This is a genomic window from Acinetobacter sp. 1130196 (assembly GCF_000588095.1).
GTDB classification, from domain to species: Bacteria; Pseudomonadota; Gammaproteobacteria; order Pseudomonadales; family Moraxellaceae; genus Acinetobacter; species Acinetobacter nosocomialis.
Genome location: NZ_JFWX01000023.1, coordinates 1 through 55,071 on the forward strand (window position 1 = coordinate 1; position 55,071 = coordinate 55,071).

Annotated in this window: 71 protein-coding genes, 1 tRNA gene and 1 pseudogene (1 of these 73 only partly in view); 17 read left to right on the plus strand and 56 right to left on the minus strand. The window is 39.7% G+C overall.

Annotated features, from left to right (window positions below):
• The 42 genes from J671_RS16190 to J671_RS16365 all read right to left on the minus strand — a co-directional run.
• A partial coding sequence (locus tag J671_RS16190; RefSeq protein ID WP_212752946.1) for a C40 family peptidase occupies window positions 1–333 on the minus strand: 333 nt, incomplete at its 3' end.
• Between the two features lie 6 nt (window positions 334–339).
• The gene (locus tag J671_RS16195) at window positions 340–1,146 is read right to left on the minus strand and encodes a phage minor tail protein L (protein ID WP_031982859.1); all 807 of its coding nucleotides are present in this window, start codon (window positions 1,144–1,146) and stop codon (window positions 340–342) included.
• Window positions 1,133–2,308, minus strand: coding sequence for a pyocin knob domain-containing protein (locus J671_RS16200; RefSeq protein ID WP_031982860.1), 1,176 nt, complete (start codon window positions 2,306–2,308; stop codon window positions 1,133–1,135). The genes J671_RS16195 and J671_RS16200 overlap by 14 nt, the downstream gene beginning before the upstream one ends.
• 53 nt (window positions 2,309–2,361) lie before the next feature.
• On the minus strand, window positions 2,362–2,703 hold the full coding sequence (locus tag J671_RS16205; RefSeq protein ID WP_006581817.1) for a phage tail protein: 342 nt from the start codon (window positions 2,701–2,703) through the stop codon (window positions 2,362–2,364).
• Window positions 2,696–3,025, minus strand: a complete 330-nt coding sequence (locus tag J671_RS16210) for a hypothetical protein (RefSeq protein ID WP_031982862.1) — start codon at window positions 3,023–3,025, stop codon at window positions 2,696–2,698. Before J671_RS16210 ends, J671_RS16205 begins: the two co-directional genes overlap by 8 nt.
• A gap of 72 nt (window positions 3,026–3,097) precedes the next feature.
• Window positions 3,098–6,790 carry a transglycosylase SLT domain-containing protein gene (locus tag J671_RS16215; protein WP_031982864.1) on the minus strand — a complete coding sequence of 1,231 codons (3,693 nt, stop codon included), beginning with the start codon at window positions 6,788–6,790 and terminating at the stop codon, window positions 3,098–3,100.
• A gap of 366 nt (window positions 6,791–7,156) precedes the next feature.
• A complete protein-coding gene (locus tag J671_RS16220; RefSeq protein ID WP_006581815.1) occupies window positions 7,157–7,726 on the minus strand; it encodes a hypothetical protein in 570 nt (189 codons plus the stop codon).
• Window positions 7,727–7,790: 64 nt separating this feature from the next.
• The gene (locus tag J671_RS16225) at window positions 7,791–8,312 is read right to left on the minus strand and encodes a DUF4468 domain-containing protein (RefSeq protein ID WP_006581814.1); all 522 of its coding nucleotides are present in this window, start codon (window positions 8,310–8,312) and stop codon (window positions 7,791–7,793) included.
• An 87-nt stretch (window positions 8,313–8,399) separates the two neighbouring features.
• On the minus strand, window positions 8,400–8,612 hold the full coding sequence (locus J671_RS16230) for a hypothetical protein (protein WP_031982867.1): 213 nt from the start codon (window positions 8,610–8,612) through the stop codon (window positions 8,400–8,402).
• 35 nt (window positions 8,613–8,647) lie between these two features.
• Complete coding sequence (locus J671_RS16235; protein ID WP_031982868.1) at window positions 8,648–9,163, minus strand: phage tail assembly chaperone family protein, TAC; 516 nt, start codon at window positions 9,161–9,163, stop codon at window positions 8,648–8,650.
• Window positions 9,163–9,636 carry a phage tail tube protein gene (locus tag J671_RS16240; RefSeq protein WP_031982870.1) on the minus strand — a complete coding sequence of 158 codons (474 nt, stop codon included), beginning with the start codon at window positions 9,634–9,636 and terminating at the stop codon, window positions 9,163–9,165. The genes J671_RS16235 and J671_RS16240 overlap by 1 nt, the downstream gene beginning before the upstream one ends.
• 76 nt (window positions 9,637–9,712) lie before the next feature.
• Complete coding sequence (gene gp17, locus J671_RS16245; RefSeq protein WP_031982872.1) at window positions 9,713–10,084, minus strand: tail completion protein gp17; 372 nt, start codon at window positions 10,082–10,084, stop codon at window positions 9,713–9,715.
• Window positions 10,084–10,569: an HK97-gp10 family putative phage morphogenesis protein gene (locus J671_RS16250; protein WP_031982874.1), complete on the minus strand. Its 486-nt coding sequence runs from the start codon at window positions 10,567–10,569 to the stop codon at window positions 10,084–10,086. Before J671_RS16250 ends, gp17 begins: the two co-directional genes overlap by 1 nt.
• 3 nt (window positions 10,570–10,572) lie before the next feature.
• Window positions 10,573–10,929 (minus strand): phage head closure protein, encoded by a 357-nt coding sequence (locus J671_RS16255; RefSeq protein ID WP_031982877.1) that lies wholly within the window; start codon window positions 10,927–10,929, stop codon window positions 10,573–10,575.
• Window positions 10,930–11,217 carry a head-tail connector protein gene (locus J671_RS16260; RefSeq protein ID WP_031982879.1) on the minus strand — a complete coding sequence of 96 codons (288 nt, stop codon included), beginning with the start codon at window positions 11,215–11,217 and terminating at the stop codon, window positions 10,930–10,932. It lies immediately after the preceding gene.
• Window positions 11,214–11,384, minus strand: coding sequence for a hypothetical protein (locus J671_RS25955; protein ID WP_171073492.1), 171 nt, complete (start codon window positions 11,382–11,384; stop codon window positions 11,214–11,216). The genes J671_RS16260 and J671_RS25955 overlap by 4 nt, the downstream gene beginning before the upstream one ends.
• A gap of 40 nt (window positions 11,385–11,424) precedes the next feature.
• On the minus strand, window positions 11,425–12,624 hold the full coding sequence (locus J671_RS16265; RefSeq protein ID WP_031982881.1) for a phage major capsid protein: 1,200 nt from the start codon (window positions 12,622–12,624) through the stop codon (window positions 11,425–11,427).
• A complete protein-coding gene (locus J671_RS16270) occupies window positions 12,617–13,276 on the minus strand; it encodes an HK97 family phage prohead protease (RefSeq protein WP_017393135.1) in 660 nt (219 codons plus the stop codon). The genes J671_RS16265 and J671_RS16270 overlap by 8 nt, the downstream gene beginning before the upstream one ends.
• Complete coding sequence (locus tag J671_RS16275) at window positions 13,273–14,505, minus strand: phage portal protein (protein WP_031982882.1); 1,233 nt, start codon at window positions 14,503–14,505, stop codon at window positions 13,273–13,275. The genes J671_RS16270 and J671_RS16275 overlap by 4 nt, the downstream gene beginning before the upstream one ends.
• On the minus strand, window positions 14,502–16,193 hold the full coding sequence (locus tag J671_RS16280; protein ID WP_031982885.1) for a terminase large subunit: 1,692 nt from the start codon (window positions 16,191–16,193) through the stop codon (window positions 14,502–14,504). Before J671_RS16280 ends, J671_RS16275 begins: the two co-directional genes overlap by 4 nt.
• A 122-nt stretch (window positions 16,194–16,315) precedes the next feature.
• Entirely contained in the window at window positions 16,316–16,510 is a 195-nt protein-coding gene (locus J671_RS16285) for a hypothetical protein (protein ID WP_031982886.1), read from the minus strand.
• A 9-nt stretch (window positions 16,511–16,519) separates the two neighbouring features.
• Complete coding sequence (locus J671_RS16290; protein WP_031982887.1) at window positions 16,520–16,987, minus strand: terminase small subunit; 468 nt, start codon at window positions 16,985–16,987, stop codon at window positions 16,520–16,522.
• A 158-nt stretch (window positions 16,988–17,145) separates the two neighbouring features.
• Entirely contained in the window at window positions 17,146–17,328 is a 183-nt protein-coding gene (locus tag J671_RS16295; RefSeq protein ID WP_031982889.1) for a hypothetical protein, read from the minus strand.
• Window positions 17,325–17,624, minus strand: coding sequence for an HNH endonuclease (locus tag J671_RS25185; RefSeq protein WP_031982890.1), 300 nt, complete (start codon window positions 17,622–17,624; stop codon window positions 17,325–17,327). Before J671_RS25185 ends, J671_RS16295 begins: the two co-directional genes overlap by 4 nt.
• On the minus strand, window positions 17,554–17,844 hold the full coding sequence (locus J671_RS16300; protein WP_017724759.1) for a hypothetical protein: 291 nt from the start codon (window positions 17,842–17,844) through the stop codon (window positions 17,554–17,556). Before J671_RS16300 ends, J671_RS25185 begins: the two co-directional genes overlap by 71 nt.
• Entirely contained in the window at window positions 17,822–18,379 is a 558-nt protein-coding gene (locus J671_RS16305) for a hypothetical protein (RefSeq protein ID WP_031982891.1), read from the minus strand. Before J671_RS16305 ends, J671_RS16300 begins: the two co-directional genes overlap by 23 nt.
• Window positions 18,372–18,734, minus strand: a complete 363-nt coding sequence (locus J671_RS16310) for a hypothetical protein (protein WP_000503081.1) — start codon at window positions 18,732–18,734, stop codon at window positions 18,372–18,374. Before J671_RS16310 ends, J671_RS16305 begins: the two co-directional genes overlap by 8 nt.
• Window positions 18,727–18,909, minus strand: coding sequence for a hypothetical protein (locus J671_RS16315; RefSeq protein WP_000063944.1), 183 nt, complete (start codon window positions 18,907–18,909; stop codon window positions 18,727–18,729). The genes J671_RS16310 and J671_RS16315 overlap by 8 nt, the downstream gene beginning before the upstream one ends.
• The gene (locus J671_RS16320) at window positions 18,899–19,429 is read right to left on the minus strand and encodes a hypothetical protein (protein ID WP_000433061.1); all 531 of its coding nucleotides are present in this window, start codon (window positions 19,427–19,429) and stop codon (window positions 18,899–18,901) included. The genes J671_RS16315 and J671_RS16320 overlap by 11 nt, the downstream gene beginning before the upstream one ends.
• Window positions 19,430–19,466: 37 nt before the next feature.
• Window positions 19,467–19,853 carry a hypothetical protein gene (locus J671_RS16325; RefSeq protein ID WP_000693736.1) on the minus strand — a complete coding sequence of 129 codons (387 nt, stop codon included), beginning with the start codon at window positions 19,851–19,853 and terminating at the stop codon, window positions 19,467–19,469.
• Between the two features lie 101 nt (window positions 19,854–19,954).
• Complete coding sequence (locus J671_RS25815) at window positions 19,955–20,185, minus strand: hypothetical protein (RefSeq protein WP_316249722.1); 231 nt, start codon at window positions 20,183–20,185, stop codon at window positions 19,955–19,957.
• A 188-nt stretch (window positions 20,186–20,373) separates the two neighbouring features.
• Window positions 20,374–20,604 carry a hypothetical protein gene (locus J671_RS16335; protein ID WP_017724764.1) on the minus strand — a complete coding sequence of 77 codons (231 nt, stop codon included), beginning with the start codon at window positions 20,602–20,604 and terminating at the stop codon, window positions 20,374–20,376.
• Window positions 20,605–20,724: 120 nt separating this feature from the next.
• Window positions 20,725–21,027: a hypothetical protein gene (locus tag J671_RS16340; protein ID WP_031982895.1), complete on the minus strand. Its 303-nt coding sequence runs from the start codon at window positions 21,025–21,027 to the stop codon at window positions 20,725–20,727.
• 170 nt (window positions 21,028–21,197) lie between these two features.
• Window positions 21,198–22,094 (minus strand): hypothetical protein, encoded by an 897-nt coding sequence (locus tag J671_RS16345; RefSeq protein ID WP_031982898.1) that lies wholly within the window; start codon window positions 22,092–22,094, stop codon window positions 21,198–21,200.
• Between the two features lie 65 nt (window positions 22,095–22,159).
• Window positions 22,160–22,654, minus strand: coding sequence for a hypothetical protein (locus J671_RS16350; RefSeq protein WP_031978496.1), 495 nt, complete (start codon window positions 22,652–22,654; stop codon window positions 22,160–22,162).
• The gene (locus tag J671_RS26065) at window positions 22,651–22,977 is read right to left on the minus strand and encodes a hypothetical protein (RefSeq protein ID WP_050675048.1); all 327 of its coding nucleotides are present in this window, start codon (window positions 22,975–22,977) and stop codon (window positions 22,651–22,653) included. The genes J671_RS16350 and J671_RS26065 overlap by 4 nt, the downstream gene beginning before the upstream one ends.
• 93 nt (window positions 22,978–23,070) lie before the next feature.
• Window positions 23,071–23,544: a hypothetical protein gene (locus tag J671_RS26165; RefSeq protein WP_228131978.1), complete on the minus strand. Its 474-nt coding sequence runs from the start codon at window positions 23,542–23,544 to the stop codon at window positions 23,071–23,073.
• A complete protein-coding gene (locus tag J671_RS0104675) occupies window positions 23,541–23,819 on the minus strand; it encodes a hypothetical protein (RefSeq protein WP_031978500.1) in 279 nt (92 codons plus the stop codon). Before J671_RS0104675 ends, J671_RS26165 begins: the two co-directional genes overlap by 4 nt.
• Window positions 23,816–25,147, minus strand: coding sequence for a replicative DNA helicase (locus tag J671_RS16355; RefSeq protein ID WP_081404920.1), 1,332 nt, complete (start codon window positions 25,145–25,147; stop codon window positions 23,816–23,818). Before J671_RS16355 ends, J671_RS0104675 begins: the two co-directional genes overlap by 4 nt.
• Window positions 25,147–26,031 (minus strand): YdaU family protein, encoded by an 885-nt coding sequence (locus J671_RS16360; RefSeq protein WP_031978504.1) that lies wholly within the window; start codon window positions 26,029–26,031, stop codon window positions 25,147–25,149. Before J671_RS16360 ends, J671_RS16355 begins: the two co-directional genes overlap by 1 nt.
• On the minus strand, window positions 26,031–26,327 hold the full coding sequence (locus tag J671_RS0104680) for a hypothetical protein (protein ID WP_031982902.1): 297 nt from the start codon (window positions 26,325–26,327) through the stop codon (window positions 26,031–26,033). Before J671_RS0104680 ends, J671_RS16360 begins: the two co-directional genes overlap by 1 nt.
• Before the next feature lie 58 nt (window positions 26,328–26,385).
• A complete protein-coding gene (locus J671_RS16365) occupies window positions 26,386–26,571 on the minus strand; it encodes a hypothetical protein (RefSeq protein WP_002028116.1) in 186 nt (61 codons plus the stop codon).
• 128 nt (window positions 26,572–26,699) lie between these two features.
• On the opposite strand from J671_RS16365, the gene J671_RS16370 reads away from it, so the two are divergent.
• From J671_RS16370 to J671_RS16415, 10 genes are all read left to right on the plus strand, one after another.
• Entirely contained in the window at window positions 26,700–27,392 is a 693-nt protein-coding gene (locus J671_RS16370) for a S24 family peptidase (RefSeq protein WP_002028118.1), read from the plus strand.
• Window positions 27,393–27,641: 249 nt separating this feature from the next.
• Complete coding sequence (locus J671_RS16375; RefSeq protein ID WP_001071957.1) at window positions 27,642–28,373, plus strand: hypothetical protein; 732 nt, start codon at window positions 27,642–27,644, stop codon at window positions 28,371–28,373.
• Between the two features lie 2 nt (window positions 28,374–28,375).
• On the plus strand, window positions 28,376–28,792 hold the full coding sequence (locus J671_RS16380; protein ID WP_031982905.1) for a hypothetical protein: 417 nt from the start codon (window positions 28,376–28,378) through the stop codon (window positions 28,790–28,792).
• A gap of 222 nt (window positions 28,793–29,014) precedes the next feature.
• Entirely contained in the window at window positions 29,015–29,449 is a 435-nt protein-coding gene (locus tag J671_RS16385) for a hypothetical protein (RefSeq protein WP_031982906.1), read from the plus strand.
• Window positions 29,446–29,994 (plus strand): hypothetical protein, encoded by a 549-nt coding sequence (locus J671_RS16390; RefSeq protein WP_006581781.1) that lies wholly within the window; start codon window positions 29,446–29,448, stop codon window positions 29,992–29,994. Before J671_RS16385 ends, J671_RS16390 begins: the two co-directional genes overlap by 4 nt.
• Before the next feature lie 11 nt (window positions 29,995–30,005).
• Window positions 30,006–30,371, plus strand: a complete 366-nt coding sequence (locus tag J671_RS16395; RefSeq protein ID WP_031982908.1) for a hypothetical protein — start codon at window positions 30,006–30,008, stop codon at window positions 30,369–30,371.
• Window positions 30,368–30,577 carry a hypothetical protein gene (locus tag J671_RS16400; RefSeq protein WP_004736784.1) on the plus strand — a complete coding sequence of 70 codons (210 nt, stop codon included), beginning with the start codon at window positions 30,368–30,370 and terminating at the stop codon, window positions 30,575–30,577. The genes J671_RS16395 and J671_RS16400 overlap by 4 nt, the downstream gene beginning before the upstream one ends.
• Window positions 30,574–31,356: a Bro-N domain-containing protein gene (locus J671_RS16405; protein ID WP_031982910.1), complete on the plus strand. Its 783-nt coding sequence runs from the start codon at window positions 30,574–30,576 to the stop codon at window positions 31,354–31,356. The genes J671_RS16400 and J671_RS16405 overlap by 4 nt, the downstream gene beginning before the upstream one ends.
• Before the next feature lie 2 nt (window positions 31,357–31,358).
• Window positions 31,359–31,646 carry a hypothetical protein gene (locus J671_RS16410; protein ID WP_031982912.1) on the plus strand — a complete coding sequence of 96 codons (288 nt, stop codon included), beginning with the start codon at window positions 31,359–31,361 and terminating at the stop codon, window positions 31,644–31,646.
• Entirely contained in the window at window positions 31,643–31,894 is a 252-nt protein-coding gene (locus J671_RS16415; protein WP_000141159.1) for a hypothetical protein, read from the plus strand. Before J671_RS16410 ends, J671_RS16415 begins: the two co-directional genes overlap by 4 nt.
• Here the strand turns inward: J671_RS16415 and J671_RS16420 are convergent.
• The 6 genes from J671_RS16420 to J671_RS16445 form a co-directional block, all read right to left on the minus strand.
• Entirely contained in the window at window positions 31,860–32,819 is a 960-nt protein-coding gene (locus tag J671_RS16420; protein ID WP_000190203.1) for a tyrosine-type recombinase/integrase, read from the minus strand. The genes J671_RS16415 and J671_RS16420 overlap by 35 nt on opposite strands.
• Window positions 32,820–32,997: 178 nt before the next feature.
• Entirely contained in the window at window positions 32,998–34,188 is a 1,191-nt protein-coding gene (gene tuf / locus J671_RS16425; protein ID WP_002157016.1) for an elongation factor Tu, read from the minus strand.
• A gap of 94 nt (window positions 34,189–34,282) precedes the next feature.
• A complete protein-coding gene (gene fusA, locus J671_RS16430) occupies window positions 34,283–36,421 on the minus strand; it encodes an elongation factor G (protein WP_002050327.1) in 2,139 nt (712 codons plus the stop codon).
• A gap of 178 nt (window positions 36,422–36,599) precedes the next feature.
• Window positions 36,600–37,070 carry a 30S ribosomal protein S7 gene (gene rpsG / locus J671_RS16435; RefSeq protein WP_001138055.1) on the minus strand — a complete coding sequence of 157 codons (471 nt, stop codon included), beginning with the start codon at window positions 37,068–37,070 and terminating at the stop codon, window positions 36,600–36,602.
• A 159-nt stretch (window positions 37,071–37,229) separates the two neighbouring features.
• On the minus strand, window positions 37,230–37,604 hold the full coding sequence (gene rpsL, locus J671_RS16440; protein ID WP_002050319.1) for a 30S ribosomal protein S12: 375 nt from the start codon (window positions 37,602–37,604) through the stop codon (window positions 37,230–37,232).
• A gap of 200 nt (window positions 37,605–37,804) precedes the next feature.
• Entirely contained in the window at window positions 37,805–39,121 is a 1,317-nt protein-coding gene (locus J671_RS16445; RefSeq protein WP_031952347.1) for an EcsC family protein, read from the minus strand.
• Window positions 39,122–39,417: 296 nt separating this feature from the next.
• Here J671_RS16445 and J671_RS16450 point away from each other — a divergent pair, with 296 nt between their 5' ends.
• The 6 genes from J671_RS16450 (at window position 39,418) to J671_RS16475 (ending at window position 45,833) form a co-directional block, all read left to right on the plus strand.
• Window positions 39,418–40,647 carry a beta-ketoacyl-ACP synthase II gene (locus J671_RS16450; RefSeq protein WP_002050356.1) on the plus strand — a complete coding sequence of 410 codons (1,230 nt, stop codon included), beginning with the start codon at window positions 39,418–39,420 and terminating at the stop codon, window positions 40,645–40,647.
• An 18-nt stretch (window positions 40,648–40,665) separates the two neighbouring features.
• Window positions 40,666–41,118, plus strand: a complete 453-nt coding sequence (gene hemJ, locus J671_RS16455; protein ID WP_002050435.1) for a protoporphyrinogen oxidase HemJ — start codon at window positions 40,666–40,668, stop codon at window positions 41,116–41,118.
• 171 nt (window positions 41,119–41,289) lie between these two features.
• Window positions 41,290–42,150, plus strand: coding sequence for a pirin family protein (locus tag J671_RS16460; protein ID WP_004888390.1), 861 nt, complete (start codon window positions 41,290–41,292; stop codon window positions 42,148–42,150).
• 90 nt (window positions 42,151–42,240) lie between these two features.
• The gene (locus J671_RS16465; protein WP_006582131.1) at window positions 42,241–42,801 is read left to right on the plus strand and encodes a hypothetical protein; all 561 of its coding nucleotides are present in this window, start codon (window positions 42,241–42,243) and stop codon (window positions 42,799–42,801) included.
• A gap of 385 nt (window positions 42,802–43,186) precedes the next feature.
• A complete protein-coding gene (locus tag J671_RS16470) occupies window positions 43,187–44,812 on the plus strand; it encodes an NAD+ synthase (RefSeq protein ID WP_004710259.1) in 1,626 nt (541 codons plus the stop codon).
• Entirely contained in the window at window positions 44,805–45,833 is a 1,029-nt protein-coding gene (locus J671_RS16475) for a hypothetical protein (protein WP_004888392.1), read from the plus strand. The genes J671_RS16470 and J671_RS16475 overlap by 8 nt, the downstream gene beginning before the upstream one ends.
• Window positions 45,834–45,876: 43 nt before the next feature.
• Here J671_RS16475 and J671_RS16480 read toward each other — a convergent pair.
• From J671_RS16480 to J671_RS16510, 7 genes are all read right to left on the minus strand, one after another.
• Window positions 45,877–45,953, minus strand: a tRNA-Met gene (locus J671_RS16480).
• Between the two features lie 157 nt (window positions 45,954–46,110).
• The gene (cntB, locus tag J671_RS16485) at window positions 46,111–47,067 is read right to left on the minus strand and encodes a carnitine monooxygenase, reductase subunit CntB (protein ID WP_004888393.1); all 957 of its coding nucleotides are present in this window, start codon (window positions 47,065–47,067) and stop codon (window positions 46,111–46,113) included.
• A 47-nt stretch (window positions 47,068–47,114) separates the two neighbouring features.
• A complete protein-coding gene (locus J671_RS16490; protein WP_004888394.1) occupies window positions 47,115–48,566 on the minus strand; it encodes an NAD-dependent succinate-semialdehyde dehydrogenase in 1,452 nt (483 codons plus the stop codon).
• 63 nt (window positions 48,567–48,629) lie between these two features.
• A complete protein-coding gene (gene cntA / locus J671_RS16495; protein WP_004710265.1) occupies window positions 48,630–49,745 on the minus strand; it encodes a carnitine monooxygenase subunit alpha in 1,116 nt (371 codons plus the stop codon).
• A gap of 42 nt (window positions 49,746–49,787) precedes the next feature.
• Complete coding sequence (locus J671_RS16500; RefSeq protein WP_004888395.1) at window positions 49,788–50,762, minus strand: alpha/beta hydrolase; 975 nt, start codon at window positions 50,760–50,762, stop codon at window positions 49,788–49,790.
• Window positions 50,763–50,773: 11 nt separating this feature from the next.
• Complete coding sequence (locus tag J671_RS16505; protein ID WP_006581588.1) at window positions 50,774–52,426, minus strand: BCCT family carnitine transporter; 1,653 nt, start codon at window positions 52,424–52,426, stop codon at window positions 50,774–50,776.
• Between the two features lie 20 nt (window positions 52,427–52,446).
• Entirely contained in the window at window positions 52,447–53,559 is a 1,113-nt protein-coding gene (locus tag J671_RS16510; RefSeq protein WP_004710273.1) for a tartrate dehydrogenase, read from the minus strand.
• Window positions 53,560–53,662: 103 nt separating this feature from the next.
• On the opposite strand from J671_RS16510, the gene J671_RS16515 reads away from it, so the two are divergent.
• Window positions 53,663–54,643: a LysR family transcriptional regulator gene (locus J671_RS16515; RefSeq protein WP_004710275.1), complete on the plus strand. Its 981-nt coding sequence runs from the start codon at window positions 53,663–53,665 to the stop codon at window positions 54,641–54,643.
• Window positions 54,644–54,695: 52 nt separating this feature from the next.
• Here J671_RS16515 and J671_RS26070 read toward each other — a convergent pair.
• A pseudogene (locus tag J671_RS26070) lies at window positions 54,696–55,071 on the minus strand (porin) (it continues 809 nt past the right edge of the window).

The window sequence follows — 55,071 nt, forward strand, 5'->3', positions numbered from 1 at the left end:
AGGGGCGCGATAACCAAATGGTTCATAAACTTGAAAATCCAGATCCGGATATGAACAAATTACCCACGGCTTTTGATGTAACTCAATTTGAATCAGATCAAGTTCCGAAGCTTTTGTTGTTCCATCTGGATGAGAGTGAACATAAGCTAAGATTTCGCCTTGATCTTCAGCACTTGCCAAATCCTCGGGATGAATTTCAAATTGATCAGATTGTTCGGCAATATTGCGACAAGCGATATATTGCTTATCAACAATCACACCACAGCATTCAAGCGGATAGCATTCATCAGCATGCGCCATGATTGCTTTTTTATGTTTTGCCGTCAGTTTCATAAAACCTCACAATAAGCTTGAAGCCGGGAAACCACCAAATGGCAGCGGTTTATTTTCACCAAATCGCAATCGGCAAGAACGTAAACGTCCTCCGCATCGATCAAGTGCCGGATTATCAGTTGGCTCATCTTTATCAGTGAACATTGCTACACCTGTGTAACCGCATTCCTCACCCCGGTACTTCCCGACCATGCACCAATGACAAAGTGAAGTTATTTGGCGAACTGGGATTTTTAAACCCTCAAAATCGATTGGATTGGACAGCTCGAAAGTCACTTGTTGTGCATTTTCAGATGTCTTTTGCTCGATGTACCAGATTTGCTCTTTTGATTCATTCGATGCAATTGGATTGCCTTCTGTGAAGTTTTCAGCATCTAAGTATTTAGCAAGTGTGGTAATCACTTTAAGTTTTGCACCAGCAAAGTCTTTAAACTGCAAACAGTAAGCAGACACAGCATTTTGAATGCCGTTGATATTGTTGGCCATGCTTAAAGTTGGTGCTGAAGCTTTACCGTCCGAACGCATTTCAAGGCCAGATACTTCCAAAGCCATAGGCTCAAATACTTGACCTTGCCAAATAATATTGCGGTTCCATACTTTTTGATCGCCAGCATCAAAAACTTTGCCAATGCTGCCAGAGTCGGCACCGATCAGACCACTTGAACCAATTGAAGAGTAGATTTTCTCCCAGTCTTGAAAAGCTATATGGCCATGAAAACGTAAAATGCCAGCACCTAAACTGCTGGCATCTAATTCATACAAATGGATTAATCCATCTACATAAAGCTTCTGGAAATCACTATTCAGGGTCATAAGTCACCTCGTCATAGATTGGATTTCCATCTTTGTCTAAGACTGGCACATCATCAAAAACAGGATTTCCTTCACTATCTACTGCTTGCACCCATTCGAATACTGGTTCACCATTTTCATTAATGACTGGTTGATTTGATAGGATGGGTGTGCCGTTTTGATCAGTTTGAATGTGGGTTACTGGCTTTTTATAGTTCTTGCCATCCACAATTACAGCTTTTCCTTCATCATCAAATAAATCTTCGTATTTAGTGATATAGGTCAATTGCGGTGCATACTTTACTTGCTGAACCATACGCGGTTGTTTTTCTGTTCTTGGAATTTTTCTGACGACTGTCTTTTTAATGCTGTTTAATCGAATATCGATCCAGCGCGGCTCACCGTTTGCATTGTTTGGAATATCGATTGGTGCATCAAGATTAGCAACAATGTCACCCTCTTCATTCATTTTTTTCTTGTATGTTTTAATTTCAAGATCACCATTTTCCAATGTCTGATATTCAACTGCACAAATCTTATTGCCGTGAGTGTCGGTCGGAATTTCAATCCACCAACCTTCCTTCGCAAAACCTGACGTTCCTTTTAGCAAGTAGTGCCCTACATCGAGCTTTTCAAAAGAGAGAGGCTGTTCAGAGGCTTCGTCATTAGGCTCAATTTTATCGGCAAATAGCTTAACAATCGGAGATGCTGACTTGATGAAACCATTTGCATCCACTGTTGTATTTTTTGACGACAAAATTTTACGCCACGGCTGAAACGTATTTACATTCCAGTTTACAGACCTGACATACATATCGGAGTTATGTGTTATGCTTAATTGTGCACAAGCATCAGTTGAATCGTTAATATCTAAATTAATAATTGCCTGAGAATTGTTGTCTGGATAGTCTCCAGCACTTGAAATATTATTACCATTATTTTGCCAATAAAAGGCATTACCATTTCCTCTCAATGTTGATAATTTTTGACTACCCAGTCGAATTGACTTTCCAACTCCAAAAGCACCTACTTCCATTACATTCCCGGCAGCGGTACCTACATAACGACTAGCTGCATGGGTGTTATTCGTAAAGTTTTCATTCATTTTTGCGCCAGTAGAGCGGAATGTGTCGCCACCCGCACCCGTTGGGGCAGTGCCTAAATTTACTGTTTGAATGGTCATTTTCTTACTCGCATAAAAAAGCCCCTAAAAAGGGGCTTTGAAGAGATTAAAAGTTAAGGATAAAAGACTTGGGTGAATGTCGTAGAGATTTGCCAAATATCACCACCTAAACAACGGGGTTGATATTCGCCTGTTTTAACTCGGACTTCACCGTCTAGTGGTGAATCCCAAAGAAACGAGTCAGCTCCTTTGTGATCATCAAAGAATGCTTTGATTTGCATGATTTCAGCTTTTTTTGCTGTTCGCGAATATTGCCATGTGCCAGATCGGTTATTGATTCCTATTGAGACATTTTGCTCATACCCATCACCAAACTTAGATGACAAAGTATTAAAGCTCTGCGAACCTGAGTTACCTTCTAAGTCTTGGCACCAAGTGAATTTACGATTACTCATGTTTTTTTGGCCAATCAATTTTCATAGTTTCTGATCTGTCTTTAAAACGTTTTTTGCAACTTTCAAGATCCTGCGTATTTTGATCTGGAGCAAATAACCCCCCACGCCTACTTTCACGAACTGCCCATTCTTTTACATGTTTGTTTAGTAGCTCTGCTGCTTTAGAACTCTTAGATTGTTTTTTAAAAATGAGGGTGAATGACAATCCAAAGACGAAACCCGTTGCATATTCAATTAGATTAAAATCAATTAAATTTGCACTTATGTAGAAAACTACAGCAATCATTAAAGCAAGCAGAAAAGTCATAATGTACTTTTTCACTTTTGTACTCCCATTAAAAAACCCACTCAGGAGAGTGGGTTTATTTGGTTTTAAGTGGTTAAACTTGGGTAATTAACGTCTCACAAGATTAAACAAGACCCCACCTTGACGGCTTTCTCGTCTAGCCCAATCGTTCATTGCATTATTTAGAGATTCAGCAATTTGCTTTTGCCCTTGTGTATTGACACTTGCGGATCCATCAGCAAACGTAATCTGTTGACTGATTTGCACATTGCCCTCACTAGGCCCGTTTTGACGATTATTTAAATAATTCGTCAAATCTTTGTTCTGTTGCGGATTTAAAACACGTTCACCACCATCTAAAAGCCATGTACCTTCACGCGGGATATTATCTATACCGTTATGAGCCATACCTTGGATTGTTTGAGCTGCCATGATACCAACTGAAGCATAACCTGTTGCCCTAACAACTCCAGCCAATACACTTCCATAAGCGCCACCTTGTGCCAGTGCTTTTGTAGCCCCCTCTTCCGTGTTAACAATTGCTTGAGCTATTGAAGCAGCCTTAGAGGCAAAGAACATAGTTTTGTAAAGTGCATTTGACTTCCCAACACTTTGCTCTAATAGTGCGGTCATGTCTGAAAAGACCTGCCCAGTCATTCCAGCAATTTGCGAATAAACTTGCATCTTGGTTTCAAAATTCTGTTGATCCAAATCACGTTCTTTTTGTGCGTATTCTGCATCAAGTGCGGCTTTCGATTGCAAATACTGCTCATGTGCATTTAGAAGCTCTTGTTTTCTAGTTACTTCAGATTCCAGAAAAATACTGTTGTCGGCTTTTGCATTTATCCCAGATACCTGATCATCATATGCCTGTTTTAAACCACCATAATCTGAAGAATATTGATTTTGCAAATTAAACTTTGAAAACTCTTCAGGATTAAGTCTATTAAATAGAGATTGAGCAGAGTTCTGACCAACTTGAAAGACGCTGTCAGAAGCTTGGTTTAAAGTTTCAAAAATTGCATAATCCTTAGATTTTGCCATCTCTTCGCGAACACGTTTACTTAAACTATAAGTTTGAAGTATTTCTTCACGTTCACGTTGGTAACGCTTCACAACAATTTCAGTCTGATTTAGATAACCCTCAAACGCCGACTGAATTTGTGCATCTTCTTCGCGTTTTACGGCAGCAATTTCAACTTGTTTTTGACGCTCAAGAGCAGCTTTAATCTCTAAAGCTTTTTTCGATTTCCCGTACTCATACTCGGCATTAGAGTCGATTAACTCTTTTTGTCGATCAAAGTTTTGTTCAATCTGCTTGATTCGATCAGTTTCAAAAGCAAAGTACTGGTTGTACTCCTCCTTTTTATCGGACTCAAGTTTTGCAATTTGAGCGGCATATAAAGCATTCTCTTGAGCCAATTTTTCCTTTAACTGTGGTGTTCCAGCATAGGCGAAGGTAATCTTTTCAATATTATCTTGATGCTCTTTTGCAAGTCGTTGAGCTTCGGTGTAATACCGAGCATCGACATCTTTTTTAGCATCATCAATGGCTTTTTGAGATTCAGCAGCCTTATTAATTAATTCAAGTTGATCTGCCTGTGTAGGCATTAAAATTGAATTGTCTACAGTAGATTTTCCAGATACTCCGGCGAACCATTTTTGGAAACCGGGTACGTAACCAGCAACCTCTTTGCGCTTGCTATCTGATAGACCACCTTTCAAATAGGTTCTTAAGCCACCTGCACCTGCATTGTAGGCCATTAAGGCTTTTGCACGATCACCAAAATCTTGGTAGTGTTTTTGCAAGTCTTTTGCCGCTGCTGTTGCAACTTCTTCAATCGAACTTTTTGAATTAAGACCATACTGCTTTCTAAACACACTCGTTGTTTGGAAAAGACCTATTGCCCCAGTATGACTTTTTGCTCCAGCATTCGCCCCAGACTCTTGAAGAATCAAGGCAGCAAGTGTTCCAGCAGGCAAACCATACAAACTTTCAATCTGAGCAAAATTATTTGCCTTAGCAATACCTTGTGCACGAGCAATTGCCGCCAACTGGTCTTTACTAAAAGTATAATTTTTTAGATTGAAGTTTTCGCGGGCAGCAAGTAGCACATCCTTTGACAATGGTGCTTTAAAAGCATCTTCTCCATTTGTTGCGACTTGTGCATCTGCATAAACATTCGCTTTATCTACACTTACCCCCTCTCTTACAAGTGTCTTTATATACCCTTCTCTAAGTACATCTTGTTTAGCTTGGGTAATGTATTCACGTTGTTTTTGTGTCAGTGATTGCCATGCCTCAGTAGAGTCTTTGACAGCTTTTGTTTGAGCTTGCTGTGATTTAGTTGTCTCATCAGTAACATCTTTAACTAATTTTTGGATCTCTTTTTGACGATCTATAGAGTTATTTGCAGCATTAATTTTTGTATCTAATTCTGCAACAAACTTAAGTGTACTCTCACTAACCAAGCCTTGTTTTTGAAGCTCCGCAAAAGCATTCTTAGCTTCATCCCCACCTTGTTTTAAGCTAGCAAGGTACGCTTGAATCGCTGTAAATTGCTTAATATCACCTTGAACTTTCAAGTCGTTTTCAAATTGTTCTAACGCTGTAAGAAGACTTTTTAGTTCTTTGGTTTGTTTTTCAACCTCCTCACTTGCCTCAATACCTTTTATAGCTAACTGTGCTGCGGTAAAGCTTTTATATTTTTCCTTTAACTCATCAATTGTAAGACCTTGGTCACTCAGCGCCTCTGTAGCGTCCTTAGTCTGTTGAGTCATTAGATAATATGCACCACCAGCTACAGCAATTTGTGTTGCTAACATTGCCAATCCAGCGGGACCACCAAGTAAAGCCATAACACTAGCAGTAGCTCCAGCATTCCTAGCAAAGCTTGCTAAGCCCACGCCCGCACGAACTGCAAAAATAGCAGTTTGCCCAAGTTGATATGTAGCGACAACCAAAGCAGGAACAAATCTAGTTGCAATGCCAGCAGATACGGCAATAGTTACCGCTTTAATATCATCCCAATTATCAATAACCATTTTGACTGCTGGAACTACATTATTTATTAGGCGATTTTCTAAGCCCTGCCATTGTAAATCCATCAGCATTAACTGTTTTTTTGCTTCCGAAAGATTCGCGACCAATTCATCAGTCATAATTGCGCCAGCTTTTTCAGCTGCATCGCCCCATTCTTTAAAACCTTTACCACCATTTTCTAGCAATGGGATAAGTAAAGAAGAATCTGAAATGATTGCTTCCATGTAGAATTTCATATCATTGGTAGAGGCTCCAGCTTTTTCCAATGAGTTATAAAATAGTTGAAGTGCTTCTGGACCGGACAGCTTTTGAAACTGTTGAATCGTTACACCAACTTTAGGGGCAATATTGGTGAAAAAGTCAGCTAAAGGCCCACCACCTGTTTGCTGAAAATCGCCTATACGATCCTGCATGTCTTTCATTTTATCTGCAAAAGATTCCAATGAAATTCCAGCAGTTTCTGCCCCTTTGGCGTAATACTGAAATTCACGCACTGAAGCATTCGCAAGTTTTGAAAACTTTTGAATATCATTTCCAGTCTGAATAACTTGATCGCTAAAATTAACAAGCTGAGCCACTGAAAGACCAGCCACTGCTCCACTCAATGCACTTACAGCAATAGCAGCAATATTTAAAGAATTAGCAATCCCTTGACTCGATGTTCGGGCTTGGCGCTCTGCCTTACTTAATGGTTCCGTAAAACTAGCTGTTTGAACAACCAAATCAAGCGTTAATCTGCCAAGTGAATTTGTCGCCATACCTTTTCTCCAGACATAAAAAAACCCGACACTTGGTCGGGTTATAGATAAGTCTATTTAGTTGCTAATTTTCGATTTCATGTTTCTAGCAATGCTCATAAGATCATTACTTCGTGAAAAGTTAAAAAATCTTTCAAATATTTCTGAAAGTTCAATCATATCTACAGGGTAAAACCGTCCCTCGAGACATTGAGTAATTACCTTTCCTTTCTTATGATAGAGATGCCTCACATCTAGTTATTGGAGATGCTGAGGAACGTAAACGCTTAGCCCATATTGCTGCCAAAGCAGTTTTTGAGGCTCTCGGGGAAACCTACGATCAGCAAGAAGATGATAAAAAAGCACCCTAAGGTGCTTTTTTATCATCTACTTTCTTTGCTCTAGTAGTGCTTGGTGAGTAACTTTCCAAGGCTCAAACCGCTCTCGCTCTAGCGTATATTTAAACTTATTTGCAGGAAAGTTACTCCCGCCATCCACACCACCATACTTACTATCTGCGTGATCCCAACTTATAACTTCAAATTTATTAGCAGTAATTTTTTTGATAGATTCAATGTATCCATAATTGATACCAACATCTTGACCAAAAGCGAAATCAGTTTGAATAGTATAAGGCATCCAGTCACCTCCATGTTTGGCAACTTCAGTTACAAAGCTAGACATGGTCCCTGATCCACCGGAACACCCCATATCCCCTACCCATAAAACAAAAAATACATATTCATTACTTTTTTTATCGTAATTAACTGTTGTTACATCTTTAATAGTAGTGGGTCGTCCATTTTCCGGATCTTTTTCAAAAGAACTCATACAAGAAACAAGCCCAGAATATTGCTTTACCATATTAAGAGCATTTTGTTTATCTTCTAATTCAGATGAGGCATGAACAAAGGCAGAAAAAGCGACTGCGGCAACTAATAAAATAATTTTTTTCATATAAACCACTACAATGTAATACTTAATAAAATAGGAGCACTCATGGCATGAGTGCTCATCTCAATTACCAATTTGCATTGGACTGAGTTGATGTAATTGCTGTCTTGTATTGATCGATCACACTATTAAGTTTTACAGCAATTTTTTGCTGGTGCTGAATAATATTGATTGGAACTTCTTTACCCATATTCACGTTATAACCACCTTGTACATAGGTCAAATTTGTTCTAGTAACATCATTAATTGTTACTCTTGCCTTATTATCTTTGGTATCGATTTTAATCGTAAAGTTAACTTTATCGTTGCCAAAAGCGCCACAATCTATAAAACCATCACAAGGATACTGAATATTTCCTTTCCCAATAATTGAACCAGTACTTTTGTCTGCATATTGGATGACATTGTTTGCGGATTTGAATGATTGAGCAATCCATATCTTTGAATCTTCAAAAATCTGATCTTTCGATTTATTTGGAATTTCTATTACCTGCGATACCTCAGGCATTGCCTGCTGTGTAGATGTTATTGGTGTTGCACACCCCACTAAACCCAGAGCGATTAAACCAGCAACTAATATTTTCTTCATGATTTCACCATTTGTTATAAAGTTTTGACAAAATAACAATCAGTTTATTAAAAAACCACCCTTTTGAGTGGTTTTTTGATCATTTTCTTAATCACTGGCTACTTTTTCCAGATAATCAATTAAAGATAGTGAGTTGTCTTCTGGTGGCGTTTCATGAGGCATAAATATATAAGGGTCTACTTTTGTTCCCTCTTTAACTTTGAAGCCTGTGTAATGTGCCATCCAGCTTCCAAAGCTTTGCTCTAAACGGCGCCCAAAGAAAAGAGAGCCATACCTTTGACGGTAGGCTCTCCAATACATCAACTCTCTATGTGAAAGTTTTTGTTCAGCTTCTTCTAAGGTGTTTCCACCGATTCCATTGAGGACGAGTTCAATGAGGAGTTCTCTGTCTGCAAGCTCTTCTTCCGAGACTTTCCCAAAAAATTATTAACTTCATCAGCAGCAGCATACATAGCATTTATTAAACTAGGCTCTGCTTTATAGATGTCATTAACACTTGAGAAAAAAGGTGTTCCCTTTTGATCCGAGCAAATTGAACCAAGTAATTGAGCAGCTTGCATGTGAGTTGAGTCGATTTTCTTAACCTTTGAATCCTCAAGATTCTCATAATTAAGATCCCATTCAATTGCCTTGGATGCCTCTCGACTTTCCTTGAAGTTCATTTTTTTGACAAAAATATCAGCTTCAAGCTCAACAATATCACCAAGCTCTAATGATTTGTTTTTCGTCAATTTTTTTAGTGACTCAATATTAATTTCAGTCGCTTCAACATTCCACTTGACGGCTTTTTTAACTGGAACGTTTAGAGTAGTTACACTCTGCTTTAAGTCTGCAATGCTGATCTTAGCCATTATGGAGCCACCGTGCGTTTAGTTGGAGTTACGCCAGAAGTACGAATCAATGTGAATGAATAACCAACTACAGAATCGACTTCAAATGCATTAGGTGCAGTAGGATTAATATAACCCTTGAATGACCACCACATACGATCCTTTGGCAAATCAATACCGGTAGTAGCATTATAAGTTGGAGCGGTGGAAGCATGACCCGAACCAACATGCCACTCTAAAATCTCTCCAGATTCGGCAATTTCAATTAACTTGTCATGACTGGTGTTCGTATCATCGTAATCGATTTCTATTGCACCTTCACCAGGATCACGCATACCGCGAACATACTGTTTTGATTCTGCATCAAGACAAGTTACATCAATTTTTTGAAATGAATCTTGCCCCAAGTCAATCCGTTTAGAGCAAACAAAACGAACCACTTGACCATTTAACACAGTAAATAACTGTGTTTTTTGAGTTTTAACATTAGCCATTAAGAGCGCTCCTTAATTTTAGGCATAAAAAAAGCACCCGAAATGGGTGCTAAGTGAAAATATGGTTTAAGTTTTATTAGCGGTTTACGATCCAGCTAACATCAAAAGAATAATGAGGCATTCCTGTTACGGGGTCCTTATCTGCCTCGCCATAACGAACCACATAACAATCAAGTTCAATTGCATAACGAATTGCTTCTGCAACTAGTTCAACTACATCTTCATCCGTTGCATACACATCAATTTGAATAATTACATTGTCCGAAACAGGACGTGAATCAAGGTTGCTATTTGAATCACCAGAAATTGTTTGCCATGTCACATATGGCGCTTGTGGCTCATCTGGAGCACTTCCAAACTTCCAGACTCGCAAAATTCCATCGCTTTCAAGTAGAGCCTTAACCGCTGGATCTGCTCTGGCTAATTTAAAAATTGGAACATCAATCATTAAGCTGCACCTAAAACCACGCTGAGTTCAAAATTAAATACTTGAACAAATTTATCGGTAACTTGTTCAATGTTTTCGTATAAAGCAGGGCGTAAAAATGGAGTAGCAGGCTGTTTACTGGTGCCTAACTCAAGGAATCGCCAGTAAAAGACTCGGCCGTCCGCTTGGTAAGTTTGACCAACACGTCCAGCACGTCTATTTTGAGCATTGTTTGTATATGGGATACGTGCACCACCACGCACTCCCACGCGCATAACCAAAGTGTTTTTATTTCTACTCCGGCCATTTTGAACCACAATTTCTTTCCAGATTTTTTCTGGAGTGGTTGGATCATCTAGGCGTTTAACTTTTTGACGAGCTGCATCTCTTGCAATATTCATTGCCTGCCGCATCGCTTTACGGGCGATACGTTTTACAGTCTTGTCATTACCAATTGCCCTCATTTTTCGCAATGCTGGCTCCAGACCATGAATTTGAGTAGCCATAAATCACCCATTCCATGCTTTATCACCAGTTGATAAGTTGATGGTTAGATATTCACGGCGCGAATCTGGATCTCGCATAGGTTTGCCGTCAATCTTGTAATAGTAGCCATCAAACAAAACTCGCATGGTGCTATCAATCTGCTTTGTAGTGCTGCTAAAACGCACTTTTGCACGGGCTTGTATTGCGCTGTTTGCTGCTTTGGCTGCAATAACATCACGGGTTGATAAGTCAGTTACTTCGGCCCAAATAGTTGCAAGATTTGACCATGAGGTAATTAATTTACCTGTGTTTTGATCTTGAGTTTGTATGGGCTTTTGAATGGTGATGCGGTGGCGCAATTTAGGGGTAATATCTGACATTTAAACCCCCATAATTCTGAATTTTTGCAATAAATCCCAGTAAGCTCTCGGCTTACCTTCTGTGCTTCGGCTATACCGATATTGAACATAAATTAGTCTTGCTGAATCTAACCAATCATTATCTAAGATATCAGTTTCATCTACTCGATCAGACTCATTCACAATCACTTTACGATCTAAATCGTTTTGAATTACCTCTTCTGCATCTGCAATCCATTTAATAATCAACGAATCTTCATCATCTTCGTCAATGCGACAGTGTAGTTTTGCCTGATCTAAAGTAATCATTCTGATTTCACCTGTTTTGTGCTTTTAACTGGCTTCTTTTCTTCTTGTGGTTCTGCCAGAACGCCTTTATCTAGCAAATGTTTTACTGTTGCTGGATCAGCCTCGCGAGTGTCACCAGTTTTATAAAACTGATCGCCAAAATGTTCACGCTTAACTTCATACTTCATTTCAATCTCCTAAAAGAAAGGGGCTTTCGCCCCTATCCAATTAAGGTGTAACAACAGGTTTTAAGTCGCCATATACAAATGCCTCTGGACGATAAACAGCTAAAGCTAGACGTTCTTCGGCAAGGATTGTGACCAAGTTCTTAACAAAGTCATCTTCGTTCTCTGTTGCAACTTCAACACGTGATAACCAACGGTCGAAAATCTGAGCACCCATTGAGAATGCACCAGTCAAGAACTTACCTGCTGTGATTGCTTGAGTTTCTACAACTGGAAGGCCCCATAAAGTAGGGTTTAATGTACCTTGTGGATTACCAATAATGTATTGACCAGTTGTGTCTTTCAGAGTTTCAATGCTTGCCCAGTCAATCGGGTTAAGAACATGGCCACTTGCAGGATATTCAGCAAGAATCGCTTGGAGCATTGCATAACGCAAAGTATCAATGATCGTTTCTTGTGATGGTGTTACACCTGTAGGACGAACATAAGCAGTCGCTTGAGGAATAATCCCAAGTAAGTTCTGACCAGTACCGTCACCATTAAGAATTTGCTGCTCTTCTTTGAAAGCCAATCCATAACGCAAACGGCCATCAATGTATGACTGCAATTGTGAAGCATCATCAAGGATCTGACGCGAAGCTTTCATATAATGTGCGATAACTTTGGCAGTTGTACTTACAAGGTCAAACTTAAGGTCAGACTCAGGCTTTTTAGTTCCTTCAGCTACCATACCAGCGCCATTTGTAAAGCCAGTCTCACGCACGTATTCAAGTGCATTTCCATCCATACGGCCCTGCATTAGAAGGTCGCGAATTGTTAGCTTTCGGTCAGGTGGAGCAATAATCCCCGGAATTCGTGTAGTTTGGACCAAGTCGCCTGCTGCCCCTGCCGTATCCGTAGTTGCAGAGGTAATGGTGGCTTTAATTTCTAAGTTAGCTTTACCACGTTGACCTGCTGATCCAACGAGGGATTTAAATTGCTCAGATTCAACAAATTGACGTCCTAAAGATTTTTGCTCAGTAGGCTGGTCATTTGGTCGACGCGCCATTTTTTGCTCTAGCTCATCTAAACGAGCTTTAGTCTCATTACATTTGGTAATGGCTTCATCTGCTTTATTTTTTGCATCTTCTGAAATTTTGTCGCCATGTTCACGCTTGCCTTTAAACTCTTCGGCAATACCCTTAACGGTGTCTACGTGTTTCTTAAACTCTTGAGCGAGTTGTTCTAGGTTTTGTTCAGACATTGCTGACTCCTTTTAAAATATTTAAAGCATTAGAAATTGATTTCGCTTCTTTGGTTTCTTCCTCTGACTCGCTCAGAAGAGAACGCAAGCCTTTGCTAGCGATTGCAGTAGCTTGGTTTTTTGAAAATCCTGACTCTCTCAAGAATTTTTCAAATTCTGGTAATGTTGGCAGTTCGCCATCATCTAATTTGGACTTAACGGAAGTGATGAGGCTGCGCTCATTTGCAGGCTGAGTGACAATCGAGATTTCGCTAAGGTCAACTTCAACCAATTCGCGAACGCCATTTGTCTGTTGATTAGCCTTTTTGGTTGAGTAGCCAATGCTTAGGCCGTCTATAGCGCCAGCCTTTAAAAGTGCATGAGTAGACTTGGCTCTTGGGACGTCATCTATAAGTAACTTGCCTTCAACATAAAGGCCTTTTTCGTCTTCATAGATGTTTGTGTAGACACCAATAGGTTCACTATCGTTATGGTTCCAAAGAACAGGCGGCATCTTATTTTTGGCGCGCCATTTTGCGATAGACGCTGTAAATGCACCTGGTAGAATTACGTCGTTATACCAATCTATATTTCCAAATACGGCACCATAGCCCGAAAAAAAACCGTCCTCTTGGACGGCTTTGATCTCTAAATTAAAACTTTTTCTAGTCATTGAGGATTCCCCTGATTTTCTCCAAGTGGCACCATTTGCATCTGTACTGTGAGCTTATTAGCCGCTGGATCTGTAGATGCTGGCAAATCCTCCAACTCTCGCGCTTCATTCCGCGTCATTAAGCCGTTCTGCGTCATTTTTACGTAGAAATCACCACGCTTAGCTACATCAGAGCGCAGCAAGCCATCTACAGAGAATTTAGGACGGTATTTGTATTTGTCTTGAGGCAAAAGTAGCTTGCGAGCGATTGTTTGCTCATAGCGCACTAATTGAGGGTTAAGTGCATAAGTCAAAAAGCCCTGATTGGTTTGTTCTAGACTTGACGCCCATGAACTAGCCTTATTAGTGTGCCCAATTAACTGAGGTGGAACCCCAAAAGCACGGCAGATTTCTTCAATACCAAAGTATCGTGACTCCAATAACTGAGCATCAACAGGATTAATACGGATACTGCTTGCACCTGAAACCTTCATGCCAGCCTCAAGTACCATGTACTTTCCTGCATTTTCAGGGCGGCTAAACTCAGCTAAGTTGTTTCGCATTCTTTGACGTTGTTCTTTAGTTAGTGTTTGCTCACCTGTTTCAAGGAATCCACCAACTTTTAAGCCATTTTTGAACCAATCTTGTGCTTGGTTATTAGCATCAAATTGCATACCAATGGTTTGTGCAAAGAATTGGATAGCAGATAATCCAACAAGCCCATCTAAAGTGAATCCTTTAAAGTGGAGGATCTTGTCTTCAGAATAAATTGTGGTCTTGCCGTTCTCAGTGTAATGAAACTCAATTGAACCTGATTTATTGCGCTTTACAATCATTTCACTTGGAAAAAGTGGCTCTAGGGCTATCACTTCGCCATTTGACCGCTTTGTGATTAGGTTGAATGAGTTCCCCCACAAGTCTAAACAAGCGCTTTGTACCTGCCAAAACTCACTAGCACACATGTCAGCATTCGGCGAATCATGCAAAATACGATAAAGATAATGGTCAACAGCTATACGCTTTTCATTATCATAAAGTTGAAGAGGCAGTGTTGAGATAGTTTCAGCACGTAATTTCACACACGCCCAAACCGCTGACAGTTTTAAAGCAGTCTCAGGCGTTACAACTGCACCACCTGACGAAATATAACTATCAAAAGGATATGAAGTGTCCCCTTTTTTTAATTGAGTTCTTCCAGTCAATCGTGACCAGAAACGAGTCCAAAAACCCGTGTCTTGTAAATCGCTCATGCTATCACGACGTCCTCTAAATAATCATCAATGTCTAAATTCTTGGCAACTGGATTAAGGCTCATTAAAGCAACTGCGTTAAATGTGGCAATTAATGGGTCAATCTTCCCTACACCAGATTCCTGTTTAGTGATTCGCATACCATTACCAACCATCACGACACGGGCATTACCTGCTGCCCAAGTCATTAGCTGTTGTCCAGCATGGTAGAGATTTCCTTCAGCTAATTTGCGCTCAGTGGTAAGGATGTAAGACATGAGCTTGTAGCCTTGTGGCACTGCAAACATACTTTCCTCTGGAATGCCTGCCTCAAGCAAGCCATCTAAAAGGCCACCTAAGCCCAATGGATCTAGTCCGATCTTATTGAGCTTGCCACTGTCATAAACCTTCTTGGCAATTGCTGCCAGTTGGTCAATGTCCTCGCCTACACGATCAACAACGGTAAGAGAACCCTCAGACTTGAAGTCTTCATATTTGGGAACGTTTTCTTTGCGACGTTCTAAAGCAATCTTATTTGCCCATGCATGATTCCATAACCACCAAATGCGTGGGTCCTTCTTTAATCGACCTAAAACCGCTAATCCGAGCAAGTCATCTAAACCACCACCATCGATACCAATAGTTATAAGTTCTGATTGCTCAATGATGTGGTCCAACCCAAAAACGTGCTTTTGCTTATTCCAATACTCAGCACCTGCCCATCGGTTAGCACGTAAGTTCATGCCGATTTCGATGTTTAAGTGCTTAGCCAAGAAGTCTCTAAGAGATTCTTCACCAGCATCTTTAACTTTGTTAAATTCCGAAATTAGATATTCAAGGTCAACCGATGCACCCAAGTTTGGGTTTGTGATATAGAAGTTCTCAGGCTTTAAGTGCTCACCTGCTTCAACTAGATATTTTGGGAACTCATAGATAAGAGGAAGAAAGGCCTTATCTTCTTTGATCCCATCACGCACATCACGGGCATAATCTAAAAGCTGTTTAAATACACCACATGGCACTTCATCCGACATGGTAGACAGATAAATTACACAGCCTTCTGGACGTGATGCTAAACCACCCTTTGCTTCACGAAACATTGATTCCGCATTCGCACGCTTACCAAAGAGCCAAACCTCATCAATCAAAATGATCGAGGCCTTTTTACCTGCTGCGGCGTTAGATTCTGCTGCAATAACTTTAAGTGTTGCTCCGGTACCTAGATGCGTAACTGTTTTTGTGTGCTCAGATACATTGATCAGTGCACTAAGTTCTTCATCGGCGCGGATAAAGTCACGAATTGGGTTAAAGCTGTTGTCTGCAACCTCTTTTGTAGGCGCTAAGATAATCAGTTCAGCAGAAAGGCGGTCATTCAAAAGTAAAGCAACAAGCATCACACCTGCCGCAATCGTGGACTTGGTATTCTTCTTAGAAATTAGAAGAAAGAACTCACGAATTAATCGACGCTTTGTATTTGGATTGTATGAGCCAAAGATTGCTCGGACAAACTCAATTACCCAATCCAATGTGACATCGCCCATTTTAGGGCTGCCCATCACATCAACAAGAATCAGTTCTTTAAATATGCGCTCAGCAACATCAGCAACTTGTGGAAATAATGGCTCACAAGGCATGAGCGACTGTTTAGCAACAATACGCTCCTCCCAGTCTGGGCAAGCGGTTGTCCATTCTGGAAGCATTGCGGTCATAAATTTACCTTGATATACAACCTATTTGATAGCCAACTGAGGGTGTGTCCATCCCCATGCTGCGCAACACTGTAGACATTACAATTGGCTATCAAATAAGAAACCGCCCGAAGGCGGCATAATTATTTTTTGTTCTCTGGCTTCACAGCATCGCTAAAGTTTTCTGCTGCATTGTTAAGGGTTGATTTAGTTCTTTGAAAAACTTCACCATCTTCACTTACATCAATAGGAATCATTACTGCATCAACTACAGCAGTTACAGGAGCGACAGCCACAGAAACTGCTGCCTTGGTCAAACTTTCTAACATTCCAAACATATATTCACCTCAACTAGGTAATTGGTTATTCAAAGTGCCAAACTTGCCTGATTTTGTTGCAGCTTTAGCAGCATCCTCTTTGGTTTCTTTCTTGCCCTTTTCGGCCACTTTGCCGTGGACGTATGGAAGGGCTGCTTTCGCTGCATTGAAGCGCAAGAACATGTCGTCACTTTTGTTCATGACATTGATTAGAAATTGAAGTGGGTCATCCTTTGCATAGTCGTCGTCATTCAAAGGATTGTCATATTCACCACTATTTTCAGTTTTAACTTTTGGTTTCTCAGGAGTTAAAGTTCGGCCTTCTTTTTCAGCCTTTAACTTTTCAATGTAGACAATAATCTCAGAATTATTTCTTAATTTTGAACCCTGCTGTGAAGCAGTCTTTTCTTCGTAACCTGCTGAAATAGCAGCTTCTTTGTTTGTTGCACCATCAACAATGGCGCGAGCAAACTTTTTCATTTTCTCGGTTAATGCCATTGGATCACCTTTAACTTTTGCTTTAACTTTTAATGAAAGGGGAAATTTTTTTATAAGTGAGAGGGGGGGCGGTGTCCAACGGCGAAGGGCTTGGAACTTTTGACCTCCCCCCTGCCTGCTGGATTTTTGTGCATCATTTTGGTGCACCCCAAATATATTTAATAAAGCTTACAACCCGCTTCTATCTCTTCAGGTTCTGCATGCCGTACCTTGCTTAAATCTGCATAATCGCCTGACGTAAAGTAAACCCTCCCATACTCTACCTTTTCAACTGTCATAAGGTCAGTCCAAGCACCTAGCAAGGCAACCACTTCACCTTTAATAAAATCTTGGGTAATCATAGTCGGCTCTCCTGTTGGGTTTTCTTCTTATGGCATGGAACACAAAGAGACTGGAGGTTAGATTCATCATCCGTTCCTCCTCTTGCCACATTCACAATATGGTCAAGCTCTAAGTCTTTAGTAACAATGCCACAACATTGACAAGTCCACTCGTCACGTAAATGGATCTTAGCTTTAAGACGGCGCCATGGACGACCACCACGACCAGAACCCCAATTGTTTTGCTTAGGGTTCTTCCGGGTTTGTGCGGGTGCCTGTAGCGTCTGTAACTTGTTCTTGAATGTTTGGAGTTTCATTTAAGTTTACTCGCGCATCTACACCATTAAGTAAGTCAATTGATATCCAATCGATATCTAAACCCTTGCGTTGATATTCTTGGATCAATCTAACTAAACGGAGTTCCAATTGTTTACGCTGGACTTCTGGAGTTTCTGGCTCAATAATTAAATGCGGCTGTTCAAGACCATCTAATCCATAAAACCCCAAGCGATTATTAATAATGCTCTTCTGAATCATCTTGCTCACCTTTGGAATCTGGAACGGTGCGAACAATACCCTGTTCATCTTTCACCAGCCCTGTTACTGGTGGAATGATTGTTGAATGAGAAGGGTTGTTTTTAAGGAACTCCGTTAAAGCATCGTTCTTAGGCGGCTTTAAAACTCTCTCACCTTTATCAACCAAGAAAGTCCCTTCCATTGGTACATTCGCTACACCAGCTATTGAAAGCCCTGTTACTTCTGGACGGTGTTTGCGTTCAATGAGCACCTTCTCGTCTTGTAGTTGCTGGATTTCCTTTTCAATCTCATCCAAGCGGTTGTATTCTTGGTCACGTTTAATAACCTCAACATCTGCAAGCAATGCATTAATTTGCTCTTGATTAGATGGGTACACTTCAATGATTGCTTTCCACGGCGAATCAACTTCTGCTACTAAAGTGATTTTGTGGGCACATCGTAGGTACTCGCCATTATCAAGCAATATTTTTGTACCCTGTGCTTTAGTAATGTTGGAGTCATCTTTAGGCGGTATAACCGATACAATTCTAGGCATTGATATTCATCCTTATAAAGTCACCAAAATAGGCTGATCTTAGAAATTGCTTTATTGACTCAACAAGTTCACAAATGCTATTGCATTCAACTTCTAATGCTCCACACCTTACGGCGATAGGAAAGCTATAGTTATTGAAGTCAAATTTAAGAGGTGACAGTTGTTTAACTTCCGGTTCAGACAAATCAAATAAAATGAAATTTCTGTTAGTTGCTTTTGCAGCTACTGAATTCAACTCTTGTAAAATGCTTTGAACCTCAGCCTTTATTCTTTCACTATCCGCTGCTTTCTGAAGCCCAATCTCTACTGCCTCTTGAAAGCTAATACATTCACTTGTGCTCATAACATCACCCATCTAGTGATCCTGACCGTTGTGCTGGTTCACTATCTTCAAGCATTAATAGAACTTCGGATAACTGAGCAGATTGTTCTGCATTGATTTGGACGATCAAGCTATTCTGTTCAATCAGCTTATTGTTTTGCTCTATCAGTTTAAGCACCACATCTTGCAAATTTGAATCATTGCTCATTTTGATAACACCACTTAAGGTCATCCGGGATAATCAACATCACGCCCAAGTCTCTATGTGCATAGATGTTGATCTTATCCAGATATTTGGTGAATTCTTTAATGGTGGCCTTCTTGCTTTGCAGATGGTCTTTAATAAAGGTATTAACCAAAACTTGGTAATCCTTTTCAAGTTGACGGCGCTTAGGTCCATCGAATGCTTGAATAACATCTTTAAAGTTCTGCAAAGCCATGTACTTTTCTGCAGTCTCTTGCCGACCTTCAACATAGATCCGGGCAAGAAACTTTTTCTTAAAAAGTAAATGAAGGTCATCCTTTGAGTTACCGGTCTTTTGCTTGATCTGCTCAAGCCAAGCCCAGTAAAGCCGGTTTTGTGCGGCGCTTCTATCGTCTTCTTTCTGATTGATTCTAACGACTAAAGGTTTGCCTTCTGCGGCTGCTTTGGAGTGATTATTGTTCAGATAGTTAATTACCTGAACAATTCCTGAATAACTATTGATTGGGAATGTTGCTGGTTCCATATTCCCTCCAAAATTAATTCCCTCGAATTCGATGGAATTAATTCACTTTCAGATCAACATCAGGAATTATTGATTGTGGTTTAAAAGCTACCTTGTAGTGGTACGCGCTAACACCTTTACTTGTTAGTTGTTCAGAAAAATAAGTTACATTGTCAGATATACCTAATGAATGTTTCTTAAATTCAGACTCACCAGTTTTGCAGGTCACATCGACCTTGCGCTCACTGACAGCATCAAAAGAACACTTACCCTCAATTGTTAAAATGTATTCACCGGTGATCCCATTATAAAAAACCACTCTACGATCTAACTCAAAATTATCAGCCGCATACGACAAGTTCTTAGATGCAACTTGAGCATCACGAGAACAACCAACCATTGCCATTGTGCACATCAAGCCAATAGCCAAGAATTTTATTTTCATTGCTTTACCTTTCTATAGACACAAAAAAATAGCCTCTCGGCTCCGGATAAAACCCAATTAAACCCACCGCTTTTAATGGGTTTGTTTGGGTTATTTATAAGTCAAAATAAATCTTGTTCTGACTCAAGCATTGCGTTGGTTCGCTTAAGCCATTTATTAAATAAGTCTTCGCTTTCCTGTCTACTCCCTAGTTGATAAGTATCAAATAAATGATGGCAGGAAAAACACAAAGAAACAGTTTTAGAGTCGCAAGCCTTAATAGATCTGCCTTTACCGTCTTTGCTTGAATTAGAGTGCGCGGCTTGGCTTGGTGCTGGTGCACCACATCTCATGCATGGCAGCTTGCGAACTTCGGCTAATCGTTTGGCATCACGCATTCAACATGGACCGTAAATTATTAATCTTGTTTTTCAGTCGAATGATGATTCGATCTATAACAAGCATTTCTTCACGGCTTAACCCGGTGCGAGACAAGTTCTGGTAGCGGCTTAATTCATCCGAATATTTGTTTAAATTTTTCTTAGCTTCGCTTGTATCCATGTTCGCCACCCAATGCCTGTTTTAATTCTGACAATTTGTAGTGTGAATGTGGATTGTGAACACCGACAATACACTTATCTGTGTAAAACCCATGTACCTTAAAATGCTCATTCCATTCATCCACAAAATAAACAGCTTCTTGGTGTGCACTCTCAAGAATCTTTTTTATTCCCTTAGCACCAAGCTTCTCTAAAAGTTTTTTAGCTTTCATATATCCCCCGAAAAAATAAAAGCCCCGCCAATATCTAGTATTTGGCAGGGCTTTATGCGCCGTAATCCGTTCGGCAAAATTGAGAGGTGCCCCAACAAAGCACCTCTCGCGAGATAAAAGTTAAACTCGTATATTCCAGATCTTAACGGCGAGATTTACCACCTCACGTTCATTTTCCCAGTCAACATAAAGTCGCTCTTCATTTAAAGGATGATCAGGCCAAGTGGTTACATGTGTACTTGGACTTTGTGAACCACATTCATGACAAAATGCGCGAGCTGACCAAATCACTCCATGTTCTTTTAAATCATGAGAATCTGAATCTACTGCTAAACCATGAGTACATCCACAGAATGGACAAGGCAACCCTTCAACATCTGGGCGCATATTATTATCTTGATCAGCGTGCCATGTATTGCCCATTTTTGATTCTCCAGAAACGCAAAAAGCCCATCAACTCAATGACAGGCTTTAATCTAGTTTCGCCTTCTTGCGTATGGTGCAAGGGTTACTTACTAATTTAGTTGCACCTTATTTACACTTCGCACAACTTTAACACAAAAATACCACTAGCCCTGATCAGGGTCAAGTGTTCAAGCAAAATTATTTGCATATTTCTCAATAATTTTTTGCTCATATGGTTTCGTAAATAATACGGCGAATTGAACTAGGTTTTCAGGGGTAAATAAGCGATTACCTCTTTTTATATAGTCCTCCAACTCCCTTAAATTTTGGTCATGCTGTCTAAGTTTTTTAAATAATGCCTTAATTGCCACCCCGTCCATTTGGTTGGGGTTCTTGATTTCCCTGTACAGACGATCAAAGTAGTCCTTTAACCTTTCAGCATTATGCCAATTGGCGATAACATCATATTCAGCAATATTTGCGACCAAAACCCGCTTGATGTCTGAGATGTTCTTTCTACCACTTAGGATTTCAGCATTGATTTCTTCTTTTGTTTTGAAGTAATCAATAAAAATAGATCCGTTGCTTGTTACCTCTTGCCTAATTCTCATTCGTATCCAGCAATCCAATGCATCTTCTTTAAAGCTCTTTACTGCCATCTTTATTTGCAAAAATGTCATTTTGCCCGACTGGTTCAAAATTCTTTCTAGACTTTCCTTTAACTGTGGCAGCTTTTCAAACATTGCCTTAATTTGCAGATATTGATTAGCATTGTCTCTAAGATGCTTGAACTGTTTAGCTTTTTCATCAAAGGTCACACCAAAGTGTTTTTTCCCGCACTTATGGCCAATGATAATTTCATTGCCATCATGCAGTGCTGCGATATAACCCTTTTGGTGCTTTCTACCGCAACTAGAAATTCCACAACTAACAAAATCCCTTAATACATAAAAACCAACTAAATCAGAGATAGTGTTTTGAACATCCTCACCCCTAGCAATCGTCACTTTTTCAACAAAATTAGGTCTAGATGTGATTTCTTCAAAATTTGTTATTAAATTAAAATGTTGCGGATTTTCTATCATTCTTGCTCACCGTTGTTTAATCTTCATACAATTATCTGAATTACCAATAAATATCAATAGTTAGATCATACTGAGCCATTTTTATATCTAATAAACTGGTAGCGATTGTGCAAAGCTGCTAAGCCACAACGAACATCGTATTTTGCATCCATGGCTGTTCGCTCTGGAGTTACTAACTGAGTCCATGATTTTTGATTGAAGTAACGCTCTATAATTGCGTCCATCCAATCAAGCATAGCCTCAGAAGTGCAGCCGTCTAAAATATCAATAATCAAGCGCTGTACGGCTCTAGCCTCGTCATCTGTAATTAAGCAGACATTTGGTTTCTTTGAGTGTTTATCAATGAAGTTTTCATCACAAAGGTAATAGGAAATGATCTTTTCTCTATCTCCCTTCTTAAGTCTTAGTTTTGCTTTCTTAATCGCTCCCACTAACGGATTTTCAGTAGATCCACCAAATCTAATCATAGCACCCTGCCAATAACCAAATTGACGCAACCATTCCGGCAAATCGTATTTAGACCAATCAACACCCTGCATGATATGTAACTTTGAATTCATAGATCCCAACCCTCATTTGCCGCTTTATTTGATGTATTCATGCTTACTTGCTTTCTTAGTTCGTCACGTTCTTGCTTAACCTTTTTCAAGTGATGTTCATGCCCAATTGTTTCGCCGTGATGAGATGCTTTCAGTTCTTCAATTGATTGATCTTGCTGCTTAATGATCTTGTGTTGATGGTTTACCAGCCACTTGAGTTTGCCTATTCTGATTTGTGTTGCTTCTGCCTCTACAGCAACCTCATCAGCTTTAATGGCTGCCTCAAATATTGAGAACCCCCCCCAAAAAGAGAGGGAGCCATAAAAACCATGACGGGAAGCCATTGGCAGAGAGCGCTGTATATACAATTGCCACCATGCCAAAAATAGAAAATCTCGCAAAAACCAAATCAAGGTCCGGTTTAATTTTTTTCTGAATCATGCCTTGCGCTCCCCACTTGACATATCCACCAAACCACCATGGACAGCTATTAATTCTCTTTGAACTTCCCCTGTATCGCTATGTGAATGTCCAAGCATTAAAGCTATCCCATCACCAACAATAAGGTAATTTGCATCTGGAAAGCTTTTGCGAACATCTTTCATCAACCTTTCAAAACCTTTGGCCAGTTCTTTAAATTGCTTTTCAAAGTTAGGATTAATCCAATTAAGTAGCGAATTAGCATTCACATCTCCACCAGCAATAACGTTCAATACCTCCTGATTGTTCATGCAAATTCTGATTACTCCGTCATGTCCAGACTCGCTTTCTTTTTTAAACTTTTCTATCAAATTTGATCTTCTTAATTTTACGTATAAACAATTTGCTGCACTGGTTTCCGCATCTCTTACCCCTTGTCCATAAGCGCTGCGTAAGGACATCATTTTTTTGTAAGTCATTTGTTCTTTCATGCTTTACGCTCCCACTTATTAGAACGGTAAAAAATTAGGTATAAAGACAACAAAAATTGAGTTAAATGAGCGAACGCCAGATACTTACCCCCATCAAATACAGCTAGAGCCGATATACATAAAAAGAAAAAAGTGATATCCATGAAGGCTAGTGAAAAGCGAAATTTAGCTAGACTTCCTGAATACTGGTGCAGCTTTGCAGCTATTGCAGCTACAACCAGTCCCATAAAAGTAGCAATACAGATAACGGTCATAATGATTAGGAATGTTTTCATTCTTCTAGCTCCTGAATGGCTTTAAATCTACACATGTCTAAATGCTCTTGAACTCGGACTGCCCCCCTTTTCCCGTGTCGGTTTTTGGCAATAATTAATTCTGTAACCCCAAGAGGTTGAAGTGTTTTGTCATCAGTTAATGGATTAACAAGGATGATCTGGTCTGCATCCTGTTCTATTTGTCCCGACTCTTTAATATCGGATGCTTTAGGCTTTTTGCCTTTCTCTGACTCGCGATTTAATTGAACCAACGCAACAACTGGACATTCAAATTCCTTAGCCATTGATTTGAGCTCACGACTAATAGAGCCAACTTCCTGAAAACGATCTTTCTTGCTTGGATCTCTTACGAGCTGTAGATAGTCAACAATAATGCAACCAAGCTTTACGCCTGCTTTGGCAAAACGGCGCTTTGCTCTTCTCGCGTAGGCTCTAACCTCACTTATGCTTGGTTTCTGCTTTGGTTCGATCCAAATTGGTAGACCGCTGTAAACCTCTCGATACCTTGCATATTCCTTTAGTAATTCGTCATAAAGTGTTGCATTGTGCAAGTTGTCATATGGAATAGAACTAAGTGAACTAAACATTCTGTTTGAGAGTGTCTCTTTGTCCATTTCTGCTGATATAAAAAGAACCCCCTCCTTTTTAACCATAGCAGTATCAATTGCCATCATTTGTGCCAGAGTTGATTTACCAGAACCAGGACGACCTCCAACAACACAAAAATGACCGTTTTGTACTGTGCCAAGCATCTTATCGAGCGTTACAAGATTGAATCTAACTCCAGATAATTGATTCTTAGTTTTCTTCTCTGATTTCTCTATCATTTGCGCCAATGCGCTAGTCAATGCATCACCAAAGCTTGCGCCCATATCGCCATCTTCTGTTTTATCGATTTGACTCAAAAGATTTTCAGCTTCAATGAATGCGTCTGGCACTGTAGTGTCTTTAGCCATTGCGGCAATGCGAAAACCAATTTGCTCAATTTTTCGGTGCGTCTTGAGTTTTTTTAATTGAGTTACATAACTTTCAGCATTGTAAAAACTACTTGGCGCATCCTGCATAAGCTGAATCAAATAATCCTCACCACCCATCAAATGCAAAACATTTTTGCCCTTTAAGTAGTTACTAACCATAACCACATCGTAAGGATGGTTGCTTTCAGAAAGCTCTACGATTGCCTTGTATATTTGTTGATGACGATCTGAGTAAAAACATTCTGCATCCAACTCCTGACCAATAGACTCAAGTGACAAGGATGTAGTCATTAAAGCCGCAAGAACACATTGCTCCATGTTCACATCATGAATATTTGAATTAAATGACATTACCAATCCCCCTCAATTACCTTGTATTGAGCAGGAATGGTCTGCACATCCTCAATTTGAGGCTGGATAGCAACCTGTGCTGGATTAGACATGGCAAGAAAGTGATCAAGCTTGGTTGCATCGCGGCAAATTAGCGTTAGATCAGTATGATTGCCCTCAATATGGAATTGAGATTTAGAGCACCCAACAATAGCTGTCTTGATATCTTCAACCGTGTAACCCTCTTTGAGCCTTGCTTGAATTTTGGATTTGCGCTGGTTATCAAGAATGGTTCGATTATTCTTGTTAAACGTCACTTTCCAAAACTCAAAAACCTCTTGAATCTCATTTTTGAAATTCTCTTTAGGTTTTTCAACAGGCACAGGTTCGCCGTTAGGCGGACATATATTATTTTCTTGGTTAGATGGTTCGTTGGTTAGATGGTTAGATGGTTTAGGCTTTATTTGGGTTTCTTTGGGTTTTTCTGGGTTTAATTCGCTTTCATTTGGGTTTTCTTGGCTTTTATTTTTAAAGCCAGAATTATCAAAATCATTCCCATTATTACCAGAATCATTTTTTGGGTTTTTCTTTGGGCGACCACCTTTTTTGCCATTCTCTGCTTGTTTAGCAAGGAAGGCTCTATACTTTTCAAGCTCTTCTTTAATGTGGTTTTGAATATAAACCCCGTCCTCATTTAATTTGAAAAACTTCTTAAGTACAAATTTAACAGCGTCAATTTCTTCCTCAGTTTCCGCCCACACCCATTCAATAGCCTCTTCAAGCGTTGGGAACGATTCACGGTCGTAACAGGCATCCATGAGCAAGTTATAAACCCCATGCTGCAAAATGTTTAATCTTCCAGCCTTGCGGTAATAATCACCAATATTTCGCTCGTAGTAGTGCATTACAACTTATCCTTTGCTCTTAGACGGTTGATTACAGCGCTCTCAAATCGATTCAAGAGTGCATATAGGTGAGCATGTTTTTGTAGGTCCGCTATAACCTCCCCAATTGGATGGGAAGTTTTGTTGAAATCTTTTTGAACGCCCAAAGCCTTTTCAAGTTCTTTGCGAGATTCCTTGTACTCAGCTATTGAGTCTGCATATGCGTCATGATCAATTTGCCATTGAGTAAGGACTTGATCCTCCTCATCATATGGGCTTGCACAGTCTGAATTTTGTGCTAAGATTTGTTCATTCATTTTGGTTTGCTCCAAATACGATACTTAGACCGCTATCTGTTCCAGCAGATGGCGGTTTTTATTTCTTTGGTGTTGGAATAAAATCGACTAAGAGTAATTCAGGGTGTTTAAGTCTTTCCTTAGCGGGAATGCCTCTAATTTTCCAGTTTTGAACACGCTGAACGTTGTAGCCCAAGGTTTGAGCCAGTGCAGTAGCACCTCCGTGCTTGTCGATAAGCTCAGCATCTTTTTGGACACTACTCATTAGCACCTCGAAATAAATCATTTTGATTGATTCAGTATACACAAACAAAAAAATCATTCAATCATTTTGATTTACACAAAATGTGTTATTATTTGCAGCAATTAATTCTAAGCCTTGCCGAGAGAGTCATGGAAAAGAAGCAAATTCACCCAACAATGGAACGCGTCTACCAAGTCACAAAAATCACTGGGGCCGATTTGGCTTACGCCTTAGATGAGACTCCTCAAATTGTTTACAATTGGGAGCGCCGAGGTATTTCAAAAACTGGTGCTTTTAAAGTATCCAATAAATTTAATATTGATGTCGGCTGGATTCTTACTGGAAAGGGTTCACCATCCATTGATAGTGTTAGAAATAAAAAAATCACCACAGATACTAAACGAGGTGGTTGGGTTCCTGTGAAGTCATACTCGAAGATGGGAATGGATGGTTATTACACTGAAATGGGATATTTAGGTAATGGCGGAGACGGCTATGTACCCTCTCTTACGGCAGGGCCAAATGCTTACGCTGTAAGAGGTACAGGTGATTCAATGTATCCTGCTATTCGTAATGGTTGGTATGTGGTTTGTGATCCAGATGCAGAGCCGACACCTACAGAATTTGTAGAGGTTCAACTGAAAGATGGTAGACGAACCATTAAAGAATTTATTGGAATCGTTAATAATGTACTTCATCTTTTAGCTGTAAATGGCGAGGCAAGGATGACTATTGATATGGAGGATGTGTCTGCAATTGTTGCGGTATCTGATATCATCCCGCCAAGTAAGCATGTGCATGAGTATCCAGTTCAACCCATGCAGAATATATATTTAGATTAAGAAAAATAAAATAAAAAAGCCCGCTATTCAAAAAAGCGGGCTTTTTTATTAACTAAAAATAATTAATCAAAATGATTTAAAATTATCTTGACTAGTTTAAACAAAATGATTTATCTTAAATTACACAAAATGATTGATTCATTTTATAAACACGAAACCCAGAGTCAATGCTCTGGTATTTTAAGATAAATTTTTGTCCTGAAAATTTTGGTCGAGGATCGGGACAAGTAACTTTTTGGTGGTCACATTATGAACCAAATCACAGATATTAGTCAACAAGTCGGCGCTAATTCGCATCTCCGTTCTACTAATAAAAACAAGCCTGCTGAAAAACTACTTTCTCAGCTTGATGCATGGATGGCAGATGAAAGCTCATGCCATTACCTTTCAATTCAAATTACTGGTAAAGAAATTTACCCATTTGGAATTATTAACCGTCCGTTCTTTCATCTTGATCAAGCAGAAAGAAAGCTAGAAAGCTTAAAAAGCTCAAATCCAGAAGTGGATTACTACATTACTGCAGGCGCTTTTGCCACCTCTGCTTTAAATTTTGAAGACGAAGAGGCGCCAATGTGGGAGCGAGTTTGGCTCAATTTTCATGAGTACCGACTAATAAATCTTCAAGTTCAGAAAATGTCTCATGAAGAGTTGGTAAAACTTGTACCAAATTATGATGAAACATTGCTTTGGCAAGAAACTCAAAACACTGAAAGTGCTTGTCACTATTACATGGCTACAGCATTAGATGAGTCTGACCAAGGCATCTCTATGTCATCAGAGTGGTTTATTGATTTGTTAGATGCCATTAGTGCAAAACAGTATTTTTCCAAAACATGTCCTGGTCGCAAAGTTGAGATTCGCTCAGGCGTTGTGTCCACTGAAGATTTAATGGCTTTAGATGGCCGTACTAGTGATTGCTATCAAGCTCTAATCGATGCTCACAAAGAACGCTTAACTTTACTTAAAAATAAAGGGGAATAATCATGCGTACTAGTTCACAACTTTTTCCAGAAAACAAAAGCGTGACTGTGGATGACCTTGTTACAGCACGTAGCGAAGCTAAAAATGATATGGGCGATATAAACGCCCTACTCTCTGCAATTGAACTAAGTCTAGTGGATAAATTAAAGGACCACGACTTAAGCAAATTATCTTTCGATAAAGTATTTCGTCTTATTGGTGTCGCTAAAACTCAGGCAGAAATGTCTCAGGATTATCACAACGGTGAGCTTGCTCAATTAACAGGTGGTCAATACCAACTTGATGAGCTGAAAAATAATATTACGCACCTTGAGGTTGCCCCAGAGAAGCAAGAAATCAACATAAATCATTTAGCTCCAGCGAATGCAGCCATCTCTAAAACACTTACAGAAGGTTTTAAAAATGACGGACGGCGTTAATTACGCCGACCTCTCTAGGGAGGTTCTTTTTAAGGCGTTTTTATTGTGGCTTACAAAGATTGGGTATCGCGGAATTGTTAGACCATGTGGGCGTATGGAGTTTTATTGCGCCACAGTCAGCAAACTTTTTCCTAGAAACGTACACATCATGTATGACGGAAAAATGAATAAAGCAGCTACCCAACTTTATAAAGAATTTGAAAATCATTTAAAGGCTTGATTATGAACAATGTAATACGCTTTAGACGAAATAGGCTTGCACATAAGATCAGCCCGCAAGATGTAAAACAAAGGCTACTCAATCCTAGTAAGGATCTTGACCTTAAAAAGGCGGATCAAATTTTAGGAGTTTTTTTCGATAACTTGTCACAAGAAGAAATCATCGAATTGGCACGAGTAGCAACTTTAGAAGCCTTGGAAGCAGATGCCCGCTACAAGAAAACCAATAGTGCAACAAAACAGATCCTTCACTTACTAGGTGGTTTCTTGGATCGCCGATCTAAAGAGGAATGGAAGAAGTATAACGACTCCATGACTCTAGATTCAGAAGCAGCAGCAAAGGCGCGTGCATTTGAAGAAGCTAAAGACGTATTGCCAGAAATTGCTGGAACCACATTCGCAACCGTATTTGCAAACAACAAAGAGGTGCAACCATGAATTTTAAGAGGCAAGTAACCCTAACTTATAGGCATCTTCAAGCAACAAGCCTTTTTGCTGCACAGCGTGAAGTAAGGTTCTACTTAATGGGCGTGTTGGTTAAAGATGGAATGATGGCTGCCACAAATGGTCACTGTGCCCTGATCTGTGATGCTCCAGAGGTTCAAGATATAGAGGTGATTATCCCAATTGAAATAGTTAAATCTTTTATTAAAAAGGTCGGTAATAACCCAAAAGTAAAGACTATCACTTTAAGCCAAATTGATGATGAATTTTGGTTATTGGATTACGAAAATGGGATGTTTGAATTCTTTCGTCCAATTGAGGGTAAGTTTCCAGATATAAGCCGTGTTGATATTCCTAAACCGACCGAACCCCCTAAAGAGTTTGTACAGTGGAATTTAGAATATGTGAGCAACTTCGCGAAATGCTCCAAAATTCTTAATTGCCGATTCCCTCTCTTTTATCCATCTGGTGCCACTACTTCAACTTATGTGGAATTTGTGGACGGCGTACATGGCCTGTTGATGCCATTGAGAGTTTGAGGAGAAGGCTAATGTTAGATTTGAATAAGTTAAGAAGTGAGTTTGAGGCTCAACACAGTGACAAGGTTTTCAAGATAGTCAAATTTGATGAGGCAACCAATGCATATTGCTTACATGCTCATTTGCCACTAACTGAAATTAACCTATCTGCCCTAGCCGAAATTAATTATGGATGGGATTTGTGGCAAAAAGCCAAAGCTCAGGCGGTGCCAGATACTCACATTCTAATTCCAAAGGAACCAAAGAACGACACAATAATTGCTATAGCAAGTGTTTGCCTAGGTCCTACAGGCTCAGAAGCTGAGTTTCTAAACTTGGATGAAGCAAAAGCTGTTTATCAAGCATTGGTAGCAAGCGAATCGGGAGCAGAACAATGAGCATAACTCTTAATGGTCACCAATTAAAAAGCCTTCTCGAATTTGTAAATCCAGATGGTGAAAATGATTTAGATCAACTTGAGACTGAATTAACTATTAAATTTTTTGAAGATGGGCACAGTGGCAAAGGCTATTACTTTTGGATGACCGAATATCCTGAAGAAGGTGCAATGAAGCTGGATATTGAATCGGGAGCTGAGGGATGAGTGAAATATCTGTTTTTAACTTCAATCAAAACGAAGTTCGCACCATTATAAAAGAGGATGGTGAAATTTGGTTTGTTGCTCCTGATGTGGCAACGGTTTTAGGGTATCGCAACGCACCAGATATGGTACGCAATTTGGATTTTGATGAAGCTGATACGCACAATCTGCGTATCAGGTCTGAGAATGGTGTATTGCAAGATCGCCAAGTATCTATCATTAATGAATCAGGTCTTTATTCCGCAACACTGAAAAGCCGTAAACCTGAAGCTAAGCAATTTAAGAAATGGGTTACTTCTGATGTATTGCCAAGCATTCGTAAAAATGGTGGCTATATTTCAGGTCAAGAAAACGATGATCCTGAAATCATAATGGCTAAGGCTCTGCAGGTCGCTAATAATGTGATTCTTCGCAAGACTCAAGAATTACAGCAAGCTCGGACTGAACGCGACCATGCTATTACAACCAAAGCGGAAATTGGTAGTCGCCGAGAGGCTACAGCCATGGCAACTGCATCTAAGTTTAAGCGTGAAAATGAAGACCTTAAGCAGAAATTAGGTGAATCCATTTCTTTCGCAGCGGTGGCCTCAATCAACACAAAACTCAAAACTAACTTTGGAAATAAAGAAGGTCGCCTGCTCTCTAAATATAGTCGTGAGCACCATTTAGAAATTAAAAAAGCGACTGTACAGGGTCAACGCTTCTCCGAAGTAAATTCATATCACCGAGATGCTTGGCTTGCAATTTTTAACATTGATTTAACCTCAGTTTTTGGAGCGTAACTATGAAACAGCCATCTAAACTTATGTGTCAACTAGGTTCATTATCTCGTGGACTGGATAAAGAAAATTCAGAGTTTGAGCCAAAGTCACGCGATAAACTCGCTTTAAAACTGAGAAAGGTTGTAAAGAGTGCCCAAAAACTCGAAGCACAGGAGTTTGATTTGTTCTGTCGTATTAATGGGGCAAGGGATATTGTTTTGGATCTTATGGATGGCTTAGGTCTTAAGAAAGGCGCTGAGATTGAAAAGCAATTAATTCTTATTCTTGAATCATTGGATGGTGTGGAATGACAGAAGTTAAATTTGTTTCTATGCCTGCATCCGAATTGGCTCAGGTCATCGAAAAGGCATGTGAGAATGCAGTAACTAAAGTTTTAGCAGCCCAAGGCGATGAGCTGCTTAACATTACGCAATTATGTGAACGTATACCGGGCTTATCCTACCATTCATTTAAGAAGCTAGCCAAAGAACATAGATTCAAAGATATAAAAGGCCGTTATTCGCTTACGGCTGTGAAAGCCGCGCTGCAATCTCACTAGATGTGGGATTGTAGTAAATCATCGCACGCCGTGGATTACTCCACCCAAACATTTTACACAGATCAAGCAACGGGATTTTTAAAGCAATTTTTGTTGCTGCAGTATGGCGACTATCATGGAAAGTAAAACCTTCTAAACCCGCTTCTAATTTAGCATCACGAAATTCATCGGTTGCATCATCGCTAGTTATACTAAATACATACCCTTGCTTTTTTGGGCCGATGGATTTAAAGATTTCTACCGCTTGGGAACTTAAAGGCACTTCCCTTGCACGACCATTTTTTGTAAGGTCTAAAATTAAATAGCTTTTACTCAATCTAATTTTTTCCCATTTCAGATTGCAAATTTCTGAAAGTCTCATTCCGGTTTGTAAAGCGATTAAAAAGATATAGCGCATCTCAGTAGATAAGAAAGGTAATAAAATTTCTATTTCTTCATCACTAATTACACGTTCTCGATGCGGTGATTCTGAAGGGAACTTAATTTCACGTAGAGGGTTCACTGATAGCCATCGCTTGACCTCAATGCACCAAGTGAAAAAAGCTGACAGCAAAATAAACTCACGCCTAATCGTGGCACCTTTAACATTTAAAAGCCTTTGCTCACGCCATTCTGTTAAGAAGTCTTTATTAACTTGAATGAGCGGCTGATCTACATACATGGCTTTTAATAAAAAGTTTATTTTTCTTCGTTCTTTTTCATAGCCACGTTTATTAATAGAGACAGTATCACGGTACTCAATTAAGGCATCTTTAAATATAATATGGTCGAAAATCTCTAACTTTTCATTCTTTAATCTTACTTCTGTTTCTTGCGCCCACTTCTTTGCATCGCGCAAAGTATCAAATGTTTTTGATTTAGCCGGATGCGGCTTAATTCTAACGGTAGCTGTCACTCTACCATTGCGTTTTTGAAAGGTCGCCATTGTTTAAAATCTTGCTGCACTTTTGTTGCACTTGATTTTAAATTCTATGCAAATTGAATTGCAAGCAAATTAAATATAATTCATAAGTCATTGTTTTTTATAATTATTAAACAAATGAAATTTGATTAAATTTAATAAAAAGCGCTCCAAAAGGAGCGCTTTTTTCACTGAAAAGTGATTATGCAGTTACTTTCGCAACAACACCAGCACCTACAGTACGACCACCTTCTCGGATCGCAAAACGTAGACCTGGGTCCATTGCGATTGGGTGGATTAATTCTACTGACATTTCAACGTTGTCACCTGGCATTACCATTTCAACGCCTTCTTTCAACTGGATCGCACCAGTTACGTCAGTTGTACGGAAGTAGAACTGTGGACGGTAACCATTTAAGAATGGAGTGTGACGACCACCTTCTTCTTTAGAAAGTACGTATACTTCTGCGTCGAATTTAGTGTGCGGCTTGATTGTACCTGGTTTAGCAAGTACTTGACCACGTTGTACATCTTCACGCTTAGTACCACGAAGTAATACACCACAGTTCTCGCCTGCACGGCCTTCGTCAAGAAGTTTACGGAACATTTCTACGCCAGTTACAGTTGTTTTAACTGTATCTTTAATACCAACGATCTCTACTTCTTCACCAACTTTAACGATACCAGATTCTACACGGCCTGTTACTACTGTACCACGACCAGAAATTGAGAATACGTCTTCGATTGGCATTAAGAATGCTTTGTCGATAGCACGTTCTGGTTCTGGGATGTAAGAGTCAAGAGCTGCTACAAGAGCAAGAACTGATTCTTCACCGTAAGGACCTGCTTCACCGTTAAGAGCAGCAAGAGCTGAACCACGGATTACTGGAGTGTCATCACCTGGGAAGTCGTAAGTAGAAAGAAGTTCACGAACTTCCATTTCTACTAATTCAAGTAATTCTTCGTCGTCAACAAGGTCGCATTTGTTCAAGAATACGATGATGTAAGGTACACCAACCTGACGAGAAAGAAGGATGTGTTCACGAGTTTGTGGCATTGGACCGTCAGTCGCAGCACATACAAGGATCGCGCCGTCCATCTGAGCAGCACCAGTGATCATGTTTTTAACGTAATCGGCGTGGCCCGGGCAGTCAACGTGTGCGTAGTGACGAATTGGAGAATCGTATTCTACGTGTGAAGTATTAATTGTAATACCACGTGCTTTTTCTTCAGGTGCTGAGTCGATTTGCGAGTAATCTTTCGCTTCACCGCCGTAAGTTTTTGCACAAATAGTTGCAATCGCAGCAGTTAAAGTTGTTTTACCATGGTCAACGTGACCGATTGTACCCACGTTTACGTGTGGTTTATTACGTTCAAACTTGGCTTTAGCCATGATGATCTTCCTTTATTAACTACTCATGGAGGGTCACCCCATGAGCACTTGGTTTTCAACTAAGAATTAGTTAGGGCTTATAGTAATCGAAAGATTACTCGTCGTCACCTTTTTTACCGCCAGCTTGGAATTTAGCAATGATGCCTTCAGCCACGTTACGTGGAGTTTCAGCATATTTAGCAAATTCCATTGAGTAAGTCGCACGACCTTGAGACATAGAACGCATTTGAGTCGCGTAACCAAACATCTCAGCAAGAGGAACTTCTGCTTTAATTGCTTTTGTTCCACCAGGAAGATCGTCCATACCTTGAACCATACCACGACGACGGTTTAAGTCACCCATGATATCGCCCATGTAGTCTTCTGGAGTTTCTACTTCAACTTTCATGATAGGTTCAAGAAGGATAGGATCCGCTTTCATGAAACCATCACGGAAGGCATAAGAACCAGCCATTTTGAACGATAATTCGTCAGAGTCGACATCGTGGTAAGAACCGTCGAAAAGAACAGCTTTAACGCCTACAACTGGGTAACCAGCCAAGACACCATTCTTCATACGTTCTTGAATACCTTTATCAACTGCACCGAAGAATTCTTTAGGTACTACACCACCAACAACTTCTTCAGCGAATTCGTATTCTTTACCAGCAGTTTCAACGTCAAGCGGTTCTAAACGAACATATACGTGACCGAACTTACCTTTACCACCTGTTTGACGTACGAATTTACCTTCTTGCTCAACAGTTTTCTTAATCGTTTCACGATAAGCAACCATTGGTTTACCGATATTCGCTTCAACACCGAATTCACGCTTCATACGGTCAACGATGATGTCAAGGTGAAGCTCACCCATACCAGCAATAATTGTTTGACCAGATTCTTCATCAGTACGAACACGGAACGATGGATCTTCTTTCGCCAAACGGCCTAAAGCGATAGACATTTTTTCTTGGTCTGCTTTAGTTTTTGGTTCTACAGCCAATGAAATTACTGGCTCTGGGAATTCCATACGCTCAAGAGTAATGATGTTTTTCTCATCACATAATGTATCACCAGTTGTAACGTCTTTAAGACCTACACACGCTGCGATATCACCTGCACGGATTTCATCAAGATCTTGACGCTCGTTCGCGTGCATTTGCACGATACGACCGATACGTTCACGCTTAGCTTTAACTGGGTTATAAACCGGATCACCTTGTTTAAGAACACCAGAGTAAACACGTACGAATGTTAAGTTACCTACGAATTTGTCGTTCATGATTTTGAACGCAAGTGCAGAGAACGGAGCTTCGTCAGATGCTTCACGAGACGCTTTAGTTTCGTCTTTATCGTCAAGGATACCTTCGATCGCTTTAACTTCTGTAGGTGATGGTAAGAATTCAATTACAGCGTCCAACATACGTTGAACACCTTTGTTTTTGAACGCAGAACCACAAAGCATTACTTGAATTTCAGAAGCTAATGTACGAGCACGTAAACCAGCGATGATGTCTTCTTTAGAAAGATCACCTTCTTCTAGGTACTTGTCCATTAATTCTTCAGAAGCTTCAGCAGCTGCTTCAACCATGTTAGTACGCCATTCTTGAGCAGTATCAACTAGGTCAGCAGGAATATCACCGTATTCAAACTTCATACCTTGAGAAGCTTCATCCCAGATGATTGCCTTCATTTCGATAAGGTCAACAACACCTTGGAATGTGTCTTCAGCACCGATTGGCACAACGATTGGCACAGGGTTACCGCCCAAACGTGTTTTCATTTGTTCAACAACACGGAAGAAGTTTGCACCAGTACGGTCCATCTTGTTCACGAATGCTAAACGAGGCACTTTATATTTGTTTGCTTGACGCCATACAGTTTCAGACTGAGGCTGTACACCACCAACTGCACAGTAAACCATGCACGCACCGTCAAGAACACGCATAGAACGTTCAACTTCAATTGTGAAGTCTACGTGTCCCGGTGTATCAATTACGTTGATACGGTGTTGTTGGAATTGGTTAGCCATACCAGACCAGAAACAAGTTGTAGCAGCAGAGGTAATTGTAATACCACGCTCTTGCTCTTGTTCCATCCAGTCCATTGTTGCTGCACCGTCGTGTACTTCACCAATTTTGTGAGATACACCTGTGTAGAACAAAATACGTTCAGTTGTAGTTGTTTTACCTGCGTCAATGTGCGCAGAGATACCGATGTTACGGTAACGAGTAATTGGGGTTTGGCGAGCCATGATGTCTACATTCCTAAATGTTATCTTTAAAACAGGGCGCATCAATTAAATTGATGCGCACGAATACTCAAACGGGGCAACTTAAATACCCGCAAAGCCCCCACTTTGGTAGAGAGCAATGTTGAATCTAGCTACTGTATGCATGAGTATTCTCCTGATTAGGGACTGTTTTATCCGCTTAGAAACGGTAGTGAGAGAAGGCTTTGTTAGCTTCTGCCATACGATGCACGTCTTCACGTTTTTTGATCGCGGCACCTTTGCCTTCAGCTGCATCAAGCAACTCGCCAGCAAGACGTAAAGCCATAGTTTTTTCAGAACGCTTAGCAGCAGCATCTACTAACCAACGCATTGCTAAGGCAGTACGACGGGATGGGCGTACTTCCATAGGTACTTGATAAGTAGCACCACCAACACGGCGTGCTTTTACTTCGACCATAGGACGAACTTTCTCAAGAGTAGTCTCGAAAAATTCAACTGGGTCTACTTTGTTTTTTTCTTGAACGCGTTCTAAAGCACCGTAAACGATACTTTCAGCAATAGATTTTTTACCATCTTGCATTACGTGGTTCATGAATTTAGCGATTGTTTGGCTGCTAAATTTTGGATCTGGAAGGATCTCACGAGCAGCGACTACGCGACGTCTTGGCATTTTAATACACCTAATAATATGACACTTCAGGATAATCCAGCAGTTTGTACAAGTGTCATGTACACGACGCTGGCCTTACTATACGTCGCTTGAATTACAAATCTATGAAGAATTCAAACAAGCGAAACGCTAAAGGGCTTTTGGACTAGTTTCCTAGAATTACTTCTTAGGACGCTTAGTACCGTATTTAGAACGTGATTGATTACGATCTTTAACGCCGGCACAGTCTAAAGAACCACGAACGGTATGGTAACGTACACCTGGTAAGTCTTTAACACGACCACCACGGATAAGAACAACACTGTGCTCTTGTAAGTTATGACCTTCACCACCGATGTAGCTAGATACTTCAAAACCTGAAGTTAAGCGAACACGGCAAACCTTACGCATAGCTGAGTTAGGTTTTTTAGGTGTAGTTGTATAAACACGTGTACAAACACCACGACGTTGTGGACAAGCCTTCAACGCAGGAACTTTGGATTTTTCAACCAAAGTCGTACGACCCTTACGGATCAACTGATTCGTTGTTGCCATATGGCAATTCTCCCGTTATTAAAAAACCTTAAAAAGAAAATACCTCTTTTTAAGGGCACATAATTGTAAGCCAAGATGCAAAAATGGTCAACATGGCAATACTTACCAAATGTTGACCATATCAATGTTTGACAGGATGATTTACAAATTTAAATAAGGCTGAAACTTAATTTTCAAACCCTGTCTTTGTAATTGTATTGTTAAGAGTACTTTTGATCCTCTACAACCTCATCATTTTCAATTTCTAATGCTGGTTTTTGTTCACTGTGTTCATGCTCAACCACATGTTTTTCTGCAAGCTGCTCAATACCGTTATGAACATTTTCTTGCACTTTTTCTTCACTTTTTTCAGAAGTATTGGATTTGACTACAACAGATACTTTTGAAATTACATCATGATTTTCAATTTTATGATGTTGTGCTGCATGTACACTGCCATTTTCTCCAACATTTAAAAGACGTGGACTTGCCTTTTGAATAAGAGTTACTGCAGCATAGTAAGCTTGTAATGGTGATAAATGCTCACTTGGGTGTTCATTTAAATAATGTCGTGCTGCACCAAAAATAGCTTGTGCTTTATGGCCTACATCTTCTTGTAACTTCCAGCTATAAACAGCACTAAGTACTGCACCAGCAATTGGAGTAAACTTGCCAACCGCAGCAAGTTGAGGAACTTTATTTAACCAGCTCCATTTGAACTCACCATTTTCATCGACTAACCAGCTTTTTAAAGTCTCAATATCATTTGAAGACCCAAGTACTTGCTGAAACTGTTGAATGTCTTGTGTCTCTAACATATTACGTAAAGCTTTAAGTGCTAAAAGCACTGTCTGCTTCTCTGCAATCAGGCTAATATCAACTTCTTTAAAAATAAATTCAACGACATCTTGATCAGTGGCTTCAGTCAAATCAAATCCGTGTGATCGTCCTGTTTGATAAATTGTTCTTAAGACCAATACTAAAGAAACAGGAATATCTACGGCTGCACCGACCATACCCGATACACCTGTAATTGCACCTTGAATACTTGCAATTAGTTTATTTTGTTCAATTAAAGCCTGACTTAAACGTTGTGAACGTGAAGTATCTTTAGTCAGCTCAAATAGGTCTTTTGCTCCCGCCTCTTCTAAGATTTTTTCAGTCAGCGTACTTTTTGAACTAAAGTCATTTAGCCAATCAAATAAATAGCTCGATATTTTTTCATTCCAGTCAGGCGAAATAAATGTCGCAATACCATTGACCTTTCTAAAATGACGACCAAACACCTGACGCGTAACTTTAGGTAAATGTTCACGTAACATTTGTTGTGGACTTTCATACTGTTCCACTTCAAAAGGACTTTTACTTCTAGCATTACCTTCTACTGTTTTACCACTTGCAAGTGGCTCAGCCAACTTACTAACCTCACCTATTTGGCTTTGCTGCAAGATGTTTAAACCATTAGAACTGAGCTTTTTAGCCACTCCGAAGACCTGAGAAAACAAATTGTCAGATTGATTATTATTAAATTTTGTCATCCAGTACCTCGATTTTTTAATTTATCTAATTAGAGATAAATACTAGGTGGAATGTGGATTTATCTCAACTTGAATGTGTGTATTTTAGTTAACCCTAAATGCAACATACTGTGTATTTGGTTATTTTTTTTAAATGCAAAATTGACATAAAGATTTGCCATAAGAAATAAAAAACCTTTCTGCTATCATGGTAACAACGAAAACATATGTCTAATGTTCTTACAGCTATATTCTCCTATCATTTAATAGCTGCTCATGTTCATAGACTTTAAATATCACCATAAAGGGACCTGTAGATGAAACGTGTTGTAATCACTGGTATGGGTATTAACTCATGTATCGGTAACTCTTTAGAAGCAGTTACTCACTCACTTCAAAATGGAATCTCCGGGACACGTTTTAACCCAACTTATGCTGAACTCAATTTTAAGAGTCATGTCAGCGCTGCTGCAGAACAAGATTTTGACAATATTGATCGTAAATTAAAACGATTCATGGGCGTATGTGCAATGTACGCTTATAACTCTGCTGTTGCCGCTGTTGAACATGCTGGCTTAAAAGCAGAAGATTTAGCAGATAATCCACGTTATGGTATTGCTGGCGGTTCAGGTGGTGGTTCAACTGCTTCTGTTGTAGAAATGACTGAGCTTTTAGAAACTAAAGGTGCTCGTAAAGTTGGTCCTTTCTTCGTTCCACGTAACATGACAAACACAATTACTGCAAACGTGGGTGTTGCATTTAAACTTCAAGGTATTGCTCACTCAATCGCAAGTGCTTGTGCAACTTCTGCAGATGCAATTGGTTATGCATATAATCTTATTCAACTTGGTAAACAAGACCTTATGCTTGCTGGTGGTGGTGAAGAAGATCACTGGTCTCAAAGCTTATTGTTTGATGCTATGGGTGCTTTATGTTCTAAATACAACGACACCCCTGAAACAGCATCTCGTCCATATTCAAAAGACCGTGACGGTTTCGTTATTGCTGGTGGTGGCGGTTTCGTTGTTCTTGAATCTCTTGAACATGCTCAAGCACGTGGTGCAAAAATTCTTGCTGAAGTTGTTGCTTATGCTGCGAACAGTGACGGTGCAGACATGGTTGCTCCAAGCGGTGAAGGTGCGACTCGTTGTATCTTGATGGCTCTTGAAGAAGCAAAACAACACGGCGTAGAAAAAATTGACTATGTAAATACCCATGGTACTTCTACACCAGCTGGTGATGTTACTGAACTTAAAGCAATGGAACGTGCTTTTGGTGAAGGTAAAGTTCCACCTTTAAGCTCAACTAAATCTATGACTGGTCATAGCTTGGGTGCTGCTGGTGTTCATGAAGCAATTTACTCTGTATTAATGCTTCAAAATGACTTTATTGCTCCAAACATTAACGTGACTGAGCTTGATGATGGCACTGAAGGTTTTGATATTGTGCTTGAAAAACGTGATGCAAAATTGAATACTGTAATGAGTAACAGTTTTGGCTTTGGCGGTGTAAACGCTTGCCTAATTTTCAAGAAGTGGGATGCATAATCCCACCTAGGATTAACGATGGATGCACCTTCTGATGCTTTTTTGTGGGTAAAAGCATTACATATTATTGCTGTGGTTTGTTGGTTCGCTGCTTTGTTCTACTTACCACGTCTTTATGTTTACCATGCAATGAGTGAGGATGCGGCAAGTCATCAACGCTTTGAAGTGATGGAACGTAAGTTGTATCGAGGTATTATGTGGCCATCTATGATTGCCACATTAATTACCGCCCATTTTCTCGTAGACTGGGGCGATGCAACTCGACATTACCATGAAGCCACATGGTTCTATTTAAAAGTTGGATTAGTGGCTTTATTAGTGATTTATCATTTAGTTTGTGGTTACTATCGCAAAAAGCTTATTGGAAATGCTCACTATAAATCACATAAGTTCTGGCGTTTTTTCAATGAAATGCCAACCTTAATTTTATTTGCTGTTGTGATTTTAGTTGTCGTAAAACCTCAGTTTTAACTGGGGTTTTTTATTATCTAAGATTTTTAACTGAATTCTTTTATTCATTTCACTGGCTTAACCTATTCATAATTTATTTTTCCGAGCAAAAGACTTTTACAGCAATCTTGATACATTCTTATAAAAACACCTCATCTTTTTTATAAATTCAATAAACAGTAAGGATAAAGCATGAAAAGTCTGGCTTTTATTCATCGTAACGATACTCGTTTTGCAGTCGGCGATTTTTATCCAGTTCTTTCTGTTTTTTCCTACCATGAGTTAGGTAATACACTCTCCCCCTTTTTACTACTCGACCATTTAGGCCCCGGAAAAATTGCACCGTCTATAAAACGTAGAGGAGTCAATGATCACCCCCATCGTGGGTTCGAAACGGTAACATTTGTTTATGCAGGTGAATTGGAACACAAAGATTCATCTGGCGGAGGTGGGTCTATAAGTGCTGGCGATGTGCAATGGATGACAGCAGGCGCTGGTGTAATTCATCGGGAATTGTTTAGTGAAGAATTTTCTAAATCTGGCGGTGCTTTTGAAATGATCCAGCTTTGGGTCAATTTACCAGCAGCAGATAAAATGAATTCTCCACGCTATCAAAGTTTAAAGAAAGCTGAAATACCAGTGGTAAAACTGGAAAATGAGGCTGGATTTGTACGTATTATTGCCGGGCGGTTTAATCATGTTATAGGACCCGCGCTTACTCACACACCTATTACCTTATTAGATGTAGAGCTCCGCGCAGGTCAGCAAGCCATTTTCCCTGCTCAATCTGGCGAAACAACATTAGTTTATTTACGTTCAGGCCGAGTACAATTTCAAAAAGATGAAGAAGTCCTAGAGGAACAAGGTTTAGCAGTGATGTCAAACCAAGGAGAGCATTTCTCTATTACGGCTTTACAAAGTTGTAAGTTACTTATTTTGACAGGACAACCCATTACAGAACCGATTAATGGTCATGGTCCATTTGTAATGAATACTTATGATGAGATTTTACAAGCCTATGATGATATTAAAAATGGAAGATTTGCCAAGTAAAACAGCCTAACTACCGCATGCGAAACAAATCACAGTTATTTGCGTCTGTCTTTCAACATAGTTGATGTATGTTATGCTACAAATTAACAGATGAACTTATTTACTAGCAAAACTATGTTCACTCTCAACGCTTTTAAACTTCTCATATATCGGCAATTTATTATTTTCACCCTTTTTATTTTTCGTCACTTAAAAAGCTATCCAATTCGATTTCTTACGCCTGAAGAAAAGGTTTTGGCGCAAAGGGTGTTTGGGGATTTGCTAGATTGCGAACGACCTAAAATTATTGCTACTCGTTACTTACCTTGGCAATCTCATGGAATTTTGATGGCGCCAAATGGAAATATTTATGTCAATCTTTCTGACTACAGTAGTAATTACGCGCTAGAGTCTAAATTCATACAAGGCATTTTTATTCATGAGTTGACTCATGTCATGCAATACCAACGAGGTATTCATGTACTACTAAAAGGTGCCTTACTGCAAACGGCCTATTATCTGAGTTTTAAATATTACAACCCATATAAATACACTTACCATCCTCAGAAAGCTTTTAGCTCTTACAATATTGAGCAGCAAGGAGAAATTGCTAGAGATATCTGTTCAGGTAAGCTGCCAAATATTATTTGTTCACCTCACTTTGATTTGTAACTAAATAATCAAGATCGTCTTCAACGTAACTTTTTTGCTAACTTATAATCAGAAAATTTATAAACAAAAAAATATGAAAATAAAGTTGAGATCTGAGTTTATTAATGTCAAATTATTGAAAATAAGTATAAAAACTTATTCCAAAATTTGGAGTGTTAAGGCAGTATACAAACAATAAAAATAATGAAGCTTGTTTCTATTGTATACAGAAAATCTCGTTATTTTTACGCAGAAAATATGTGATTGGTATATATTATTGATCTTGACATTTTTGTTTACTATTTTACTTGTTTATTATCGTGCTATACACATCGTTGAAAAATTATATTCATAAAAATCAACACTATGTGTATTTATATTCGTTATGATCTAGGATTAGGTTTGAATGAAAAGTTTTAAAGTTGCCCTTGCTCAGTTTTCTCCGCATATTGGCAATATTGACTCAAACACCCAAAAGATGATTGAGCAAGCAAATCAGGCGAAAAAACAAGATGCTGACCTGATTATTTTTCCTGAGCTTTCTGTGATTGGTTATCCAGCTGAAGACTTATTGTTACGTCCAAATTTAAATAAACGTATGCAAAAGGCTTTTGCTCAACTTAGCGAAGTTAAAGATATTGTGATGGTTTTCGGCTTCGTAAACCAGACAGAAGATGGTCAACGTTATAATTCAGCTGCTGTCATGAAAGATGGCCAAGTTTTAGGTGTCTTCAATAAACACAACTTGCCAAACTATGGCGTTTTTGATGAAAAACGTTATTTCCAAAAAGGCCATCAGCACTTGGTATTTGAGTACTTAGGTCATAAGTTTGGTGTACTCATTTGTGAAGATATCTGGTCAATCAATACAGTAAAACAATTAAGCCAATTAAATGTTGATACTGTACTTGTGCTTAATTCATCGCCATATGAAGTGGGTAAACCACAGCATCGTAAACAGACATTAAGTGAGCTTGCAAAGCAGCTTCATTTAAACATTGTTTATGTCAACCAAGTCGGTGGACAAGATGATTTAATTTTTGATGGTACAAGTTTTGTCAGCAACCAAAATGGTGAAATTGCTTTACAAGCGCCAAGCTTTAAAGAAGACCTGTATATAGCTGAATTTGACCGCGATACAAAATTATATAAGGTCACCGAGTCTGCTCCTGCATTGGAAACTTTTGCAGAGATCTATCAAGGCTTAGTCATGGCAACACGTGACTATGTAGAGCGCTCAGGTTTTCCTGGAGTAATTTTAGGTCTTTCTGGCGGTATTGACTCTGCCCTTACGCTCGCTATTGCAGTTGATGCAATCGGTGCTGAAAGAGTTCAAGCTGTGATGATGCCTTATACCTACACCTCTCAAATTAGTGTAGAAGATGCAGCTGAACAAGCTCGCCGTATGGGCGTGACTTTCGGTATTGCCGAAATCCACTCAATCGTAAATAGCTTCATGCAAACTTTATATCCGTTCTTTGGTAATTCACCAGCCGATGCGACTGAAGAAAATTTACAAGCGCGCGCTCGTGGTACATTGCTTATGGGCTTATCTAACAAGTTTGGTAATTTAGTCCTTTCTACAGGTAATAAATCTGAACTTTCAGTCGGCTATTGCACACTTTATGGTGACATGGTGGGCGGCTTTGCTGTTCTCAAAGATGTTTATAAAACAATCGTGTTTGAATTAGCAAAATACCGTAATAGCTTAAGTGAAACTCCGGTTATTCCTGAGCGTGTGATTACTCGCCCACCTTCAGCAGAACTTCGTCCAGATCAAAAAGACCAAGATTCTTTACCAGCGTATGATGTATTGGATGCTATCCTTTATGCATACATTGAAGAAGATTTAGGTCAGGCAGACATTATTGCCAAAGGTTTCGATAAAGAAGTTGTTGAAAAAGTCATCCGTTTAGTTGATCGTAATGAATACAAACGTCGTCAAGGTGCGATTGGTCCGAGAATTACTTCTCGTGCATTTAGTCGCGAACGACGTTATCCGATTGTCAACGGTTGGACAGCAAATGACTGAGCAGAAAAACTCATCAAAAATCACAGCACTTGCTCAAGCACTTTTGCTTGAGCAGGTGGAATTTTTCAAAAAACAATTATCGATAGAAAACTCACCTATTTATTTCCAGCAGTTCATTCAACTGTTTATGCAACATGCTGACGAAATTAAACTTTATGAAGTTGTAGATTTAGAACAATTACAAGCCGTTGTGAAACGCTATGCTTTTGAAATGCAGCTGGGTGCAGGCTTACTTGAGTTTATTGGGGAAATTGCACAGCGTATTTATTTATCTGCCATGAAATCTCCAATTCAGCTACAAGACTTGGTATCCGATCACCAGTTTGAAATGTGGCTTTCCAAGTTTTTGGAAATGGAGCATATCCCTCAATATCTAAATGAGTTTTTAAGAACCAGCCCTTCTGTTCAACAACTTTGCCAATATATTGCTACTTCAACCTTAGAACAAAAATTACCAAAATTTTTAACTGCCACTACAGTGAATGACTACCATTTTGAATGGCAGCATAAACTTAAAAAATTCTCGTTTTTACAGCAACAACGTCTCGAGCACAAACTTGAAACTTGGATTGCTAGTTTTATTCATGAACAACTTACAGAATTAAGTCTTTTGTCGGCTGAAGATTTAGAAAGCTTAGTGCGTCATATCTGGGAAGATATTAGACATAAAAAAATGTATGAGTTTATGAAACAGCTCACTCCTCTTGATGTGGAAGAGTTCTTTGTCTTAATTTATGAATACTGGAAAGAATTACGTCAATCGCAATTTATGCAAGATCTTATTTTGTATGGCGTCGAAGTTTTTTATGATTTTTATAAAGACCAAAGTCTATTTGAAGTGTTAAGTGAGATTGGTTTAACCGAAACCGATTTACAAACTGAAGCTTTACGTTTTTATCCAAAGGTTATGGATGCCTTTAATGAGCACGGTATTTTGGAACCGTTACTTCAAGCGCTCTTAGCTCCTTTTTATCAAAGCTCAAAAACACTCGATATGATTGAAAAACATTTTAATGAGTAAAAAATAGATAAAAAGAAACCACGCAGGAGCGTGGTTTTTAAAATGGTGGCTATGACGAGACTTGAACTTGTGACCCCCGCATTATGAGTGCGGTGCTCTAACCAACTGAGCTACATAGCCGTAAACTGTGTGCGCATTATCTATAGTTCTGTATAGCAGGTCAATACTTCAAAACTCTTTATGCCCACCAAATGAACAAATATGATTCAGATCACCATTATTTGTTCATTTTTTAGCAAATTCTTACTTTAAGCAATTGATCGGCCACAGAAATATATTAAAGATCTAATACCAGTTTTTTGCCTTTTGCTCTTGATACACAAATCATCATGCTCTTTTGTGAAGCCTTTTCGGCATCACTTAAGTATTGATCGAAATGCTCTGCTTCACCTTCTAAGATAGCGGTTTCACATGTACCACAAACCCCTTCTCGGCATAGACATTCCACATCAATATTTAATGTCTCAATAGCTTGTAAAATAGTCTGGTTACTTTGTACTTCAATTTCCTGATTAGATTTGGCAAGTACCACCGTAAATGCTTCACCATCTTCTGGAACTGTTGAGGCAAATTGTTCCCAGTGAATGTATTCATCGCGGTAACGGTGCTTGTTACAACAATCAATCACCGCATCAATCATAGGTTTAGGTCCACATACATATACATGTGTGCCTTTTGGTTGCGATGAAATTAATTCGTCTAAGTTAAGCATGCTGCCTTCTGAATCAACATAACTAAATACGTGCTCTGGATGTTTTTGCTTTAATTCATCAAGTAAAGCCGCGTGTTCAGGTGAACGGTAAGCATAATGTAGCTCAAAGTCAGCACCACGTGCCGCAAGCTCATCCATTTGCGGTAAAAACGGTGTAATACCAATACCACCTGCAATTAAGATATGTTTAGTACCTGTTTCAGCTAGCGGGAATAAATTTTTTGGTTCTGATATCTGGATTTCACAGCCTTCATTGCACTGATCATGCATGAAAACTGATCCACCCTTACCTTCGACATCCTTACGAACACAGACTTGATAAGTTGATAAGTCTTGCGTACAGCCCATCAATGAGTAAGCATTGGAAAGTTGATCATTCATTTTGACAATAATATGGCTTCCCCCACTAAATCGAGGAAAGTTCTGCCCATCTTGACGTTTGAACGTAAACCGTTTGATTAAAGGGGTTAGCTGTTCCACACGAGTAACAACTGCTGGGAACATTTCATAATGACTAGCCATATTAGAATCCTTCTTTTACCGCATATTCTTGTTGTTAGGGCTTATCCTTAAAGCCCTAAACACATGTATTTAATAGTCATGAATTCTTCAAGACCATATTTTGAACCTTCACGTCCAACGCCTGATTGCTTCACACCACCAAATGGTACAACTTCATTTGAAATTGCTGTGGCATTCATACCGACCATTCCATATTCAAGCTGTTCCGACACTCGCCATAAACGTGAAATATTTTCGCTGTAAACATACGCAGCCAAGCCAAAAATAGTGTCATTTGCTTGAGCAACCACATCTGCTTCATCTGTAAAGCGAATGAGCGGCGCAACCGGACCAAAAATTTCTTCTTGGACAATTTCCATTGTACGGTCAACATTAGTTAAAACTGATGGTTCATAAAAGGTTTGTCCTAAAGCATGCTGCTTACCACCACATGCAATCTTAGCGCCTTTGCTCACTGCATCATCAATTAACTGCTGTGCTTTCAAAACTGCTTTTTCATTAATTAATGGGCCAATTTGTACGCCATCTTCCAAACCGTTACCGACTTTAATTTTTTGTACTTCTTGTACAAACTTCTCGGCAAAAGCTTGATAAATATTGTCATGTACATAAATGCGGTTAGCACAAACACAGGTCTGGCCTGCATTACGGAACTTGGCAAAAATCGCGCCTTGCACAGCTTTATCTAAATCGGCATCATCAAACACAATCAGAGGAGCATTTCCGCCCAACTCAAGTGCCAATTTTTTAATGGTGCTTGAACACTGCTGCATCAGTAAACGGCCCACTGGCGTTGAACCAGTAAAAGTTAACTTCTTTACTTTTTCATGTGAAGTAAATACCGAGCCAATTTCTTGAGATTTACCAGTAACAACATTAATCACACCAGCTGGTATACCCGCCTTTTCTGCAAGCTTTGCAATCGCTAATGCACAGTAAGGTGTTTCGTTGGCTGGCTTAATCACGACCGTACAACCCGCTGCTAAAGCTGGTGCTGCTTTACGGGTAATCATGGCAATTGGGAAATTCCACGGCGTAATCGCAGCCACGACACCCACAGGTTCTTTACTGATAATAAAACGCTGCTGGTTATTTACGGTTGGAATCACATCACCATAAATACGCTTGCCTTCTTCGGCAAACCATTGAATAAATGATGCAGCATAGCGAACCTCACCTTTTGCTTCTGCTAAAGGCTTGCCTTGCTCAATGGTCATGATTAAAGCAAGTTCATCGGTATGATCGAGAACCAGTTTATGCCAAGCCAACAAGATATCAGCACGATTTTGGGCAGTTAAAGCTTTCCAACTTTGTAAAGCCATATAGGCAGCTTCAACTGCTTGCGTTGCCTCTGCCGCTCCCATATTCGGAATTGTGCCAATTTCTTCGCCTGTAGCTGGGTTACTCACCGGAACAGTCGCATTCGACTGTGCAGCTAGCCATTGCCCATTAATATAGGCTTGTTGCTGAAATAGTTCAGTACTTTGTAAACTCGACATATCATCTTCCTAACTGAAGAATCAGGTGTAAGTGATCTTTACACCTGAATAAATCCATTTGTTTTATTTATGATGCTGCGCCACTAAATGTTGGAAGTAAGCAATACCATGCTCACTAATTCCTGAGCGTTGCTTATCAGTCATAATACGACCTTGGCCACGATATCCACGTGATTTCAAACCACGTTGCACACTTTCAACCAAGTTCAAATCTTCAGGACGGAATACATTGCGATACCATTCAATCAAATCTTTTTGATCTTGAGTCAGTTCTTCGTTAGTGAAGTAAATATCGTAATGCTGCAACGTCGTTTCTGCATCAACTGGAAACTCATAGATCACAGTCATGAAGTTGCTGCCCGGTGGTACGTTGAACATAGTACAAGGCCAAGTCCAGAACCCATGAAACTCAGGATCTGTTACTGATGGATCAAGCTTAAATGACTTCTCAGATGAACGCGCAAAGCCATATTGCAATGTCCAGTTTTGATGTGTGGTGTGCCAATATTTGTCGACTTGTACTGAGTCAGCAAAGCCCGGATGAGCAGGCCCACAGTGATAACATTCCAAGTAGTTATCGACAATAACTTTCCAGTTTGCTGGCGTTTCTGTTACAAAACGAGCCGCCAATTTCAAATCTTTAATTACACTACATGCTTGATTTAAACGCTCAGCAAAGCCTGGAAGCTGGTCTTCTACACAAGTCGCATTTTCATCCATATTAATGAAAACAAAGCCTGCATATTCCTCGACTTTTAAAGGAACCATACTTGAGTTTTCTTTATCGAAAGATTCAACATGGTCACAGTTACGTGCCAATGCCAAGCTACCGTCTAGCTTGAAAGTCCATGCATGATATGGGCAAGTAATGACATTTTTTGCTTTACCACTGCCACTTAAAAGCTCATGGCCTCGGTGTGGACACACATTATAAAACGCACGTAGAACACTATCTTTACCGCGAATGATGACAATATTTTCACCAATTACTTTACGGGTAATATAGTCATTTGGCTGAGCCAACTCACTGCCATGTGCAACACAAATCCAGCTTTTAGCAAAGATTGATTCTTTTTCATGCTCATAAACTTGAGATGAAGTATAGAAAACTTTAGGGAAAGTCCATGCAACATCTGGGTTTGCGCAAAAATCTTCAGGTAATTTTTCAACTGCACTCATGTTTTTACTCCATTAAATTCTTTTCGTCCAAATGACTCGATATTAAATTGATGTCTTTTCGGCACTGCTCAACATGCGACGTATTGCACTTAGCATGTTTTGATATAAATGTTGAACTTCCGGACAGTCACGCATCAGACGTAAACTGCCATGTAATAAACCTTTACCTAAATGAAACTCGTTAGGGATGCCTGCTTGTTCCAATTTTTGGGTAAAGAGATAACCGTCATCACTTAAAGGGTCATATTCTGCAACTGCCACAAAACTTGTAGGCATATCTGAAAAATCAATTGCCAATAAAGGTGCTAGACGTAAATCCTGCCACTCTTGTGAATTCGGTGCATATTCCTTTAAATAAAAATGCATATCTTCAGCCGTTAACAACGGCGCATGGGCGTGCTTTTGCACGGCTGGGGTATCAAATGCTGTCGTTAAACATGGATAAACCAATGCCAGCCCTTGAGCTTGCAAACCACTATGTTGTAGATCCACTGCAAGAGCGGCTGCTAAATTACCGCCTGTGCTATCACCTGCTAGAACGATACTTTCACCATCGATTTGCCAAGCTGAACCATGCTGTTTAATCCATTGATATACCGCTAAACAATCTTCAAAAGCTGCAGGAAAATGATGTTCTGGTGCTAAGCGGTAATCTACACCAATGACAATTGCATTTAAGTCCTGACATAAATAACTGGTAATAAACTCATGTGAATCGAGTCCACCGACCATCCAACCACCGCCATGTAAATACAACACACATGGCCAACCAGCTTTAGGTCGATTTGTTTTTGGTAAATACACACGAACAGGTACAGGATGCCCTGCATTTGCAACCACTCGGTCTTCTACTTCAATCTTGCCATCACGTGGCAAAGTGTAGTGTCGGCACATCGCGTCATATGCTGCACGAATTGAGTCAATATCTGCATCTGCTGGTGAATAAATGCTGCTCCAGTACACTAAGCTTTGCATTTCTTCACTTAAGACATAAGTAGTCTGTCCACGTGTCGTCATTACCGTTCCCTCTAGCTGGTTTTTCTATCCAGTTTGATTGAGCTTGCAAGCTCAAGCTGCATCCGTTTTGCATGTTCATCTTGAGACTGGTTTAAACCAATTTCCGCATCATCATAACCTTGTTGCTCAATTAAATGCGATGGGACTTTGGCATAATCCTGAATTAGCCATTTCACTAAGCCATAGGTTTGAATCAGAATAATCACGATGAATGGTAAAGCCGTCACAATAGTTGCCGTTTTCATGGTGTCTAACGGTGCTTTACTAAAAATCATGGCAATTGGAACTAAAGTCAGCATGACACACCAGAACAGACGAGCGTTTGGTGATGGGTCTTGTCCTTCACTTAAACCACGTGTACATGTTGCTGAAACCGCATATCCGACTGCATCCATATGCGCTGCCAAGAACACCACCATGATGCCGAGGAAAATCCACATCATTAATTTTCCGGCAGGTAACAGACTGAGCAATTGACCAATCGCAACCTCACCACCCTGTTGACTTAAGATTTGCGGTACATTGACAGCCCCATGAATAAAGCTATAAACGCTGTAGTTTTCAAACACACCAAAGATGAACCAAAGACCGACACTGCCGCCAATTACCATGGCAAAGATCACTTCTTTAATGGTACGACCTTTAGAAACACGCGTTACAAAGAGTGCCACACCCGGTGCATATGAAATCCACCATAACCAGTAGAAAACAGTCCATTCTCGAGTAAACTTGCCGTCACCCATTGGGTCGGTAAACAAACTCATATCGACAAAGTTGGTAGCCATTAACCCAAAACTCATTAATGAGTTATTCAAAATGAACTGAGTCGGACCAAAGCAAAGTACATAAATTGCAAATAACACTACACCCAAGCACACCATATGGCTTAAACGCTGCATGCCCTTGTCCATACCTACATAAGAACTTAGTGCGAACAGAACTGAAACTGCCAAAATAATGATGACCTTGGTCATAAAGGTATTTGGTATGCCTGTGAGCTGAGACAAAATATTGGTAAATGTTACGGCAGTGAGTACCAATGAAATCGTCAATGCACCAAACATGCAAAGCAAGAACATTAAGTCGACTAAACGACCAACCACGCCGGTTGATTTAAAGCCTGTCACAGCCTCAATCACTGAAGCTAAACTTAAACCTTTGTTTTTTCTCACATGATAGCTGTAGCATAAAGAAATTGATGCCAAAGCATAAATTGCCCAAGCACTTAAACCAGAGTGAAAAAACGAGTAAGCCACGCTATATTTCAATGCTTCTGCTGACTCAGGCGGTAGGCTCAAACCCGGAGTTTGATAATAGTAGGCCCAGTCCAAAAAGCCCCAGTACAGTGTGGAAGACCCAATACCCGACAAGATGAACATAAATATCCATGACATTGTGCTGTATTGAGGTTTTCCTTCTCCAAGCTTAATTTTTCCGTATTTACTAAAGGCAAGACCAAAAGTAAAAATGATGGCTAAAAAAGCAAACAGTAATACTGGGGTTGTAAATACCGATGTCGTCCACTGCATCCACGTTGCAGCAATCTTGATCGATTCTTGCGAATAAATCGCCAAACCAGCAACTGAAATAAATACAAACAGTAAGCTGGTTACGGCAAGAACTTTATCCGTATAAATTTTTGTGTTTTGATTATCCATATCCATACATCCATTTTTGGATGGCGTTATTCCATAGCGAATACGTCCATTTTAGTTTGGGCTACACATGATGCAATTGCATCTCCTACCTCATAAGTTTTCGCCTGACCACCGATATCCGCTGTTTTTGGTCCATTAATTAAGACATTCTCAATCGCGTGCATAATATCCTGACCTGCTTGGATACAACGTTCGTCTTCTTCACCAAAGAATTCGAACATCATGGCACCCGACCAAATCGCAGCGATTGGGTTGGCAATTTGTTTACCGTAAATATCTGGTGCTGAACCATGTACAGGTTCAAACAGTGATGGGAATTTTCTTTCTGGGTTTAAATTTGCTGAAGCAGCCAAACCAATGGTTCCCGTACATGCAGGACCTAAATCGGAAAGAATGTCGCCAAATAAATTCGATGCCACAACCACATCAAAACGCTCAGGTTGCAACACAAAACGAGCCGCCAAAATATCAACATGCTGTTTATCAGCTTGAATTTGTGGATATTGTTTTGCCATCGCATCAACGCGCTCATCCCAGTACGGCATGCTGACAGCAATACCATTTGATTTAGTCGCTGCAGTAATTTTTTTCGCATCACGTTGATTTGCAAATTCAAATGCATAACGCAAAATGCGATCTACACCATGACGTGTAAATACAGCCTCTTGTAAAACAAACTCTCGGTCTGTTCCTTCAAAAGCTTTGCCACCAATGGCTGAGTACTCACCTTCACTGTTTTCACGAACCACATAAAAATCGATGTCGCCCGGTTTTTTACCTACCAATGGACATTTCACACCTGGCATTAAGCGCACTGGACGTAAATTCACATATTGGTCAAAACCACGACGGAACTGGAGCAGCGAACCCCAAAGCGAGATATGGTCAGGCACTTTATCTGGCCAGCCTACAGCGCCAAAATAAATTGCATCGTAGCCCTGCAAAGTTTCAAACCAGTCATCCGGCATCATTTTGCCGTGCTCAAGGTAATAATCGCAGCTTGCCCAATCGAAAGCATCTAACTGAAGCTCAATGCCATGCTTCTCTGCTGCTGCCTTTACAACCTTAATGCCTTCTGGTAGAACTTCTAAACCAATGCCATCGCCTGCAATCGTGGCAACTTTATATCTTTTTGCCATAAGCTTCCTTCACACCTTCGACTAATATCCTTGTATGGCTTAAACATGATGTTTTAAGCAAAAATGATCAACAACGGAACTATCAATCCAATGGACACGGATCGTGAATAATCTACCTAACCTATCGGATTTAAAGGTTTTTTGCACAGTCGCCAAACTAAAAAGTTTTGTCGAATCTGCTGAGGAACTTGGGACATCGCCAGCTTTTATTAGCAAGCGAATTAATATTTTAGAAAACACGTTAAGCTGCAAACTTTTTCATCGCAGTACGCGTCACGTTAGCCTGACAGAAGATGGCAAACTCATTCTTGAGAGAGTTTCAAATATTCTTGAGGAATTTGATGAAGTTTGTGAACTGGTCAATAACCCGCTCAGTACGCCTACGGGTCGTATGGATATTATTAGTAGCTTTGGTTTTGGCAGGAAACATATCGCACCAATTTTGTCTAAATTAATGATGCTTTATCCAAAGCTTCAAATACATTTTGACACCATCGACAATACCAAGGACTTGATTCAACACAGTATTGATTTAGACATCAGAATTGGTAATGAAATTGCACCCAATATGATTGCGAAGAAGTTAGCTTCTAATTTTCGAATTTTATGTGCAGCACCTAGCTATTTACTTAAACACGGCGTACCAGACAGTATTGAAGATTTGCAAACACATGACTGTTTAACGATTAGTGAACGTGATCAATCATCTGTACTATGGAAATTTAGACATGCTTCTGAAGATGTTTCAGTGCATATCAAACCACGTTTTGTTTCTAATAACGGCGAGATTATTCATCAGCTTGCCATAGAAGGTCACGGTATTATTTTCCGTTCGATTTGGGATGTTGCAGACGAACTGATTACTGGCCAACTTCAGCATATTTTGCCTGAATATTGGCAAGACGCAGATGTTTGGGCAGTTTATCCATCCCGTCTGAAAAGCTCGTCCAAACTGCAAACCTGTATTTTGTTTATTCAAAATGAATTACTTAATCGTTTACAGCATGTACAAAACCTAAATCGGGGACAACTCATTTCACCAGCCGTCAAACGAGAACCACCACCTGAAAAAGTCTTTCTATAAAAAAAGCCCTAAGTGAGCCTATTCACTTAGGGCAATCGTTCGCTTTTAAATTTTAGAAATAATATCCAATTGAAAGATAAAACAGTTTATCCCAGTCATTACTGCTACCTTGTGCAAGGCCATTTGCCCCACCACCTACCATTGGGTCATTTTTACTCATAATATATTCGCCCTGAATACCAATGGCTTTGTAATTAAAATAAACGCCTGCAATTAAACGCTCAGAGTCTTTATAGCCATCCTCATCTTTGAAAAAGCGACTATGAGAAATATAAGGCTTAATATTGGTAAGTTGATGAAATGGCTGAGCAAAGGTGTAATTAATTTCATTAACCAAATACTTACCCTTATTCGCTACTTGATATGGATAGTCGAAAGCACCAATAGTTGAACTATTTGGAAATAAATCATCTCCATTCGTGACATCT

What these genes read in the sequence shown, in the direction of transcription:
- J671_RS16195 (WP_031982859.1), bottom strand. Translation starts at nt 1,146, where the DNA reads ATGACCCTGAATAGTGATTTCCAGAAGCTTTATGTAGATGGATTAATC.
- J671_RS16200 (WP_031982860.1), bottom strand. Translation starts at nt 2,308, where the DNA reads ATGACCATTCAAACAGTAAATTTAGGCACTGCCCCAACGGGTGCGGGT.
- J671_RS16205 (WP_006581817.1), bottom strand. Translation starts at nt 2,703, where the DNA reads ATGAGTAATCGTAAATTCACTTGGTGCCAAGACTTAGAAGGTAACTCA.
- J671_RS16215 (WP_031982864.1), bottom strand. Translation starts at nt 6,790, where the DNA reads ATGGCGACAAATTCACTTGGCAGATTAACGCTTGATTTGGTTGTTCAA.
- J671_RS16220 (WP_006581815.1), bottom strand. Translation starts at nt 7,726, where the DNA reads ATGAAAAAAATTATTTTATTAGTTGCCGCAGTCGCTTTTTCTGCCTTT.
- J671_RS16225 (WP_006581814.1), bottom strand. Translation starts at nt 8,312, where the DNA reads ATGAAGAAAATATTAGTTGCTGGTTTAATCGCTCTGGGTTTAGTGGGG.
- J671_RS16230 (WP_031982867.1), bottom strand. Translation starts at nt 8,612, where the DNA reads ATGTATTGGAGAGCCTACCGTCAAAGGTATGGCTCTCTTTTCTTTGGG.
- J671_RS16235 (WP_031982868.1), bottom strand. Translation starts at nt 9,163, where the DNA reads ATGGCTAAGATCAGCATTGCAGACTTAAAGCAGAGTGTAACTACTCTA.
- J671_RS16240 (WP_031982870.1), bottom strand. Translation starts at nt 9,636, where the DNA reads ATGGCTAATGTTAAAACTCAAAAAACACAGTTATTTACTGTGTTAAAT.
- gp17 (WP_031982872.1), bottom strand. Translation starts at nt 10,084, where the DNA reads ATGATTGATGTTCCAATTTTTAAATTAGCCAGAGCAGATCCAGCGGTT.
- J671_RS16250 (WP_031982874.1), bottom strand. Translation starts at nt 10,569, where the DNA reads ATGGCTACTCAAATTCATGGTCTGGAGCCAGCATTGCGAAAAATGAGG.
- J671_RS16255 (WP_031982877.1), bottom strand. Translation starts at nt 10,929, where the DNA reads ATGTCAGATATTACCCCTAAATTGCGCCACCGCATCACCATTCAAAAG.
- J671_RS16260 (WP_031982879.1), bottom strand. Translation starts at nt 11,217, where the DNA reads ATGATTACTTTAGATCAGGCAAAACTACACTGTCGCATTGACGAAGAT.
- J671_RS25955 (WP_171073492.1), bottom strand. Translation starts at nt 11,384, where the DNA reads ATGAAGTATGAAGTTAAGCGTGAACATTTTGGCGATCAGTTTTATAAA.
- J671_RS16265 (WP_031982881.1), bottom strand. Translation starts at nt 12,624, where the DNA reads ATGTCTGAACAAAACCTAGAACAACTCGCTCAAGAGTTTAAGAAACAC.
- J671_RS16270 (WP_017393135.1), bottom strand. Translation starts at nt 13,276, where the DNA reads ATGACTAGAAAAAGTTTTAATTTAGAGATCAAAGCCGTCCAAGAGGAC.
- J671_RS16275 (WP_031982882.1), bottom strand. Translation starts at nt 14,505, where the DNA reads ATGAGCGATTTACAAGACACGGGTTTTTGGACTCGTTTCTGGTCACGA.
- J671_RS16280 (WP_031982885.1), bottom strand. Translation starts at nt 16,193, where the DNA reads ATGACCGCAATGCTTCCAGAATGGACAACCGCTTGCCCAGACTGGGAG.
- J671_RS16285 (WP_031982886.1), bottom strand. Translation starts at nt 16,510, where the DNA reads ATGTTTGGAATGTTAGAAAGTTTGACCAAGGCAGCAGTTTCTGTGGCT.
- J671_RS16290 (WP_031982887.1), bottom strand. Translation starts at nt 16,987, where the DNA reads ATGGCATTAACCGAGAAAATGAAAAAGTTTGCTCGCGCCATTGTTGAT.
- J671_RS16295 (WP_031982889.1), bottom strand. Translation starts at nt 17,328, where the DNA reads ATGATTACCCAAGATTTTATTAAAGGTGAAGTGGTTGCCTTGCTAGGT.
- J671_RS25185 (WP_031982890.1), bottom strand. Translation starts at nt 17,624, where the DNA reads ATGAAACTCCAAACATTCAAGAACAAGTTACAGACGCTACAGGCACCC.
- J671_RS16300 (WP_017724759.1), bottom strand. Translation starts at nt 17,844, where the DNA reads ATGATTCAGAAGAGCATTATTAATAATCGCTTGGGGTTTTATGGATTA.
- J671_RS16305 (WP_031982891.1), bottom strand. Translation starts at nt 18,379, where the DNA reads ATGCCTAGAATTGTATCGGTTATACCGCCTAAAGATGACTCCAACATT.
- J671_RS16310 (WP_000503081.1), bottom strand. Translation starts at nt 18,734, where the DNA reads ATGGGTGATGTTATGAGCACAAGTGAATGTATTAGCTTTCAAGAGGCA.
- J671_RS16315 (WP_000063944.1), bottom strand. Translation starts at nt 18,909, where the DNA reads ATGAGCAATGATTCAAATTTGCAAGATGTGGTGCTTAAACTGATAGAG.
- J671_RS16320 (WP_000433061.1), bottom strand. Translation starts at nt 19,429, where the DNA reads ATGGAACCAGCAACATTCCCAATCAATAGTTATTCAGGAATTGTTCAG.
- J671_RS16325 (WP_000693736.1), bottom strand. Translation starts at nt 19,853, where the DNA reads ATGAAAATAAAATTCTTGGCTATTGGCTTGATGTGCACAATGGCAATG.
- J671_RS25815 (WP_316249722.1), bottom strand. Translation starts at nt 20,185, where the DNA reads ATGAGATGTGGTGCACCAGCACCAAGCCAAGCCGCGCACTCTAATTCA.
- J671_RS16335 (WP_017724764.1), bottom strand. Translation starts at nt 20,604, where the DNA reads ATGAAAGCTAAAAAACTTTTAGAGAAGCTTGGTGCTAAGGGAATAAAA.
- J671_RS16340 (WP_031982895.1), bottom strand. Translation starts at nt 21,027, where the DNA reads ATGGGCAATACATGGCACGCTGATCAAGATAATAATATGCGCCCAGAT.
- J671_RS16345 (WP_031982898.1), bottom strand. Translation starts at nt 22,094, where the DNA reads ATGATAGAAAATCCGCAACATTTTAATTTAATAACAAATTTTGAAGAA.
- J671_RS16350 (WP_031978496.1), bottom strand. Translation starts at nt 22,654, where the DNA reads ATGAATTCAAAGTTACATATCATGCAGGGTGTTGATTGGTCTAAATAC.
- J671_RS26065 (WP_050675048.1), bottom strand. Translation starts at nt 22,977, where the DNA reads ATGGCTTCCCGTCATGGTTTTTATGGCTCCCTCTCTTTTTGGGGGGGG.
- J671_RS26165 (WP_228131978.1), bottom strand. Translation starts at nt 23,544, where the DNA reads ATGAAAGAACAAATGACTTACAAAAAAATGATGTCCTTACGCAGCGCT.
- J671_RS0104675 (WP_031978500.1), bottom strand. Translation starts at nt 23,819, where the DNA reads ATGAAAACATTCCTAATCATTATGACCGTTATCTGTATTGCTACTTTT.
- J671_RS16355 (WP_081404920.1), bottom strand. Translation starts at nt 25,147, where the DNA reads ATGTCATTTAATTCAAATATTCATGATGTGAACATGGAGCAATGTGTT.
- J671_RS16360 (WP_031978504.1), bottom strand. Translation starts at nt 26,031, where the DNA reads ATGCACTACTACGAGCGAAATATTGGTGATTATTACCGCAAGGCTGGA.
- J671_RS0104680 (WP_031982902.1), bottom strand. Translation starts at nt 26,327, where the DNA reads ATGAATGAACAAATCTTAGCACAAAATTCAGACTGTGCAAGCCCATAT.
- J671_RS16365 (WP_002028116.1), bottom strand. Translation starts at nt 26,571, where the DNA reads ATGAGTAGTGTCCAAAAAGATGCTGAGCTTATCGACAAGCACGGAGGT.
- J671_RS16370 (WP_002028118.1), top strand. Translation starts at nt 26,700, where the DNA reads ATGGAAAAGAAGCAAATTCACCCAACAATGGAACGCGTCTACCAAGTC.
- J671_RS16375 (WP_001071957.1), top strand. Translation starts at nt 27,642, where the DNA reads ATGAACCAAATCACAGATATTAGTCAACAAGTCGGCGCTAATTCGCAT.
- J671_RS16380 (WP_031982905.1), top strand. Translation starts at nt 28,376, where the DNA reads ATGCGTACTAGTTCACAACTTTTTCCAGAAAACAAAAGCGTGACTGTG.
- J671_RS16385 (WP_031982906.1), top strand. Translation starts at nt 29,015, where the DNA reads ATGAACAATGTAATACGCTTTAGACGAAATAGGCTTGCACATAAGATC.
- J671_RS16390 (WP_006581781.1), top strand. Translation starts at nt 29,446, where the DNA reads ATGAATTTTAAGAGGCAAGTAACCCTAACTTATAGGCATCTTCAAGCA.
- J671_RS16395 (WP_031982908.1), top strand. Translation starts at nt 30,006, where the DNA reads ATGTTAGATTTGAATAAGTTAAGAAGTGAGTTTGAGGCTCAACACAGT.
- J671_RS16400 (WP_004736784.1), top strand. Translation starts at nt 30,368, where the DNA reads ATGAGCATAACTCTTAATGGTCACCAATTAAAAAGCCTTCTCGAATTT.
- J671_RS16405 (WP_031982910.1), top strand. Translation starts at nt 30,574, where the DNA reads ATGAGTGAAATATCTGTTTTTAACTTCAATCAAAACGAAGTTCGCACC.
- J671_RS16410 (WP_031982912.1), top strand. Translation starts at nt 31,359, where the DNA reads ATGAAACAGCCATCTAAACTTATGTGTCAACTAGGTTCATTATCTCGT.
- J671_RS16415 (WP_000141159.1), top strand. Translation starts at nt 31,643, where the DNA reads ATGACAGAAGTTAAATTTGTTTCTATGCCTGCATCCGAATTGGCTCAG.
- J671_RS16420 (WP_000190203.1), bottom strand. Translation starts at nt 32,819, where the DNA reads ATGGCGACCTTTCAAAAACGCAATGGTAGAGTGACAGCTACCGTTAGA.
- tuf (WP_002157016.1), bottom strand. Translation starts at nt 34,188, where the DNA reads ATGGCTAAAGCCAAGTTTGAACGTAATAAACCACACGTAAACGTGGGT.
- fusA (WP_002050327.1), bottom strand. Translation starts at nt 36,421, where the DNA reads ATGGCTCGCCAAACCCCAATTACTCGTTACCGTAACATCGGTATCTCT.
- rpsG (WP_001138055.1), bottom strand. Translation starts at nt 37,070, where the DNA reads ATGCCAAGACGTCGCGTAGTCGCTGCTCGTGAGATCCTTCCAGATCCA.
- rpsL (WP_002050319.1), bottom strand. Translation starts at nt 37,604, where the DNA reads ATGGCAACAACGAATCAGTTGATCCGTAAGGGTCGTACGACTTTGGTT.
- J671_RS16445 (WP_031952347.1), bottom strand. Translation starts at nt 39,121, where the DNA reads ATGACAAAATTTAATAATAATCAATCTGACAATTTGTTTTCTCAGGTC.
- J671_RS16450 (WP_002050356.1), top strand. Translation starts at nt 39,418, where the DNA reads ATGAAACGTGTTGTAATCACTGGTATGGGTATTAACTCATGTATCGGT.
- hemJ (WP_002050435.1), top strand. Translation starts at nt 40,666, where the DNA reads ATGGATGCACCTTCTGATGCTTTTTTGTGGGTAAAAGCATTACATATT.
- J671_RS16460 (WP_004888390.1), top strand. Translation starts at nt 41,290, where the DNA reads ATGAAAAGTCTGGCTTTTATTCATCGTAACGATACTCGTTTTGCAGTC.
- J671_RS16465 (WP_006582131.1), top strand. Translation starts at nt 42,241, where the DNA reads ATGAACTTATTTACTAGCAAAACTATGTTCACTCTCAACGCTTTTAAA.
- J671_RS16470 (WP_004710259.1), top strand. Translation starts at nt 43,187, where the DNA reads ATGAAAAGTTTTAAAGTTGCCCTTGCTCAGTTTTCTCCGCATATTGGC.
- J671_RS16475 (WP_004888392.1), top strand. Translation starts at nt 44,805, where the DNA reads ATGACTGAGCAGAAAAACTCATCAAAAATCACAGCACTTGCTCAAGCA.
- cntB (WP_004888393.1), bottom strand. Translation starts at nt 47,067, where the DNA reads ATGGCTAGTCATTATGAAATGTTCCCAGCAGTTGTTACTCGTGTGGAA.
- J671_RS16490 (WP_004888394.1), bottom strand. Translation starts at nt 48,566, where the DNA reads ATGTCGAGTTTACAAAGTACTGAACTATTTCAGCAACAAGCCTATATT.
- cntA (WP_004710265.1), bottom strand. Translation starts at nt 49,745, where the DNA reads ATGAGTGCAGTTGAAAAATTACCTGAAGATTTTTGCGCAAACCCAGAT.
- J671_RS16500 (WP_004888395.1), bottom strand. Translation starts at nt 50,762, where the DNA reads ATGACGACACGTGGACAGACTACTTATGTCTTAAGTGAAGAAATGCAA.
- J671_RS16505 (WP_006581588.1), bottom strand. Translation starts at nt 52,426, where the DNA reads ATGGATATGGATAATCAAAACACAAAAATTTATACGGATAAAGTTCTT.
- J671_RS16510 (WP_004710273.1), bottom strand. Translation starts at nt 53,559, where the DNA reads ATGGCAAAAAGATATAAAGTTGCCACGATTGCAGGCGATGGCATTGGT.